Source organism: Sinorhizobium numidicum (genome assembly GCF_029892045.1).
Classification (GTDB): domain Bacteria; phylum Pseudomonadota; class Alphaproteobacteria; order Rhizobiales; family Rhizobiaceae; genus Sinorhizobium; species Sinorhizobium numidicum.
The window spans coordinates 2,977,501-3,034,146 of the sequence record NZ_CP120368.1; the positions used below are offsets into that span (position 1 = coordinate 2,977,501).

The 56,646-nt window shown below is 61.5% G+C and carries 52 protein-coding genes, 1 tRNA gene and 2 pseudogenes (1 of these 55 only partly in view); 26 read left to right on the forward strand and 29 right to left on the reverse strand.

The genetic code is table 11. The features are described from left to right. Positions 1-1,951, forward strand: partial view of a M23 family metallopeptidase gene (locus tag PYH37_RS25525; protein WP_280734247.1) — the 3' portion only. The gene continues 2 nt to the left of window position 1, outside the view; the window shows 1,951 of its 1,953 coding nt (coding positions 3-1,953); the start codon is cut by the window's left edge — 1 of its three bases falls inside, at position 1; it ends in the stop codon at positions 1,949-1,951. A 64-nt stretch (positions 1,952-2,015) separates the two neighbouring features. On the opposite strand, the gene clpB is transcribed toward PYH37_RS25525, so the two are convergent. From clpB to PYH37_RS25560, 7 genes are all read right to left on the reverse strand, one after another. After that, positions 2,016-4,622 carry an ATP-dependent chaperone ClpB gene (gene clpB, locus PYH37_RS25530; protein WP_280734248.1) on the reverse strand — a complete coding sequence of 869 codons (2,607 nt, stop codon included), beginning with the start codon at positions 4,620-4,622 and terminating at the stop codon, positions 2,016-2,018. A 322-nt stretch (positions 4,623-4,944) separates the two neighbouring features. Then, positions 4,945-5,610 (reverse strand): DUF4167 domain-containing protein, encoded by a 666-nt coding sequence (locus PYH37_RS25535; RefSeq protein WP_280734249.1) that lies wholly within the window; start codon positions 5,608-5,610, stop codon positions 4,945-4,947. Positions 5,611-5,946: 336 nt separating this feature from the next. Then, a complete protein-coding gene (gene prmC, locus PYH37_RS25540) occupies positions 5,947-6,828 on the reverse strand; it encodes a peptide chain release factor N(5)-glutamine methyltransferase (RefSeq protein ID WP_280734250.1) in 882 nt (293 codons plus the stop codon). A gap of 6 nt (positions 6,829-6,834) precedes the next feature. Beyond that, positions 6,835-7,917 carry a peptide chain release factor 1 gene (prfA, locus tag PYH37_RS25545; protein WP_280734251.1) on the reverse strand — a complete coding sequence of 361 codons (1,083 nt, stop codon included), beginning with the start codon at positions 7,915-7,917 and terminating at the stop codon, positions 6,835-6,837. A gap of 67 nt (positions 7,918-7,984) precedes the next feature. Further along, positions 7,985-10,252, reverse strand: coding sequence for a phosphoenolpyruvate--protein phosphotransferase (gene ptsP, locus PYH37_RS25550; RefSeq protein WP_280734252.1), 2,268 nt, complete (start codon positions 10,250-10,252; stop codon positions 7,985-7,987). 93 nt (positions 10,253-10,345) lie between these two features. Continuing rightward, on the reverse strand, positions 10,346-11,620 hold the full coding sequence (locus PYH37_RS25555; protein ID WP_280734253.1) for an aspartate kinase: 1,275 nt from the start codon (positions 11,618-11,620) through the stop codon (positions 10,346-10,348). 271 nt (positions 11,621-11,891) lie between these two features. Next, positions 11,892-12,632, reverse strand: a complete 741-nt coding sequence (locus tag PYH37_RS25560) for a methyltransferase (RefSeq protein WP_280734254.1) — start codon at positions 12,630-12,632, stop codon at positions 11,892-11,894. A 30-nt stretch (positions 12,633-12,662) separates the two neighbouring features. Between PYH37_RS25560 and PYH37_RS25565 the strand changes: the two genes are divergently transcribed. The 4 genes and pseudogenes from PYH37_RS25565 (at position 12,663) to ubiG (ending at position 16,613) form a co-directional block, all read left to right on the forward strand. Further along, entirely contained in the window at positions 12,663-13,277 is a 615-nt protein-coding gene (locus PYH37_RS25565; protein ID WP_280734255.1) for a hypothetical protein, read from the forward strand. Positions 13,278-13,337: 60 nt separating this feature from the next. Next, complete coding sequence (locus PYH37_RS25570) at positions 13,338-14,861, forward strand: ABC-F family ATP-binding cassette domain-containing protein (RefSeq protein ID WP_280734256.1); 1,524 nt, start codon at positions 13,338-13,340, stop codon at positions 14,859-14,861. Between the two features lie 173 nt (positions 14,862-15,034). Continuing rightward, positions 15,035-15,581 (forward strand): annotated as a pseudogene (locus tag PYH37_RS25575) (dihydrofolate reductase family protein). Between the two features lie 285 nt (positions 15,582-15,866). Beyond that, positions 15,867-16,613 (forward strand): bifunctional 2-polyprenyl-6-hydroxyphenol methylase/3-demethylubiquinol 3-O-methyltransferase UbiG, encoded by a 747-nt coding sequence (ubiG, locus tag PYH37_RS25580; protein WP_280734257.1) that lies wholly within the window; start codon positions 15,867-15,869, stop codon positions 16,611-16,613. Positions 16,614-16,631: 18 nt separating this feature from the next. Here the strand turns inward: ubiG and PYH37_RS25585 are convergent, their stop codons facing one another. The 4 genes and pseudogenes from PYH37_RS25585 to PYH37_RS25600 all read right to left on the reverse strand — a co-directional run bounded on the left by PYH37_RS25585 (position 16,632) and on the right by PYH37_RS25600 (position 19,104). Continuing rightward, a complete protein-coding gene (locus PYH37_RS25585) occupies positions 16,632-17,060 on the reverse strand; it encodes a DUF1178 family protein (RefSeq protein ID WP_280734258.1) in 429 nt (142 codons plus the stop codon). After that, entirely contained in the window at positions 17,057-17,914 is an 858-nt protein-coding gene (locus PYH37_RS25590) for a carbon-nitrogen hydrolase family protein (protein WP_280734259.1), read from the reverse strand. The genes PYH37_RS25585 and PYH37_RS25590 overlap by 4 nt, the downstream gene beginning before the upstream one ends. Before the next feature lie 110 nt (positions 17,915-18,024). Beyond that, positions 18,025-18,282, reverse strand: coding sequence for a glutaredoxin 3 (grxC, locus tag PYH37_RS25595; protein WP_280734260.1), 258 nt, complete (start codon positions 18,280-18,282; stop codon positions 18,025-18,027). Positions 18,283-18,329: 47 nt separating this feature from the next. Continuing rightward, positions 18,330-19,104 (reverse strand): annotated as a pseudogene (locus PYH37_RS25600) (ComF family protein). A gap of 58 nt (positions 19,105-19,162) precedes the next feature. Between PYH37_RS25600 and PYH37_RS25605 the strand changes: the two are divergent. Further along, the gene (locus PYH37_RS25605; protein WP_280734261.1) at positions 19,163-20,062 is read left to right on the forward strand and encodes a methyltransferase domain-containing protein; all 900 of its coding nucleotides are present in this window, start codon (positions 19,163-19,165) and stop codon (positions 20,060-20,062) included. 83 nt (positions 20,063-20,145) lie between these two features. On the opposite strand, the gene PYH37_RS25610 is transcribed toward PYH37_RS25605, so the two are convergent. The 6 genes from PYH37_RS25610 to PYH37_RS25635 form a co-directional block, all read right to left on the reverse strand. After that, entirely contained in the window at positions 20,146-20,319 is a 174-nt protein-coding gene (locus PYH37_RS25610) for a Flp family type IVb pilin (protein ID WP_280734262.1), read from the reverse strand. 78 nt (positions 20,320-20,397) lie between these two features. Beyond that, on the reverse strand, positions 20,398-20,718 hold the full coding sequence (locus PYH37_RS25615) for a hypothetical protein (protein WP_280734263.1): 321 nt from the start codon (positions 20,716-20,718) through the stop codon (positions 20,398-20,400). Positions 20,719-20,970: 252 nt separating this feature from the next. Further along, positions 20,971-21,378, reverse strand: a complete 408-nt coding sequence (gene mutT / locus PYH37_RS25620; RefSeq protein ID WP_280736162.1) for an 8-oxo-dGTP diphosphatase MutT — start codon at positions 21,376-21,378, stop codon at positions 20,971-20,973. Positions 21,379-21,387: 9 nt separating this feature from the next. Next, a complete protein-coding gene (locus PYH37_RS25625) occupies positions 21,388-22,200 on the reverse strand; it encodes a GNAT family N-acetyltransferase (RefSeq protein ID WP_280734264.1) in 813 nt (270 codons plus the stop codon). A 169-nt stretch (positions 22,201-22,369) separates the two neighbouring features. Continuing rightward, positions 22,370-23,611, reverse strand: a complete 1,242-nt coding sequence (gene argJ / locus PYH37_RS25630; protein ID WP_280734265.1) for a bifunctional glutamate N-acetyltransferase/amino-acid acetyltransferase ArgJ — start codon at positions 23,609-23,611, stop codon at positions 22,370-22,372. A 235-nt stretch (positions 23,612-23,846) separates the two neighbouring features. Beyond that, positions 23,847-24,704: a peptidylprolyl isomerase gene (locus PYH37_RS25635; protein WP_280734266.1), complete on the reverse strand. Its 858-nt coding sequence runs from the start codon at positions 24,702-24,704 to the stop codon at positions 23,847-23,849. Positions 24,705-24,947: 243 nt separating this feature from the next. Between PYH37_RS25635 and secA the strand changes: the two genes are divergently transcribed. The 3 genes from secA to PYH37_RS25650 all read left to right on the forward strand — a co-directional run bounded on the left by secA (position 24,948) and on the right by PYH37_RS25650 (position 30,574). Then, positions 24,948-27,659: a preprotein translocase subunit SecA gene (gene secA, locus PYH37_RS25640; RefSeq protein WP_280734267.1), complete on the forward strand. Its 2,712-nt coding sequence runs from the start codon at positions 24,948-24,950 to the stop codon at positions 27,657-27,659. 249 nt (positions 27,660-27,908) lie between these two features. Further along, the gene (locus PYH37_RS25645; protein ID WP_280736163.1) at positions 27,909-29,303 is read left to right on the forward strand and encodes a lipopolysaccharide biosynthesis protein; all 1,395 of its coding nucleotides are present in this window, start codon (positions 27,909-27,911) and stop codon (positions 29,301-29,303) included. Next, positions 29,300-30,574, forward strand: coding sequence for a GNAT family N-acetyltransferase (locus PYH37_RS25650; RefSeq protein WP_280734268.1), 1,275 nt, complete (start codon positions 29,300-29,302; stop codon positions 30,572-30,574). Before PYH37_RS25645 ends, PYH37_RS25650 begins: the two co-directional genes overlap by 4 nt. 35 nt (positions 30,575-30,609) lie before the next feature. Here the strand turns inward: PYH37_RS25650 and PYH37_RS25655 are convergent, their stop codons facing one another. The 3 genes from PYH37_RS25655 to PYH37_RS25665 all read right to left on the reverse strand — a co-directional run bounded on the left by PYH37_RS25655 (position 30,610) and on the right by PYH37_RS25665 (position 33,115). Beyond that, positions 30,610-32,259, reverse strand: a complete 1,650-nt coding sequence (locus PYH37_RS25655; RefSeq protein ID WP_280734269.1) for an AMP-binding protein — start codon at positions 32,257-32,259, stop codon at positions 30,610-30,612. 248 nt (positions 32,260-32,507) lie between these two features. Further along, a complete protein-coding gene (locus PYH37_RS25660) occupies positions 32,508-32,807 on the reverse strand; it encodes a hypothetical protein (protein WP_280734270.1) in 300 nt (99 codons plus the stop codon). Between the two features lie 223 nt (positions 32,808-33,030). After that, positions 33,031-33,115 (reverse strand) — tRNA-Leu (locus PYH37_RS25665). Between the two features lie 210 nt (positions 33,116-33,325). Between PYH37_RS25665 and PYH37_RS25670 the strand changes: the two genes are divergently transcribed. Continuing rightward, entirely contained in the window at positions 33,326-33,835 is a 510-nt protein-coding gene (locus PYH37_RS25670; RefSeq protein WP_280734271.1) for a disulfide bond formation protein B, read from the forward strand. Between the two features lie 60 nt (positions 33,836-33,895). Here the strand turns inward: PYH37_RS25670 and PYH37_RS25675 are convergent, their stop codons facing one another. Then, entirely contained in the window at positions 33,896-34,453 is a 558-nt protein-coding gene (locus tag PYH37_RS25675) for an HNH endonuclease (RefSeq protein ID WP_280734272.1), read from the reverse strand. 105 nt (positions 34,454-34,558) lie between these two features. Further along, a complete protein-coding gene (locus PYH37_RS25680; protein ID WP_280734273.1) occupies positions 34,559-35,206 on the reverse strand; it encodes a DNA-3-methyladenine glycosylase family protein in 648 nt (215 codons plus the stop codon). 54 nt (positions 35,207-35,260) lie between these two features. On the opposite strand from PYH37_RS25680, the gene gluQRS reads away from it, so the two are divergent. Next, the gene (gluQRS, locus tag PYH37_RS25685; RefSeq protein WP_280734274.1) at positions 35,261-36,148 is read left to right on the forward strand and encodes a tRNA glutamyl-Q(34) synthetase GluQRS; all 888 of its coding nucleotides are present in this window, start codon (positions 35,261-35,263) and stop codon (positions 36,146-36,148) included. Between the two features lie 7 nt (positions 36,149-36,155). Here the strand turns inward: gluQRS and PYH37_RS25690 are convergent, their stop codons facing one another. Then, entirely contained in the window at positions 36,156-37,031 is an 876-nt protein-coding gene (locus PYH37_RS25690) for a YihY/virulence factor BrkB family protein (protein WP_280734275.1), read from the reverse strand. A gap of 172 nt (positions 37,032-37,203) precedes the next feature. Here PYH37_RS25690 and PYH37_RS25695 point away from each other — a divergent pair, with 172 nt between their 5' ends. The 7 genes from PYH37_RS25695 to PYH37_RS25725 all read left to right on the forward strand — a co-directional run bounded on the left by PYH37_RS25695 (position 37,204) and on the right by PYH37_RS25725 (position 42,783). Further along, positions 37,204-38,037, forward strand: a complete 834-nt coding sequence (locus tag PYH37_RS25695) for an SDR family oxidoreductase (protein ID WP_280734276.1) — start codon at positions 37,204-37,206, stop codon at positions 38,035-38,037. Positions 38,038-38,060: 23 nt separating this feature from the next. Continuing rightward, entirely contained in the window at positions 38,061-38,264 is a 204-nt protein-coding gene (locus PYH37_RS25700) for a twin transmembrane helix small protein (protein WP_280734277.1), read from the forward strand. A 17-nt stretch (positions 38,265-38,281) separates the two neighbouring features. After that, positions 38,282-38,860, forward strand: coding sequence for a cob(I)yrinic acid a,c-diamide adenosyltransferase (locus PYH37_RS25705; RefSeq protein ID WP_280734278.1), 579 nt, complete (start codon positions 38,282-38,284; stop codon positions 38,858-38,860). Between the two features lie 25 nt (positions 38,861-38,885). Then, a complete protein-coding gene (locus PYH37_RS25710; RefSeq protein WP_280734279.1) occupies positions 38,886-39,677 on the forward strand; it encodes a rhomboid family intramembrane serine protease in 792 nt (263 codons plus the stop codon). A gap of 292 nt (positions 39,678-39,969) precedes the next feature. After that, positions 39,970-40,719: an electron transfer flavoprotein subunit beta/FixA family protein gene (locus PYH37_RS25715; protein WP_280734281.1), complete on the forward strand. Its 750-nt coding sequence runs from the start codon at positions 39,970-39,972 to the stop codon at positions 40,717-40,719. A 116-nt stretch (positions 40,720-40,835) separates the two neighbouring features. Further along, positions 40,836-41,765: an electron transfer flavoprotein subunit alpha/FixB family protein gene (locus tag PYH37_RS25720; RefSeq protein WP_280734282.1), complete on the forward strand. Its 930-nt coding sequence runs from the start codon at positions 40,836-40,838 to the stop codon at positions 41,763-41,765. 145 nt (positions 41,766-41,910) lie between these two features. Then, on the forward strand, positions 41,911-42,783 hold the full coding sequence (locus tag PYH37_RS25725) for a 3-hydroxybutyryl-CoA dehydrogenase (protein ID WP_280734284.1): 873 nt from the start codon (positions 41,911-41,913) through the stop codon (positions 42,781-42,783). 18 nt (positions 42,784-42,801) lie between these two features. On the opposite strand, the gene tlpA is transcribed toward PYH37_RS25725, so the two are convergent. Next, a complete protein-coding gene (tlpA, locus tag PYH37_RS25730; RefSeq protein ID WP_280734285.1) occupies positions 42,802-43,476 on the reverse strand; it encodes a thiol:disulfide interchange protein TlpA in 675 nt (224 codons plus the stop codon). Between the two features lie 25 nt (positions 43,477-43,501). On the opposite strand from tlpA, the gene argH reads away from it, so the two are divergent. The 4 genes from argH (at position 43,502) to PYH37_RS25750 (ending at position 49,321) form a co-directional block, all read left to right on the forward strand. After that, a complete protein-coding gene (gene argH / locus PYH37_RS25735) occupies positions 43,502-44,905 on the forward strand; it encodes an argininosuccinate lyase (RefSeq protein ID WP_280734286.1) in 1,404 nt (467 codons plus the stop codon). A 173-nt stretch (positions 44,906-45,078) separates the two neighbouring features. After that, the gene (lptM, locus tag PYH37_RS25740; protein WP_280734287.1) at positions 45,079-45,270 is read left to right on the forward strand and encodes an LPS translocon maturation chaperone LptM; all 192 of its coding nucleotides are present in this window, start codon (positions 45,079-45,081) and stop codon (positions 45,268-45,270) included. A gap of 15 nt (positions 45,271-45,285) precedes the next feature. Next, on the forward strand, positions 45,286-46,554 hold the full coding sequence (lysA, locus tag PYH37_RS25745; RefSeq protein WP_280734288.1) for a diaminopimelate decarboxylase: 1,269 nt from the start codon (positions 45,286-45,288) through the stop codon (positions 46,552-46,554). 172 nt (positions 46,555-46,726) lie between these two features. Further along, complete coding sequence (locus PYH37_RS25750; RefSeq protein WP_280734289.1) at positions 46,727-49,321, forward strand: TIGR02302 family protein; 2,595 nt, start codon at positions 46,727-46,729, stop codon at positions 49,319-49,321. Positions 49,322-49,409: 88 nt separating this feature from the next. Here PYH37_RS25750 and PYH37_RS25755 read toward each other — a convergent pair whose 3' ends face one another. From PYH37_RS25755 to PYH37_RS25765, 3 genes are all read right to left on the reverse strand, one after another. Further along, entirely contained in the window at positions 49,410-49,769 is a 360-nt protein-coding gene (locus PYH37_RS25755; RefSeq protein ID WP_280736164.1) for a response regulator, read from the reverse strand. Positions 49,770-50,022: 253 nt separating this feature from the next. Further along, positions 50,023-50,568 (reverse strand): hypoxanthine phosphoribosyltransferase, encoded by a 546-nt coding sequence (gene hpt, locus PYH37_RS25760; protein ID WP_280734290.1) that lies wholly within the window; start codon positions 50,566-50,568, stop codon positions 50,023-50,025. Positions 50,569-50,737: 169 nt separating this feature from the next. Then, positions 50,738-51,388 carry a hypothetical protein gene (locus PYH37_RS25765; protein ID WP_280734291.1) on the reverse strand — a complete coding sequence of 217 codons (651 nt, stop codon included), beginning with the start codon at positions 51,386-51,388 and terminating at the stop codon, positions 50,738-50,740. 289 nt (positions 51,389-51,677) lie between these two features. Between PYH37_RS25765 and ftsE the strand changes: the two genes are divergently transcribed. The 4 genes from ftsE (at position 51,678) to PYH37_RS25785 (ending at position 55,075) form a co-directional block, all read left to right on the forward strand. Beyond that, entirely contained in the window at positions 51,678-52,337 is a 660-nt protein-coding gene (ftsE, locus tag PYH37_RS25770; RefSeq protein WP_280734293.1) for a cell division ATP-binding protein FtsE, read from the forward strand. Beyond that, entirely contained in the window at positions 52,330-53,340 is a 1,011-nt protein-coding gene (locus PYH37_RS25775; protein ID WP_280734294.1) for a cell division protein FtsX, read from the forward strand. The genes ftsE and PYH37_RS25775 overlap by 8 nt, the downstream gene beginning before the upstream one ends. Positions 53,341-53,434: 94 nt before the next feature. Next, a complete protein-coding gene (locus tag PYH37_RS25780) occupies positions 53,435-54,133 on the forward strand; it encodes a YdcF family protein (RefSeq protein WP_280736165.1) in 699 nt (232 codons plus the stop codon). A 165-nt stretch (positions 54,134-54,298) separates the two neighbouring features. Next, the gene (locus PYH37_RS25785) at positions 54,299-55,075 is read left to right on the forward strand and encodes a lysophospholipid acyltransferase family protein (RefSeq protein WP_280734295.1); all 777 of its coding nucleotides are present in this window, start codon (positions 54,299-54,301) and stop codon (positions 55,073-55,075) included. A 496-nt stretch (positions 55,076-55,571) separates the two neighbouring features. Here PYH37_RS25785 and PYH37_RS25790 read toward each other — a convergent pair whose 3' ends face one another. Together PYH37_RS25790 and PYH37_RS25795 are read right to left on the reverse strand one after the other, a co-directional pair. Then, entirely contained in the window at positions 55,572-55,760 is a 189-nt protein-coding gene (locus PYH37_RS25790) for a hypothetical protein (RefSeq protein WP_280734296.1), read from the reverse strand. A 301-nt stretch (positions 55,761-56,061) separates the two neighbouring features. Beyond that, positions 56,062-56,247 (reverse strand): hypothetical protein, encoded by a 186-nt coding sequence (locus PYH37_RS25795; protein ID WP_280734297.1) that lies wholly within the window; start codon positions 56,245-56,247, stop codon positions 56,062-56,064. Positions 56,248-56,646: the final 399 nt, after the last annotated feature.

Sequence of the window (56,646 nt, forward strand, 5' to 3'; positions counted from 1 at the left end):
GATCACCGACAAGAACATGGTCCGGTCGCTCGGCGACCAACCGCCGATCCTTGCGGATGGCCGCCGCGCGCCGGACCGACGCGAAATCTCCATGCGCTGGCTTACGGGCACGTTCCTCACCGGCATAACGTCAAGCCTCCTGATGGGCGTCGCGCTTTTTGCCGCTCTCGACGGCCGCCAGCAGCTGGCGATCCCGGCGGAAGCTTTCGCGGCGCTCGATCCTGCCGCGCGCGGACCGACCAGTACCGCCAAGCGGGGCGGCCGTATTCTTTCCCCCAACATCGTCGCCAAGCCGGCAGACAAGACGATCATGGAAGTCTCCACCATGATCCACGACGGCGAAAAGGAAGTGGTCCGCCGGCAGCCCTTCGTCCACGTCAAGATGGCGCTTGCCGCCAACCATCAAACCGCCGAGGACTATCCCGCATTCGATCCGCTGGCGATCTTTTCGACCGAGGAAGCGGACGCCGAAGCCGCCCCGGCAGCGAAAACCGGAACCATCTACGGCTCGGATGTCGAGTCCGAGGTCGCGCTGAAGACCGCGGATTTCCCGCTGAACGGATCCGGCTTCACCTTTGGGGCGTCAATGTCGCTCGATGAGGTCGAGGAAAACGTCCGCACCAATGGTTCGGTCCTGACCGAAGGCAACACGCAGGTCGCCTCGCTCTTCTATGTCGACCCGCAGCGTTTTGCTTCCGACACGAATGACCTCGACCTGATCCAGGGGCTCTCGGCCCGGGTGGTCGAGGAGAACATGAGCGTCTCGGCCTACGAGAACATCACCAAGCAGAGCACCGAATATGCCGACGACGTCATTCCGGTGCGCCGCGCAACGCCGATCGCGACGGCGATGGAAAATGCCGGTTACGCCAAGGCCCAGGCAGAGGATGCGGCCGGCTATCTCGAGGCGGCGCTCGGCGCCAACGAACTCGCCACCGGGGACGTGCTGCGCATTGGCATCATCCAGAAGGGCGAAGAAGCGCGCATCGTGCGAGCGACGATCTATTCCCGTAACCGCCACGTGCTGACGATGGCGGTCGACGATCGGGGGCGCTTCGTCCCCGGTGCCGAGCCGCCGAAGCTCGATGCGGTGGCGACCGCCTTCGACGATACCGGAACACCGACGATCACCAGCGGTCATGACTTGCCGCGCGTCTATGACGGGATCTACCGAGCCGCCCTCTCCTACGGTATGAACGCCGATATGGTCGCGCTCGTCGTCAAGCTGCTGGCGAGCAATGTCGATTTTCAGGCACAGCTCAAGCCGATGGATTCGCTTGAAGCCTTCTTCTCGGTTACCGACGAAAGCGGCCAGGCGACGGACGAATCCGAACTTCTCTATGTCAAGGCCAAATTCGGTGATGCCGAAACGCGGTTCTATCGCTTCCAGGACCCGGACGACAACTCGATCGATTATTTCGACAAGGACGGCAAGAGCATTCGTCAGTTCCTGTTGCGCAATCCGGTTCCAAACGGTCATTTCCGCTCCGGCTTCGGCATGCGCCGCCACCCGATTCTCGGCTTCTCGCGCATGCACACCGGCGTCGATTGGTCGGCCCCGCGCGGAACCCCGATCATCGCCGCCGGCAACGGAGTGGTGGAGAAGGCGGGTTGGGATTCCGGCGGCTATGGCAACCAGACTCTGATCCGCCATGCCAACGGCTATGTCTCGTCCTACAACCACCAGAGCGCCATCGCCAAAAATGTAAAGCCCGGCGCCAAGGTCGTGCAAGGCCAGGTGATCGGCTGGGTAGGCACGACCGGCCTTTCGACAGGTCCGCATCTCCACTACGAACTGATCGTCAACGGCAACAAGGTCGACCCGCTGCGCATCCGGCTGCCGGGGGGCAAGTCGCTTGGCGGCGACGCATTGGCGAAGTTCGAGAAGGAGCGCGAGCGCATCGACGAGCTTCTCGGTAAGGACGACGCCAGCGAGGTCGCGAGCAAATAACCGTCTTACGGTCTGACGATAACGGTGAAACGCGAAAAGGCCGCCGTGAGGCGGCCTTTTCAGTTTACGCTGCCTCTTTCTCGGCGGCAGCTCCGCGTTTGAAGTTCAGCCGGTCGGAACCGGCGACGACCCTCACCACCGAACCATCCGGGAACTCGCCCTGCAGCATCTTTTCGGCAAGCGGATCCTGAACGTATTTCTGGATCGCCCGCTTCAGAGGCCGCGCGCCGTAGGCGGGGTCATAGCCCTTGTCCGCAAGGAAAGCCCGCGCATCGTCCTCGAGTTCGATCGTAATCTTGCGATCGGCGACGAGTCTTCGCAACCTTTCGAGCTGGATATCGACGATCGCACCCATTTCCGAACGGCGCAGCCGGTGGAACAGAATAATCTCGTCCACGCGGTTCAGGAATTCCGGACGGAAGGCGGCCCTCACTACCTCCATCACCTGATCGCGAACCGCATCGCTGTCCTCGTTCTCGCCAAGCGCGGCCAGGTATTCCGCACCGAGATTCGAGGTCATGATGATCAGCGTGTTCTTGAAGTCGACGGTGCGCCCTTGGCCATCGGTCAGGCGCCCATCGTCAAGCACCTGCAGGAGCACGTTGAAGACATCCGGATGCGCCTTCTCGATCTCGTCGAACAGCACGACCTGATATGGCCTGCGGCGAACGGATTCAGTCAACGCTCCGCCCTCTTCGTAGCCGACGTAACCTGGAGGCGCACCGATCAGCCGGGCAACCGAGTGCTTCTCCATGTATTCCGACATGTCGATCCGCATCAGCGCGGTCTCGTCGTCGAAGAGGAAGCGGGCAAGCGACTTGGTGAGCTCCGTTTTGCCGACGCCGGTTGGACCCAGGAAGATGAACGAGCCGATCGGCCGGTTCGGATCCTGCAGGCCCGCACGCGACCGGCGAACCGCACGCGAGACCGCCTGCACCGCTTCGCCCTGGCCGACGACCCATTTTGCCAGCTCGTCTTCCATTCGAAGCAGCTTTTCGCGCTCGCCTTCCAGCATCTTGTCGACCGGAATGCCGGTCCAGCGCGAGACGATATGGGCGACGTTGTCGGGAGTGACGACCTCCTGCACCATCGGATTCGCGTTCGCACCGTCCTGAGTTTCCGCCTCGGTAAGCTCTTTCTCGAGCTTGGGGATGACACCGTAGGCAAGTTCGCCAGCCCTCTGGAATTCGCCCTTGCGCTGAACGATCTGCAGTTCGTTGCGTGCCTCGTCGAGCTGCTTCTTGAGATCGGCCGCCCGTCCGAGTTTATGCTTCTCCGCCTGCCAGCGGGCGGTCAGCGTGGCCGCCTGCTCCTCGAGAGAGGAAAGATCGAGCTCCAGCTTTTCCAGCCGATCCTTGGAGGAGGTATCGGTCTCCTTCTTCAGGGCCTCGCGCTCGATCTTCAGCTGAATGATGCGCCGGTCGAGTTCATCGAGCTCCTCCGGCTTGGAATCGACCTGCATCCTGAGACGCGAGGCCGCTTCATCCATCAGATCGATCGCCTTGTCCGGCAGGAAACGGTCGGTGATGTAGCGGTTGGACAAGGTCGCGGCCGCAACGAGCGCGGAATCGGAAATCCGCACCTTGTGATGCTGCTCGTATTTTTCCTTGAGACCCCGCAGGATCGAGATCGTATCCTCGACCGTCGGCTCGGCAACCATCACTGGCTGGAACCGGCGGGCAAGAGCGGCGTCCTTCTCCACATGCTTGCGGTATTCGTCGAGCGTCGTCGCGCCCACGCAGTGCAGCTCGCCGCGTGCAAGCGCAGGCTTCAACAGGTTCGAGGCATCCATCGCCCCTTCCGCTTTACCGGCCCCGACGAGCGTGTGCATCTCATCGATGAAGAGAATGATCTCGCCCTCCTCCGCCCGCACTTCGTTGAGTACGGCTTTCAGCCGTTCTTCGAACTCACCGCGGAATTTTGCACCGGCAATCAGGGCGCCCATGTCGAGCGCCATCAGGCGCTTGTCTTTAAGGCTCTCCGGCACGTCGCCATTGACGATCCTCAGTGCCAGGCCCTCGGCGATCGCCGTCTTGCCGACGCCCGGTTCGCCGATCAGCACCGGATTGTTCTTCGTGCGGCGCGAGAGCACCTGGATCGTGCGGCGGATTTCGTCGTCGCGACCGATCACCGGGTCGAGCTTGCCTTCCCGTGCTTCCGCCGTGAGATCACGCGCGTATTTCTTCAGCGAATCGAAGCCTTGCTCCGCATTCGCGCTATCGGCGGTACGGCCCTTGCGGACGTCGTTGATGACCTGGTTGAGTTTTGTCGGCGTGACACCTGCCTTAGCGAGGATCGACGCAGTGGCCGCCGAGCTTTCGATCGCCAGCGCCAGAAGCAGGCGCTCGACCGTCACGAAGCTGTCGCCAGCCTTCTTCGCAGCTTCTTCGGCGGTCGTGAAAACCTTGGCGAGTGGTTGCGACAGATAGACGGAAGCATTGCCGCCGGAAACTTTGGGGAGCTTCGCCAGTGCTGCGGCGGTGCCGGCTCTTGCCTCACGCGCATCACCGCCGGCGCGTTCGATGAGGGAAGCGGCCATGCCCTGCTCGTCGTCGAGCAGTATTTTCAGAACGTGCTCTGGCGTGAACTGCTGGTGCCCCTCAGCCAGTGCGTAGGTCTGCGCGGATTGCAGGAAACCGCGGACACGCTCGGAATATTTTTCGATATTCATTCTCTACCTCCATAGCCCGGCAAGCCCATCCTTTGGCACTGGCCGGTGTTGCAGGATCAGGCTCCCGCACTCGGCAAGCCTGTTGTTGACGCCTCATCCCCACGTCGCGCGGGATCAAGTCTTCGAAGCGAATATGGGGCAACGTTCTCGGAAATTAAAGAGCAGCGGCAACCGGTTCGCACGGAATCTCGCCGGCTGAAGCGGCGGAATACGATCGCTTCAATCGTTCCGATCTAAGCTGCTATGCAGCAGGAGTTTCATACGCAGAAAGCCCGGCTATACGGCCGGGCTTTCTGGATAATGGCAGTGTTGGCTTCGCCGTTTATTCCGAAGCTGCCAGTACTGCTGCATCGGGCGCGGGCTGGCCGTCAGCCGCCGCCTCTTCCTGCTGAGCATTGCGGCGTGGCTGGCGGCGAGGGCGTGCCGCGCTGCGGCGGCGCGTGGCCGAGCGGCCCGACGCCGCGGGAGTTTCCTCTTCCATGGCGACTTCGGCAGGCGTGCCTTCGATCACCGGCTGCGGACCGGAGCCGTCAATGACCGGTTGCGGCTCACTAACGGGCGCCGGCGCGGCAGCGGTACGAACCGGTGCTTCCTCGGCATAGACCTGATCCAGATCGTCCTGGTCGCGGTCGATCGCGTCGCGATCCTGGTAATCCTGGCGCTCTTCGCGGTAATCCTGGCGCTCTTCGCGCTGGAAGCGGTCCTGCATCTGGGCCTGCGCCGCCGCGATGATGCGGTTGTAATGCTCGGCATGCTGCAGATAGTTTTCCGCCATCACGCGGTCGCCGGAGCTCTGGGCGTCGCGCGCAAGCGCCGCGTATTTCTCGGCAATATGCTGGGCGGTACCGCGAATCTTCACGTCCGGGCCGGAGCTGTCGTAAGTCCGTGTCAAGGGATTGGATCCCTTGCGATTATTGCTGTTTCCGTTGTTGTTGTTATTGTTGTTATTCCGCCCACGGCCGCGCTTGTTTTGCTGTCCTGGCCTCATAGTCCATTCACCTGAATTTTCTTGATAATGATGATCATGTGGTTCCGCCTCTCGGCTGGATCTCTTCCGCGCCCGAGAAAAACACGCGCCACGGCAGACCGCCTCTTCGCGATCCCGGCGCCGGCTGATGTCAAATTAACAGGTACCCGCACAAGGCACTGTCGAACCCTAGCAACTCTTTCTTGAGAGCAATCCCCGTGGCCAGGTCATACCGGAACGAATCTTTGGTCTATGACCCTCTGCCCAGTGCGCGGGGGCAAACTAGCCCGCTTCCTTCGCGATTCCAAGCCCTTTCTTTGCCCTTCGAGAAAAGAGAGGCGCCGGTGCAGCATTTTTTCAACGGTCATCGCCACACTCAACGTCCCGCTTGAATACCAGGACCCGGTCGTTGCCGCCGAGATCCTTCGCGCTGCCACGCAAGCGGAAACCCTGCGCCTCGAACAGCGCCGTTACTGCCTGCTTTTGATCGAAACCTATTTCCAAGCCTATTACGCCGTCCGTTTCAAGGTGGCGATCAGCGTGAAGAGCGATGGCACGATAGGCGTCAAGCCCGTCGTCTCCGCCATCCAATGCGGCGGCCGGATCGTGGAGTCTCACTTCCGGCTCAAGCTCTTCAAGAACCTTGGACCGGATATAAGGCGGATTTGAGACGATGACGTCGAACCGCCCCTCGACTGCCTCGAACCAGTTGCTGCGAAGCGCTTCGAAGCGCTCCGCAAGCCCATTCCGCTGCGCATTTTCCAGCGCTGTAGCTAAGGCGTCCTCGGATATATCGGTACCCAGGCCGCGCGCTTCAAGTACCGCGTCGAGAAGAGCGAGACAAATGGCTCCGGTTCCCGTTCCAAGATCGATGATTCGGCAGCTTCCCTTTCTGGCGACAACCCGCCGCACGTGGGGAATCAGGCAATCGACCAGCGTTTCGGTATCCGGCCGCGGCTCCAGCGTCTCCTTCGACAGCTTGAGCCTCAGTCCAAAAAATTCTCGCTCGCCGAGGATGCGATAGACCGGCTCGCGCGCGGCGCGGCGCGCGACCGCTGCACGGATGCGCTGCGCGTTCGTGGCGCTGATCGGTTCTCCGCCGCGTACCATCAGCACCGCGAGCGAAAGGCCGAGCAGGCCGGAAATCAGATGCCGGGCATCGAGGGCGGCCGACTCGATGCCGGCAGCTCTCAGTCTGTCGCGGCTTTCGGCAAGGATGCTGTCGAGCGTCTCAGCCATTACCGTTCAGTTCTGCCTTTCGCCGAGAAGGGCGAGTTGGCTCGCTTGATGATCCGCCACCAGAGCATCCACCACATCGTCGATCTCGCCTTCCATCATCCGGTCGAGCTTATAGAGAGTCAAATTGATGCGATGATCGGTGACGCGGCCCTGCGGAAAGTTGTAGGTGCGGATGCGCTCCGAGCGATCGCCCGAACCCACCTGACTCCTGCGATCCGCCGACCGTTCGCTGTCGGCGCGTTGGCGCTCCATGTCATAAAGCCGCGAGCGCAGGACCTGCATCGCCTTGGCCCGGTTCTGGTGTTGCGACTTCTCCGAACTGGTGACGACGATGCCGGTCGGCATATGGGTTATACGGACGGCCGAGTCGGTCGTGTTGACATGCTGACCGCCGGCGCCGGAAGAGCGCATCGTATCGATGCGGATGTCCTCGGGCCGGATCTCGACGTCAATCTCCTCGGCTTCCGGCAGCACGGCAACCGTTGCCGCAGACGTATGGATGCGGCCGCTCCCCTCGGTTTCCGGCACGCGCTGCACCCGATGGACACCGGACTCGAATTTCAATCGCGAGAACACGCCGCGGCCGGAAACCGTAGCAATGATTTCCTTGTAACCGCCCGCCTCGCCCTCGCTTGCCGAAAGCACCTCAACACGCCAGCCGTTGGTCGAGGCATAGCGCTCGTACATTCGGAAGAGATCGCCGGCAAAAAGCGCCGCTTCCGAACCGCCGGTGCCGGCCCGGATTTCGAGGATCGCGCTCTTTTCGTCGGCCGCGTCCTTCGGCAGCAGCAGAATTTGGATTTCCTCTTCGAGAGCCTCGATCCTCGCTTCGATCTCCGGCTTCTCCATCTCGGCAAGGTCGCGCATCTCCTTGTCCGTCGCGCGGTCGGCGAGCATTGCGGTGATGTCGGCAAGCTCGGCGGTCGCTTTTTGGTAGGCGCGGATCTTCGTCACGACCGGCTGCAGCTCGGAATATTCCGAGGCGAGCTTCACATAAACGTCGGCTGCGGGGCCGGCCGACATGCGAGCCTCGATCTCGCCGAACCGTCGTTCAAGTTCGCGCATCTTTTCAAAAGGAAGCTTTGCCAAGTGTCACTCCAAATGCATCGCCCCGCCCGGATCGCGATCCGGACGAGGACAGCATGCTCTTATTCAGCTATACCGGTATGCCGTTTTCCGCCGCGAAATCGATCAACAGCTGCCGGATCGGTATCTCTGATTTCACGTCGTCCAGCGCCGCATCGAGAGCCTCGGCCAGCTTGCCGGCATCAAGCGCCAGCAGCGTGGCTTTGACCGGGCCGACGGCCGTCGGCGACATCGAGACCGACCGGAAGCCGAGTCCAAGCAGCGCCATCGCCGAAAGCGGCTTGCTTGCCATCTCGCCGCACAGCGTCACGGGCGTGTCATTGCGTTCGCCCGCACGCACGATGTCCCGCAGGATCCTCAGAAACGGCCGGCCGAGAACATCGAAGCGATCCGAAACGCGCGCATTGCCGCGATCGACGGCCATGGCGAACTGGAAGAGATCGTTCGAGCCTACCGAGACGAAATCTACCTCGGCCATCAATTCGTCGAGCTGCCAGAGCAGTGCCGGAACTTCCAGCATCGCGCCGAACTGAAGCTTGCGCGGCAACTGTTCACCAAGTTTAGACTGCCGCTCGATCTCCTTCTGCAGCAGTTGGCGTGCCACCCTGAGCTCGGATACTTCCGTCACCATCGGAAACATCAGCCTGAGCTCGGCACCGGCAGCCGCTCTGAGCATTGCCCTGAGCTGCGTACGCAGGAGCCCCGGCCGGTCGAGCGAAAGCCGGATCGCCCGCCAGCCGAGCGCCGGGTTTTCCTCTTCCGCAGCACGAAAATAGGGAACGACCTTGTCGCCGCCAATATCGAGCGTGCGAAAAGTCACCGGCTTGCCTCCGGTCTGCTTCAGGACATTGCGATAGAAGGCTTCCTGTTCCTCGGCCTTCGGCATGGTCGAGGCGATCATGAATTGCAGCTCGGTGCGGAAGAGCCCGATGCCTTCCGCTCCCGCCTCGTTCAGATGCGGCAGATCGACCAACAGGCCGGCATTCATCTGCAGCGTGATGCGTTGGCCGTCCTTCGTCAGCGGCTCGACATCCTTGAGCGCCCGGAATTGCGCCTGCCGGCGGGCACGGAAGCGAACTTTTTCCTCGTAGGACCGCTGCAGGTCGGCGAGCGGCCGCAGATGCACCTTCGCATCGTCGCCATCGACGATGATCGCGTCGCGATTTTCGGCAAGTGCCACCGCGCCTGCCGCCTGGCCGACCACCGGAATGCCCATGGCGCGGGCGACGATCACAACGTGGCTCGTGACCGCACCCTCCTCCAGCACAAGGCCGCGCACGTTTTCGCGAGGATAGTCGAGCAGCTCCGCGGCGCCCATCGCACGAGCGACGACGATCGCGTCGCTCGGAAAGTCGGCCGCGGAAAGCTTGGCGCCGTAACCGGAAAGCTGACGCAGCAGCCGATTGGCGAGATCGTCGAAATCGTGCATCCGCTCGCGGAGATAGGGGTCGGTCAGGCGGATCATCCGCGCCTTGGTCTCGCTCTGAACCCGCTCGACCGCCGCTTCGGCCGTCAAACCGTTGCGGATCGCCTCTTCGAGTTTCCGCACCCAGCCGCGGTCATGGGCAAACATCCGGTAGGTTTCGAGCACCGCACGATGCTCGCCTTCCATCGACACGTCGCGGCGCGACAGCATGTCATCGATCGAAATCCGCAGCGAGCCGAGCGCCTCGGCGAGGCGTTGCAATTCCTGTTCCGTATCCTCGTTGAGCAGGTTGGTAACGACGATCCTCGGTTCATGCAGCACGACATAGCCGAGACCGATACCCTCGCCGTAGCTGTTGCCTTCGATTGTCACGGGGCGCGACAGGTCGAGTTCAAGTCCCGGCTTGGTGATCTTCTTGAGTTCGCCGGTGGCGACCATTTCGGCGAGCACCATCGCGGTCGTCTCGAGTGCTTCGACCTCGTCCTCGCGATAGTTGCGCTGCGCCTTGTTCTGAACGACGAGGACGCCGAGGGCCCGCCCGGTGCGCAGGATCGGCACGCCGAGGAAGGAATGATAGATCTCTTCACCGGTCTCAGGCAGGTAGGTGAACGCCGGATGCGACTGCGCATCGGAAAGATTGAGCGGTCGCGCCGACGCGGCGATCGTACCGACGAGACCCTGCCCCATCTTCAATTGCGCCAGGTGCACGGCGGTCTTGTTCAGACCTTCGGTGGCGTAAAGTTCGAGCACACCGTCGGAGCGCAGCACATAGACCGAGCACACTTCCGCGACCATGTTCTGCGCGATCTGACGGACGATCCGGTCAAGGCGTTCCTGCGGCTCAAGCGGTTCCGCCATGAGCTCGCGCAACCGCTTGAGGAGAACGCGCGGACCTGCAGAAAGGTCTCTCATCGCGTATGGTCTCCCGAATAAGAATAAACGACGGCATAGAATGGAACACCGCGACCTACTCGCGCCGCGAATCCCAAATCAAATGCCTGCTGTTTAACTCTTATCCAGACCGTAGGCGGAATGCAAAGTGCGAACCGCCAATTCGGCATAAGGGCCGTCGATCAGGATGGAAATCTTGATCTCGGACGTGGTGATCGCCTTGATGTTGATGCCCTTGTCGGCAAGCGCACGGAAGGCAGAGGCCGCAACGCCCGCATGGCTGCGCATGCCGATGCCGATGACCGAGACCTTGACGAGGCCGGATTCCGACTGGGCAACATCGTAGCCGATCTTTTCCTTGTTGTCGGAAAGCACCTTCAGCGCTTTGTTGACGTCGCCGGACGGCACGGTGAAGGTCATGTCCGTCTTGGAGCCGTCTTCCGAAATATTCTGCACGATCATATCGACATTGATATGGGCTTCGGCGAGCGGTCCGAAGATCGCGGCGGAAACACCTGGCCGGTCGGCCAGGCGGCGCAGCGAAATCTGGGCTTCATCCTTGGCATAGGCAATGCCGGTTACGACTTCCTGTTCCACGATCTCATCCTCATCACAAATCAGCGTTCCGGGCGGGTTCAGCAGGTCACCCATGCCCGGCGCGTCGGGATCCTCGAAAGAAGAGCGCACGAAGGTGCGAACTTTGTGCACCATGGCGAGTTCGACCGAGCGAACCTGCAGCACCTTGGCACCGAGGGATGCCATTTCCAGCATTTCCTCGAAGGCGATCTTTTTCAGCCGCCGGGCCTTCGGCTCGATGCGCGGGTCGGTTGTATAGACGCCGTCGACATCCGTGTAGATATCGCAGCGGTCGGACTTGAGGGCAGCGGCGATCGCGACCGCCGAGGTGTCCGATCCGCCACGACCGAGCGTCGCTAGGCGATTGTCCGGACCGAGTCCCTGAAAGCCGGCGACGACCGCCACTTGCCCCTCGCCCATACGGCGAATGATATCGGCACCTTCGATGTCGAGGATGCGGGCGGCGCCATGGGCATTGTCGGTCTTGATCGGGATCTGCCAGCCTTGCCAGGAGCGGGCGTTGATGCCCATCGATTGCAGCGCGATCGCCAGCAGACCGGAGGTCACCTGTTCGCCGGAGGCAACGATCGCGTCGTATTCGCGCGCGTCGTAGAAGGGCGCATTCGAGCCGGCGACCTTAGGCATGTTCTCGACCCAGCCGACGAGTTCATTGGTCTTGCCGGACATGGCCGAGACAACGACCGCGACCTCGTGGCCGGCATCGACTTCCCGTTTCACATGGCGGGCGACATTGTGGATGCGGGCCAAATCTGCGACGGACGTTCCGCCGAATTTCATCACGATGCGTGCCATTTCGCCTCTACCGTACCGAATGTTTCCGCGCGAGCGCGCGACAGGAAAGCGCCCCCGCCGGCGCCTGACGATCAAAAAGCTTGGAGAGACTTCTCGGACATCGGCCAGTCACCGCTTGGGGGAGCGGAAAGTCGCGGCGTCTCTTAGCGGATCAGGGGGCGGCGTGCAATGGGAAGGCGGAGGAATGGAGAGAAAGCGACGACGGAAAGAGGCGACGAGTATTCTTAGGAACCGGTTGGAAACCGGCACCGAATGACTGGTCTACTTGCGCTCAGCAGGGCACCGACTCCAGGATAGAGACCGAGGATGCCGTCGGTATGACCCGCACCAGATCGAACCCAGTGTCCGCAAGCAATGCGTCGAATTCGGACTCCGTGCGTTCGCGTGCGCTGCCAAACATCGCCATCATCTGCATGTCGATAAGATATTCGGTCGGCTGTCCCAGCGACGGGTCGGCCGGCATTAGGGCCTCGACAACCAACAGTCGGCCGTCTTCTGGAATTGCGGCGCGGCAGCAACGGAGAATTCGACGGGCATCGTCGTCCGGCCAATCATGCAGAACCCGGATCAGCATGTACAAATCCGCTCCGGGGGGAACCTGATCGAAGAAGCTGCCGACTTGCGGCGTAATTCGACCTTGAGCCAGCATTTCGGCGGGAATGGCCGCTATCACGTGCATCCGGTCGAAGAGGATGCCGCGCACGTGCGGGTACACCGCGGCGATGCGGCGCAGCGCCTCGCCATTGCCGCCGCCGATGTCGGCAATCAGGCCGACGGTGGAGAAATCATAGCTGGCGGCGACCGCATTGTGACGGTCATCAGGGAAATTGGCCATGAAGGCGTCGAAGAGACGGGCCTCGCCCGGATTGTCGCGCAGATAGCTGAAGCGATCCGTGCCCCACGCAACCTCATGGGGCACTTTGCCATGCAGCGCCGCGTCAAGATATTCCCAGGCCCGCCAGGAGCCAGCCGCGGTCCAGAAGCGTGCGCCGTGATGGAGACTGTTCGGCACGTCGGTCCGCAGGAGCAAAGATCGCGGCGTATGAGCGACCCTTCCATCCGCGCCGAACCGAAATATTCCAAAGGCCGCAAGCGCGCGCAAGGCACGCCGGAGCGGCGCCGCGAAAACACCGCTGGTCAGTGCCAACTCGTCGATGCTCGCCGAACTGTCCGGCGCTATTCTATCGGCAATCTCGAGATCGGCTACCAACCGAATGATCCGCGATACCTGAAAACCGCGGATCAGAAGATCCATCGCCAGCCGATCATGATCATCGGAACCAGGCATTTCTTTCGTGGCTCCCGCGCGCTGAGAGGTGTGACGCGCCAAGCGGCAGGATACGGCAATCCGACCGAAAACTCCACAGAAGGCCGTACTTCCACCTTGCGTAGAAGGTCAGCAATCGCGTCAGGATTGCAAGAATCGCCAAGCGGTGCTATCACTCCTCAACAATTCAAACATGAAAGGAGGGCTGCGCGTGATGACTTTCTTCCGGCACCATCGCCAGCGCGGCCCCGTCTCAGCCCTGCAAATGCGTTTGCAGGGCTGACCAGAGACAAGCCCTTTTTATCTCTTCCTGGTCTGCCCAGTCGTCATGCGGCGCTGAACCCAATGGTTCTGAGCGCCCCGCATATCGTCATCAAACCCAATCCGTAAGGGCCGAACGATGCGCATCTGCATCGGTTTCGACCCCGTTGGGCAGTCCAGAGAACGACAATGGCTTTGATCACTATCAGAAATCTCGCAGTCACACTGGGTGCGCCGCTCTTTTCGCAACTCGACCTTGCTGTCTCGCCGGGCGATCGCATCGGCATCGTCGCCGCCAATGGTCGGGGCAAATCCACCTTACTGAGATGCGTCGCCGGCATGCTCGAGCCCATGACCGGCGACATTACGCGGTCGCGAGGCCTGCGCATCGGCTATGTCGAGCAGATTATTCCGCAAGCCCTTTCCGAAACTCCATTCCATGAAGCGGTTCGCCAAGCGTTGCCGGACGACCAGGCTGAAACAGAGGCCTGGCGGGTTGATGTCATCTTGGATTCTCTCGACGTCCCGCCGGCGCTTCGGCAACTGCCCATCGCGAAGTTGAGCGGAGGTTGGCAAAGGCTGGCACTCCTTGCCTGCGTCTCCGTCACCGATCCGGACGTGTTGCTCCTGGACGAGCCGACCAATCACCTGGATCTTGGAAAGATTCTGGGGCTGGAAGCGTGGCTCGGCAGCCTCCCCCGCGACATCCCTGTGCTGATCTCCAGCCATGACCGGGCGTTTCTCGATGCGACAACGAACCGGACGCTATTTCTGCGCGCGGAACGATCGCGCCTGTTTTCACTGCCCTATTCGCTGGCACGAAACGCGCTGGACGAGATCGACGCTTCCGACGAGCGGCGCTACCAGAAGGACATGAAAGCGGCGCAGCAGCTCCGCCGCCAGGCGGCCAAGCTCAACAATATCGGCATCAACTCCGGCAGCGATCTTTTGACGGTGAAGACGAAACAGATGCGCCAAAGGGCCGAGCGCCTGGAGGAAGCTGCACGCCCGGGTTTCCAGGAGCGATCCTCCGGCGCCATCCGGCTCGCCAGTCGCGGCACCCATGCCAAAGTTCTCGTCACGCTGGACGATACGCCGGTGGAAACGCCGGACGGCAGGTTGCTGTTCAAAACCGGCAAACGCTGGATCTGCCAGGGCGATCGCATCGTCCTTCTCGGCCGCAATGGCGCAGGAAAGTCCCGCCTCATCCATTTGATCAGGACAGCGATAACCGAGCCGGATCGGTGTGCAGCAACGATCAAGCCGACACCGTCACTGGCGCTCGGCTACAGTGATCAGGCGCTCGCCGGGCTCGCCGATCGTGAAACGCCGCTTGCGACGATCATCAGGCGGTTCGACGTTGGCGACCAACGCGCCCGCACCCTGCTTGCCGGAGCGGGCCTCGGGATCGATCTGCAGTCGCGCCCGATCGGCATTCTCTCGGGCGGGCAGAAGTCGCGGCTGGCCATGCTTGTCCTGAGGCTCACCAATCCAAACTTCTATCTGCTCGACGAACCGACCAACCATCTCGACATCGAGGGGCAGGAAGCATTGGAATCGGAGCTGATGGTTCAGCAGACGAGTTGCCTTGTGGTTTCGCACGACCGCAGTTTCGTGCGCGCCGTCGGCAACCGCTTCTGGCTGATCGAGAACCGGCATTTGGTAGAGGTCGATGATCCCGGGGATTTCTTTGCGTCTGCCCGTGAAAGCTAGGCCTGCGGACGCCCCTTTTTCCATTGATCTCAAAATAAAACCACTTGCAAAATTAAACTGGTTTTGTCATTCTCAATGCCGCCGCATGTTTCCTTAAATCGGAACCGATTTGAGAAGACGCACGGCGCTGTAGGAACGGGCAAGAGAGCCCGCCCGCGAACGGGAGGAAGATCATGCGCAAGGTTATCATGTGGGACATGATCAGTGTCGACGGTTATTTCGAGGCACCCGGACACGATATCAGTTGGTTCGTCTTTGAGGACGAGCTTGCCGCCTATATCGGCGAAACCCAGCTCGAAGCCGGTACCCTGCTCTTTGGTCGCGTGACGTATGAGATGATGGCGGCCTACCTGGCCATCGGCCGAGGGCGATATCGCCACTTTCATGAACGGCGTCGAAAAATTTGTCTTCTCGAGAACGCTTCGCAGTGCCGATTGGAACAATACGGCGCTTGTTTCCGGCGATGCGGTCGCCGAAGTCGAGCGCCTGAAACAGCTTGACGGCGGCACGATCTTCATCTTTGGCAGCGCAAACTTTGCTGCGACACTCACCGCCAAAGGATTGGTCGACGAGTACCGCCTCGGCATCAATCCGGTGCTGCTCGGCAAGGGTGTTCCGCTATTTCAGAATATCCCGGAACGCACAAGCCTGGAGCTCACGCATGTCCGTCCGCTGAAATCCGGCGTCGTCATCCTGCACTATCGGCCACAGGCGGCTTGAACGCCGAAAGACCATAGCTTCGGGAGGGAGCATTCATGGAAAACCGCCTGTCTGAATATGCCCGCAGGCGCTCGCGCTGCTGCAGATCGTGACCGCCCTGTTTTTCGTCCATGCCGGCATGATGCTGCTTGTCTTCGCCGGCCCCGGCGCCTGTAGTATCGACGGCCGTCGCAGCGGCTGACGTTGGCCCTTGACATCGCCGCCCTATCGTCCGACTCACGATCAAGAGGGCAAAGCAGGTCAAGGCTGCTTGCGCCCCGACCCGGACAAGGCGAGGAGGCTCCGATGAGCGAGACGGCACGCACGACGATCGACCAGAGCGAAGTGGATCGCTTCTCGGCGATGGCAGCCGAATGGTGGGATCCGACTGGCAAGTTCCGCCCGCTACACAAGTTCAATCCGGTGCGCCTTGCCTATATTCGCGACAAGGCTTGCGAACATTTCGGCCGCGACCCCAAGGGCCCGCAACCGCTAAAAGGTCTAAGGGTGCTCGATATCGGCTGCGGCGGTGGCCTGCTCTCCGAACCGATGGCCCGCATGGGCGCCGACGTGCTGGGAGCCGACGCTTCGGAAAAGAATATCGGGATCGCCAAGGCCCATGCGGCGGGAAGCGGCGTTGCCGTCGACTACCGCGCCGTCACCGCGGAGGCGCTCGCGGAGGCCGGCGAGAGTTTCGACATCGTTCTCAACATGGAAGTCGTCGAGCACGTTGCCGACGTCGACTTCTTCATGACGACCTGCGCGCATCTGGTGCGGCCCGGTGGCCTGATGTTCGTCGCCACGATCAATCGCACGCTGAAAGCGGCGGCGCTTGCCATCTTTGCCGCTGAGAATGTGCTGCGCTGGTTGCCGCGCGGCACGCATCAATATGAAAAATTGGTGCGCCCCGAAGAGCTCGAAAAGCCCCTCCGCGCGAGCGGCATGGAGATCGCCGATCGCACCGGTGTCTTCTTCAATCCGCTCGCCAATCAGTGGAACCTTTCGAGAGACATGGACATCAACTACATGATCGTCGCCAAGCGCCCGATCTAAAACCCGCCGACCGCCGGCTCAGTTCTTGTCGTCCGGGATCACCGGCAAGGGTGCGATTTCGATACCCTCTTCGAGAAGCGCGACGGCCTCTTCGGCGGTTGCCTTGCCGATCAATCCGCGCTGGTCCGCCTCGCCGTAGTGGATCTTGCGCGCCTCTTCCGGGAAGCGTTCGCCGACGTCTTCGGCGTTCTCGCGGATCGATTTTACCAGCTCGCGAAGCTTGGCAATCGTTTCCTTCTGCGCTTGATCCATCACCAGCGCCTGTCTTGCCTCCTTCTTGCGTGCCGTCGAGACGGCGGGCGCCATCAACTGTTTGCTGACGGAGGCCGAGCTGCAAGTGGGACAGGTAACCAGATGGCTGTCGACCTGTCGGTCGAAGTCGTCACTCGATGAGAACCAGCCTTCGAAGGCGTGGCCGTTGTCGCAGGAAAGAGTGTAGCGGATCAAGCTGCAACGCCTCCTTTCCCGGCCGATGCCACCTCATCCAGAACGAAACTGCGGGCATTCCTGAGATTGGGAATTCGCGCACGCGCGCCGTGCACCGCGGCCACATCGATCTCGGCGATAACGATCGCCTCGCCGACCGGTCCGGCCTGAGCGAGAACCTTGCCCCAGGGATCGACGATCATCGAATGGCCGAAGGTCTCCCGGCCATCTTCATGCTCGCCGGCCTGGGCGGCGGCAATGATAAACAGACCGTTTTCGATAGCGCGGGCGCGCAGCAGTATCTCCCAGTGCGCCTCGCCCGTCTGGCGGGTGAAAGCCGCGGGCACCGACATGATCTCGGCGCCGGCGACGGCCTGCTGACGGAAGAGTTCGGGGAAGCGGACGTCGTAACAGATCGCGAAACCGAGCTTGCCTAAGGGAAGATCGGCAAGACGCGCCGTCGCTCCCGGCCGGTAGAGGGCACTTTCGCGCCAGCTTTCGCCATTTTCCAGATCCACGTCGAACATGTGGATCTTATCGTAGTCGCAAATTTTTTCGCCATCCGGCCCGAAGAGGAAGCCGCGGTTGGCGATCTTGCCGTCCGCAAGGTCAATCGGCGTCGAGCCGACATGAAGATAAATGCCGAGTTCCGCAGCGAGGCTTGCGGCGTCCCGCACAACGAGGTCGCCGGCCTCGTCCCTCAGCACGGACCGAAGCCCCGCCCGGTCGCGCTGTACGGCACCGGTCATCTCGGGCGTCTGGATATAGGTTGCGCCCTGAGCAGCCGCCTCACGCACGAGCTTTGCCATCGCCTCCGCATTGCTTGCGGGATCGATGCCGGAGCACATCTGAACGGCAGCAGCCTTGAACGTCATTACTCTATTTCTCCCGAGCAGGATTCGGATCGAAGCGATCCAGATCGTCCCGCAACTGTGTTGGCTGGAGCGGAATGCCGGCAACACCGAACCTGCTTCTTCATTCCATTTCAGGCGGCGAGCAACTTGTCGAGCTTGCCGACACGGTCGAGTGCGTGCAGATCGTCGCAACCGCCGACATGCACGTCATTGATGAAGATCTGCGGGAAGGTCCTGCCGCCGTTGGACTTGTCGATCATCTCCTGGCGGAGCTCCGGAGCATAGGTCGCGTCATGCTCGACAAAGCCGACACCCTTGCTTTCCAGAAGCTTCTTTGCTCTGGAGCAATAGCCGCAGAACTGACGCGTATAAATGACCACCGAAGCCATGATTCCAAACCGCTCCACACCGGCGTCTACGCCGGCCAATCTGATTTTCATATAGGACCGGACATGGCTCTTGCAAAGGTCAAAACCGTTACATCTCCGGCCCCCGCCCGCTTCAGCGCGCGCGTGGCGGCCGACACGGTCGCGCCCGTCGTGTACACATCGTCTACGAGCACGATACGCTTCCCGGCGACAGCCGGTCTAGCGCTTTCAGGCACGGCAAAAGCGCCTCGGACGTTGTCCTCGCGAGCCTTGGCGCCGAGGCCGATTTGCCGGCTCGTGCGTTTGATGCCGAAGGACATTCGGCCGATAGGGCGTCTGCGAGATGTCGGCAATGAACCGCGCGAGCTCGGCCGCCTGGTTGAACTTTCGCCTCCATAGCCGAAACGCGTGAAGCGGAACCGGCACGATCAGGTCGGCCGCCGCCACGGCACCATCGCTCGCACGGATCATCCATTCGGCGAGCATCGGCGCCAGATCAGTTCGGTCGCGATATTTCAGGCCGTGCACCAGGTCACGCGCTATACCTTCGTGCAGCGCGGCGGAGCGCAGCCTGTCGAAGGCCGGCGGGTTGGCCATCGCTTCTGGCGAAACAGCGCCCAAGCCCGGATCGAAGCCGAAGGGCGATCCGAGGACATCGCAATACGGCCGCTCGATCAGGCGCAGGCCGCGCCAGCAGGACGCGCAGACCGCATGAGGGTCGCCCGTGAGCCGACCGCAGCCGCAGCAGACGGGCGGAAAGACGACATTGACCGCCTCGCTGCCGAGTTGGCGCAAGAGCGCCGCCGAGCGTGTGGCCCGATTTCTCCATCCGTCCCGTTCCATCAGGTTGACTTTGTCTCCGCCAGGGTTTTTTTGCGTCCGTAAGCTCGGAGAGAGTATCGTGGAAATCATCTTTGACCAGAGCCTCGTGGAAGCGCATCGTCGCCGGGCCTTGCGCCGCGCCGACGAAAAAGCGGCCTTCCTCCTCGATATCGTCGCGCAGGAGCTGGCTGACCGCGTGAGCGTCGTGGAGCGGCATTTCGACAAAGCCATGGAGTTACACGGCTATACGGGCGCCACGGCGCGTCGTCTTGCCGAAACCGGCAAGATCGACGCGATCGAACGGGTGGAAACTGACCGCGGTTTCGGCTCGGCCGACACACCGGTCACGGTCGCGCCTTTGGAGCGTGTTCCCGCCGAACCGGAATCTCTCAATCTGCTGGTATCGCCGCTGTCGCTGCACCTGACCAACGATACGCCGGGCGTCTTCATTCAGGCGCGCCGGGCACTGAAGCCCGATGGCCTGTTCCTGGCTGCGATCCCCGGCAGCGGCACGCTGCAGGAGCTTCGCGAAGTGCTCCTTGCGGCTGAAGCGGAGCTGATGGGCGGGGCGAGCCCGCGCGTAATTCCCTTTGCCGACGTGCGCGAAATGGGCGCTCTTCTGCAGCGGGCAGGCTTTGCCCTGCCGGTGGTAGACGCCGAGACTTACACGGTGCGTTACGATTCGCTCTTCGGACTGCTCAAGGACCTGAGGGCAATGGGCATGACCAACCCGCTTGCCGCGCGCAGCCGCACGCCCATGCCGCGACGCTTCTTCCTGAAAGCCGCTGAGATCTACGCGGAGCGTTTCTCCGATCCGGACGGACGCATCCGCGCAACGTTCTCGGTCATCTATGTCTCCGGCTGGGCACCGCATGAAAGCCAACAAAAGCCGTTGAAGCCCGGCTCCGCGAAACAAAGACTGTCAGACGCACTCGGGGTCAGTGAGCAGCCACTGAAAGACCATAAACGCGGATCCTGATTTGACTGGACCGGACGCGTTGCGACGCGCGCGGGTTCACCGGACGAGCGAGAAGCGTGCGAGCGGTTTCGCTCTTGATGGTGTCAAACCCAGGCCGTTTCGATCGCATCCACTATGATGTTGAAAACGCCGAGGAGTGCCTCAGAGAAATTCTGCAGTCCAACGAGGAGACCGACGGAGATCAGTGCGGCCAGAAGGCCGTATTCCACCACCGTGGCGCCGTCGCGGCTGCGAACGAGACATCTCAGCTTGTCCATTCATCCTCCACCCGCCTTGAAAACGGGACGTGTGGTCACCTCGGGAAGACGCAGGACCTCGCCGGCGCTTCGTTTAAATCAGCATCCGCTTTTGCTGCCGTCAGCATCGATGATGCAGACGGCGCCCGGCATTTCCTGAAGCACGCTGCGGCGTACGGTATATCGCTTGGCCGTCCCGCCGGAGGGAATCGAGCCTGTCGAGATATTGTCGTAATTCATCGGCGTGTTTGCCATCATGCGCCTGTCGTTCTTCGACGACAGCATCGGCGTGAGGATCAGCGTCAGCGCGATCACCGCCGTTCCAAACAGCAGCGACAGATTGAGCACACCTGTCCGGCGGGACTGGCTTGTCACCAGATCCTTGTCCTGAACCGTCCTCCAGAAATCCTCGTCTACCATCGAAGCCTCACAAAACACGAAAAGCGGCGGGGCGAAAGCATCCTTCCCAAGCCTCGACCTGACCACACCTGCTCGAAACCGGAGCTGCCGAAAGCGTGGCAGACACCAAAACTGATAGCGTCCATTTTGCGCGAGGGTGATAAACTTTCGATTAATAAATTTTGGAATTTAAGGGAGTTGAAGAAACTGAACGCGGATCCCCGTCCCTCCCTCGACGACCGCGTGCGGATTTGGCACGCCCGCACACCGATCCTATAGCAAATCCATCAAGAATGGAATCAGCGGCTCGTCGGCCGGCGGCATCGGGTAATCCCGCAGAGCCCTGGGCCGCACCCATTTGATCGCCTGACCTTCCCGCCCCTCGGCGAAGCCTTCGTAGCGACGGCAGATATAAAGTGGCATCAGCAGGTGAAAGTCGTCGTAGCTGTGGCTGGCGAAGGTGAGCGGGGCAAGGCAGGCAACCTTGGTGCGGATGCCCAGCTCCTCGTCCAGCTCCCGGATCAGCGTTTCCTCCGGCGTTTCGCCGGTCTCGACCTTACCGCCGGGGAACTCCCAAAGCCCCGCAAGAGGTTTTCCTTCGGGGCGTTGCGCCAGCAGAATGCGCCCGTCGGAATCGACCAGCGCGCAGGCCGCGACGAGTACGATCTTCTTATCCTGCATTTCCATGCGTTAAACCTTCGGGGTTCGATAGAGGTAGCGGTAGACCTCGGTGAAGCCGGCCTTGCGGTAGAGCTCGATTGCGGCCCGGTTATCGGCCTCCACCTGCAACCAGGCCTTCTTCGCGCCTCGAAGGCGCGCCCAGCGGAGCGACGCATCGAGAAGTGCTCGGCCGACACCTCGGCGGCGCACGGCCTCGGCTACGGCGAACTGCATGATGCCGGCAAGATCGTTGTCCTGTACCACCAGCGACACGGCCGTCGGCCCGAGCTCGCGATCCTCGAAGAGAAACAAGCCGCATTCCGGCTTGATGGAATTGATGATCTCGGTCAGTGCCGCCTTGATCTCAGGGTCCTCCTTGCCGATCAGGATCCGGGCATCGATAAACCGGCCGACGTCCTTGATCGGCAGATGATCCATGCCTTCGCCGAGATCCCGCTCGGCGAGATCGAGCGAAAACACCAGGCTGTGGCTGAACGGCGTCCAGCCTTCACCGTCCATATAGGCGACCATCTGCGGCGGCGTTAGCGGCGTTTGACGAACGGTTAACAGGCGACCGTATTCGGCGAACAGCTTTGCCGCCTTCTCCAGCCGCAGCGCAATATCGCGATGGTCCGACGGATCGAGCGGATTGACGCAGTTCAGACGCTTGGAGTCGTGTCCCGCGGTAAGGCGGATCAGCCAACTGCCGTCATACTGCACGAAAGCGGCCGGCCAGGCGCGAAAGCCGACGGCTTCCAGCCGCCGCACGCTCGGAAGATCAACCATGGTTGCTTCCCCGACCGCCTCACCCGGCATCGGCGGCTGTCTGTCGTTCGGTGTCATGTCGGTAGCCTTGAATGCTGCCCGATCACGGTGACTTTGATGGGGTCAACCCAGGATCATGAACGTGATCGGTCCAATACGTTGATAGGCGAGACGCGGATGGAGGGCCGCTCCGCTTTTCTCATTCCGCTCTAGCCGAAAGGATGCGGTTGAGCAATCATTGGGCGGCTCAGCTTCGATAGTCGCCGTTGATCTCGACATATTCCTTCGTCAGATCGCAGGTATAGACCGTCGCCCGGCCCGAGCCGAGGCCGATATCGACGCGGACCGGAATGTTCTCGCCTTTCATGACAGCGCTCGCCGCCGCTTCCGAGTAGGCCGGATCGCGTTCGCCCTCCACGGCGACGCGCACATCGCCGAACCAGATCGCCAGCCTGTCGCGTTCGGCCATCTCACCGGACTTGCCGACGGCCATGACCACGCGGCCCCAATTTGCGTCCTCGCCGGCGACCGCCGTCTTGACGAGCGGCGAATTGGCGATCGAGAGCGCGATGCGCTTGGCGGCGGCATCATTCTCCGCACCCTCGACGGTCACTTCCACCATCTTGCGCGCACCCTCGCCGTCGCGCACGACCTGGAGCGCCAGGTCGCGGAGCAGATCATGGAGCGCCACTCGGAACGCTTCGAGGCGCGGATCGGCGGCATCCTCGATCCTTGGTTGGCCGTCCTTTGCCGCAGCACCCGTCGCGAACAGCATCAGCGTGTCGGAGGTGGAGGTGTCGCTGTCGACCGTCACCGAATTGAAGGTTGGGCCGACACCACCCGAAAGCAGCGCCTGTAGCGGTGCTGGCGCGATATCCGCATCGGTCACCACGAAGGAGAGCATGGTTGCCATATCCGGCGCGATCATGCCTGCGCCCTTGGCAATCCCGTTGACGGTGACCTTGACGCCGCCGATCTCGGCGCTGCGGGTCGCAACCTTCGGATAGGTATCCGTAGTCATGATCGCTTTCGCCGCGTCGAACCAGACGTCCTCGGTGGCAGATACGGCAAGGCCGTCGAGCACGCCCGCGAACTTGGTGGCGTCCAGTGGCTCGCCGATCACGCCGGTAGATGCCAGAAAGATTTCGCCTTCGCTGCAGCCGACCGCCTTGGCCGCGGATTTCGCAGTAAGCTCGGTCGCCTCTCTCCCCTTCTTGCCGGTGAATGCGTTGGCGTTGCCGGAATTGACGACGACGGCGCGCGCAACGCCGCCGGGCAGATTTCTGCGGCAGAAGTCGACCGGCGCGGACGGGCACTTCGATCGCGTGAACACACCGGCAACCGAAGCCGGTTGGTCGAAGACCATCAACAGCACGTCGGTGCGGTTCTTGTACTTGATTCCGGCGGCGGCGGTGGCCATGCGCACGCCGCGAAGGGCCGGCATTTCTGCAAAGGTTTTCGGAGCAAGCGGAGAAACGGAACCGGACATGGGAAACCTGCCTTGGAAGCGTTGGGTGGATGCGAGAAATGCCCGAACGGCATTCAGCCGTTGGGCATCGTTGTCGGTCTGAAGTCGAAAGGTCACGCGTCCGGAAGAACGCGCAAGACGCTCCCGCGCTTTGAAGCCGGGACATCTCTGCCGCTTTCGGATTTCCTCCGAAAGAGAGAAGTTCCCGGTCGTGGCGGGCGCTTCTCCCAAAGGAAACGCGCCCGGTCCGAAAAGCTTACTTTGTTTCCTGCGCCTTGCTGGCGTCGTCGTAGGCCTTCTTAAGCGCCGGATCGGAGATTTCGACATCGGTCGTCTTCTTCGCGGAAGTCAGAAGCGCAAGGTATTTGTCGCGCATGAGAAGCTGACGAACCTGCGGCTCGACCTGCTCGAGTGTCGGCGGAGCCTGCGGGCGCTTGTCTTCGACAACGATCACATGGAAACCGAACTGGGTCTTGACGGGAGTCTTCGTATAGGCGCCCTTTTCCAGGGCGAAGACCGCCGTGTCGAATTCCGGCACCATACGGCCCTTGGTGAAATAGCCGAGATCACCGCCGGCCTCCTTGTTGGGATCCGAGGACTTGGCCTTGGCGAGTTCGACGAAACTCTTGCCCGCGTCCAGCTCCTTAATGATCTCCTTCGCCTCGTCCTCGGTCTTGACGAGGATATGGCGGGCCTTCACCTCTTCCTGTGGCGGGATGGCAGCGACTTCCTTGTCGTAGCGCGCCTTCACCTCTTCCTTTGTAATCGAGTCGACGACGTGTTTCTTGAAGAAGGCATTGTGAAGCTCGCGCTCGGTCAGGAAGGCAACGCGTTGCTTGAAGACCGCGTCATTCTGCAGCCCTTCCTCTTCGGCGTCCTTCACCAGGAGCTTGACGTCGATGACCGACGAAAGAGCGGCAGCGCGCTTCTGCTCGTCCGGCATCTGCTGGAGCTGCGGGTCGAGGGTGCTGAGCGCAAGGTCAAGCTCCGACTGGTGTATCTCCTGGTCGCCAACTTTCGCGATCACGGGATCTGTCCCCTCGGCGCGTGCGGCACCGTTTGCTGCGATGATCGCGACCAGTGCGGCAGCCGCCAGGGTCTTGTATTTAGACATGTCACTAACCTTTCACCATTGACCGCCAGCGCAATTGCTCTGAGCTCTCAGCGGCTGAACAACACCAGAATGTGGCGGTTCTGTAGCCATCCGGCCGTGCAAGTGCGTTGACATAATCCGACCCCCCTCTTATCTGTCACGCAACCTCGCGTCCAGAACAGTTTCCGGGCGTTTCACGGCATTACGCGGTTTTTCGAGCCCGAACCTGAAACCCCCGGCAGCAAAAAAGAAAGGACCATTCGTATGGTCAGTCTCGGCGGCCTTGCCCGCAAGTTGTTTGGTTCCGCCAATGATCGCCGCGTCCGCGGCTACAAGGGCCGGGTGGACGATATCAACGCTCTCGAAGACGAAATGAAGGCGCTCGGCGATGAGGCGCTGGCGGCAAAGACAGCAGAGTTTCGCCAGCAATTGGCCGAGGGCAAGACGCTCGACGATATCCTCGTTCCGGCTTTTGCCGTCGTCCGGGAAGCGGCCCGCCGGGCGCTCGGCTTACGTCCATTCGACGTCCAGCTCGTCGGCGGCATGATCCTGCACGAGCGCGCCATTGCCGAGATGAAGACCGGCGAAGGCAAGACGCTCGTCGCGACGCTTCCGGTCTACCTCAATGCGCTTGCCGGCAAGGGCGTGCATGTCGTGACCGTTAACGACTACCTGGCCCAGCGCGACGCGGCGATGATGGGCCGCATCTACGGCTTCCTCGGCATGCGCACCGGCGTCATCGTCCATGGCCTTACCGACGAGCAGCGCCGCGACGCCTATGCCTGCGACGTCACCTATGCGACGAACAACGAACTCGGCTTCGACTATCTGCGCGACAACATGAAGTACGAGCGTTCGCAGATGGTGCAGCGCGGTCACTTCTTCGCGATCGTCGACGAAGTGGATTCGATCCTGGTCGACGAGGCGCGAACGCCGCTGATCATCTCCGGCCCGCTCGACGACCGCTCCGATCTCTACAACACCATCAACGAGTTCATTCCGCTGCTGTCGCCGGAAGACTACGAGATCGACGAAAAGCAGCGCTCGGCCAACTTCTCCGAGGACGGCACCGAGAAGCTCGAGAACATGTTGCGGCAGGCAGGCCTGCTGAAAGGCGAGTCGCTCTATGACATCGAGAATGTCGCGATCGTTCACCACGTCAATAACGCGTTGAAGGCCCATAAGCTCTTCACGCGCGACAAGGACTACATCGTCCGCAATGGCGAGATCGTCATCATCGACGAATTCACCGGCCGCATGATGCCGGGCCGGCGCTACTCCGAAGGTCAGCACCAGGCTCTTGAGGCCAAGGAAAAGGTGCAGATCCAGCCCGAGAACCAGACGCTCGCCTCGATTACCTTCCAAAACTATTTCCGCATGTACGAGAAACTCGCGGGCATGACCGGCACCGCATCGACCGAAGCCGAGGAGTTCGGCAACATCTACGGGCTCGAGGTGGTCGAAGTGCCGACCAACCTGCCGATCAAGCGCATCGACGAGGACGATGAGGTCTATCGGACGGCCGGCGAGAAGTACAAGGCGATCATCGACGAGATCAAGTCGGCGCACGAGCGCGGTCAGCCGATGCTCGTCGGCACGACTTCGATCGAGAAGTCGGAACTGCTCGCCGAAATGTTGAAAAAGAGCGGCTTCTCCAAATTCCAGGTCCTGAACGCGCGTTATCACGAACAGGAAGCCTTTATCGTCGCCCAGGCCGGCGTGCCGGGCGCCGTCACGATCGCCACCAACATGGCCGGCCGCGGCACCGACATCCAGCTCGGCGGCAACCCGGACATGCGCATTCAGCAGGAACTGACGGAGACAGAGCCGGGGCCTGAGCGCGATGCACTTGAAAAGGCGATCCGCGACGAAGTGCAGAAGCTCAAGGAGAAGGCGCTCGCCGCCGGCGGCCTCTATGTGCTTGCCACCGAACGGCACGAAAGCCGCCGCATCGACAACCAGCTTCGCGGCCGCTCCGGCCGCCAGGGCGACCCCGGTCGCTCAAAGTTCTTCCTGTCGCTGCAGGACGACCTGATGCGCATCTTCGGCTCCGACCGCATGGACGGCATGCTGCAGAAGCTCGGCCTGAAAGAAGGCGAAGCGATCGTCCACCCCTGGATCAACAAGGCGCTCGAACGCGCGCAGAAGAAGGTCGAGGCGCGCAACTTCGACATTCGTAAGAATCTTCTGAAATATGACGATGTGCTGAACGATCAGCGCAAGGTCATCTTCGAGCAGCGCATCGAACTGATGGATGCGGAGAACGTCACCGATACGGTCACGGACATGCGCAACGAGGTGATCGAAGAGGTCGTCTCCAAGCGCATCCCGGAACGGGCCTATGCCGAGCAGTGGGACGTTGAGGGCCTGAAGGCGGACGTGCAGCAATACCTGAATCTCGACCTGCCGATCGTCGAATGGGCGGCCGAGGAAGGCATTGCCGAGGACGATATTCTCGAGCGCATCACCGCGGCCGCAGACAAGGCGGCCGCCGACCGCGCCGAGCGTTTCGGCCCCGACATCATGCAGTATGTGGAGCGTTCCGTCGTGCTGCAGACGCTTGATCATCTCTGGCGCGAGCACATCGTCAACCTCGACCATCTCCGTTCGGTGATCGGCTTCCGCGGCTATGCCCAGCGCGATCCGCTGCAGGAATACAAATCCGAAGCCTTCGAAATGTTCCAGGCCCTGCTCGGCAATCTCCGCCAGGCCGTGACAGCACAATTGATGCGCGTCGAACTGGTGCGCGAGGCTGCGGAGGCGCCGCAGCCTCTGCCGCCGATGGAAGCGCATCATATCGATCCGCTGACCGGCGAGGACGACTTCGCGCACGCCGGAGCGTCGCTGCTGGCCCTCGCGCCGACAACCCGCAATCCAGCCGACCCTTCGACCTGGGGCAAAGTCGCGCGCAACGAGCCCTGCCCCTGCGGCTCCGGCAAGAAATACAAACATTGCCACGGAATGTACGAAGCCTGATCAAAATGCCGCCTTCGGGCGGCATTTTCATATCCGGCGCCGGTGGTATCAGGAGTCGGATTCATTCGCCGAGGCGATCGGACCGCAGCATCGCCCGGCGTTCATCTCGCTGGTCGGCATCGGTGCGCCCCTCTTCGGAACGGCCACGCTGAACCGTTTGTTAACGCTGATCTGGCAGAAGTGAAGACCTGTATTGCGTAAGCTCAGGGTGTCCACGTGTTCATGGCGGTATGTCAATCGGCCGGACGAATGCTGCCGTCGGCGCTGAGGCACCGCCTATCCCATTTGCTCCGCCCGCTCGTGCCGGTTCTCGCCGGCTCCGACCCGAGGAGTCGTGCGCAGCGGATGGCCCTGATCACCTTTGTGATCCGCATTCTGAGCGCGGCCATCGCCTTCGTTTCGCAGATCGTTCTCGCCCGGCTGATGGGAGAGTTCGAATATGGCGTCTTCATCTTCGTCTGGGTGCTGGCGGTCCTGTTCGGCAATCTTTCCTGCCTCGGCCTCCACGCCGCGGTGATCCGGTTCCTGCCGGAATATCATACGGCATCCGCACTGGCCGAGATCCGCGGGCTGACAGCGACCATCCGCATTTTCGCGCTTCTTTCCGCAACCGCGCTGGCCATAGCCGGAGCGGCCGGCCTCTGGCTCTTCGGGCGTGCGATCGAAAGCTACTACGTCGTTCCGCTCTATCTCGCCCTGTTCACCCTGCCGATGATCGCGCTCGGCGACGTCATGGAGGGCACGGCGCGCGCGCACAGCTGGCCGATTGCGGCGATGAGCCCGACCTACATCCTGCGGCCGCTGCTCATTCTCGCCTTCATGGTTCTGGCGGTGGTCGCGGGGCTGCCGCACGACGCGACGACCGCCATGATCGCCGCGCTGGCGGCCACCTATGTGACCACGCTCGGACAATTCCTCGCCATGGCGTGGCGACTTGGCAGGCACTACGTTCGCGGCCCGATGAAGATTGAACTCGGCCGTTGGCTGCGCGTCTCCGTTCCCATCTTTCTCGTCGACGGCTTCGGCTTCCTGCTGACCAATTCCGATGTCGTGATCGTCGGCCTCTATCTCAAGCCTGACGACGTGGCGATCTACTTTGCGGCGGCAAAGACCATGGCCCTCGTCCATTTCGTCATGTTTGCCGTGAAGGCCGCGGCGGGGCCGCGCTTTTCCGCGGCGATGGCCGCTCGTGATCTTCATCAACTGGCGGAAATCGCGATCGAGAGCGCGCGCTGGTCCTTCTGGCCCTCACTTGCGGTGGGCGGTGCCGTATTGCTGGCCGGACCTTTCCTTCTTTCGCTGTTCGGTCCTGCCTTCACCTCCGGTGTACCTTTGATGGCGATCCTTTTCGCCGGGATTCTCGCAAAGGCCTTGGTCGGTCCCGTCGAAACGCTGCTCACCATGGCCGGGCGGCAGAAGCTTTGCATGGTCCTCTATGCGGGCGCACTCGCCGCCAACATCCTTCTGAACGTGACGCTCATTCCGCTTTTCGGCCTGACGGGTGCGGCCGCTGCGACGGCCGGTGCGATGTTCGTAGAAGCGGCAATCTTACATCTCGCGGTACGCCGCACTTTCGGCTTTACGCTTCTGGCTTTCGCCGGGGCGAGAAGCAGCAATCACAAGAACGAGGCGATCCAGCCATGATCGGCAACCCCCATCTTCCTGGAGACGCAAGCGGCAGGGCGAGCCGGCTGCTCGGCGGTCTGGCGCAACCCGGCTTCGATCAGTCGCTGGCCGAACAGACGTTCATGGTCGGGCGGCCCGGACGACACCTCGCGATCTATCCGGCCAAGGCTGGCTACAGCCTGCAGCGGGAACTCGACTTTCTCTCCAATCGCGCGATTGAGCCGAACGTCTTCTTCACCGGCCGCTTCCTCGCTCCGGCCATGCCGCGGCTCGAAGACAGGGTCATCCGGCTCGCCGTCATCCGCGACAACGGCGAGCGCAGCAGCCGGATCCGCTTCCTGATGCCGTTCTCGATCGAGAAACCGGGCTTCTCGATCGGCGCGACCATTATTCGCGCCTGGTCGAATCCGTTTGGGCCGCTGGGTGTGCCGCTTCTCGATGCGGAGGATGCGGCCGAAACGATCAGCAACCTTTATGAAGCACTTGCAGCGCCCTCCTCCGGTCTGCCGCCGATCCTCGTGCTTCCGGACGTGAGGCTCAAAGGCAAGTTCGCGCAACTGGCCCGCGCCGTGGCGATCGGCGAAAACCTGCCGCTGACGGTGACCGATACCTTCAGCCGACCGATGCTCGAAAGCCTGCTCGACGGGCCGACCTATTTGCGCGAGGCAATCAGCCCCCCGCATCTGAAAGAACTGAGACGCCAGTGGAACAATCTCGGGAAACAGGGAAGGCTGATCTACAGCGTCGCGCGCCAGCCTGAGGAAATCCGGCTGCGAATGGAGGAGTTCCTGGCGCTCGAGGCATCCGGCTGGAAGGGGCGCGAGCGCAGCGCCATGATCATGGACCGCTTCCGGGCCGCTTTCGCCAGAGAGGCGATCACCAATCTCGCTGAAGCGGACAGCGTGCGCATCCACAGCCTCAACCTCGACGGCAAGGCGATCGCGGCCATGGTCGTCTTCCTGATGGCCGGCGAGGCCTTCACGTGGAAAACGGCGTATGACGAGCGATATGCGAAATATTCGCCAGGCAAGCTGTTGCTGGCGGAGCTGACCGAGTGGCACCTCGATGACGCCAACATCGCCCGTTCCGACTCCTGCGCGGTGCCAGACCATCCGATCATGGCCCGCTTATGGCAGGAGCGCGAGGAGATGGGCACGCTCGTCATCGGTCTGCAGCAGAACCGCGACCGCGACGTACGCCAGGTCGCGGCGCAGCTTCACCTTTATCGCAACACCCGCAATATGGCTCGCCTGCTGCGCGAAAAGATCCGGGCGCTGGCCGGCCGCTGACGCACCAGCGCTCCGCCGGAAGCGACCACGGTCCGCTACGTGTTACCGCTCCCAGCCGACACCTCAGCAGCAGCCCTCTCGCGCAAGAGCCGGCGGATCACTTTGCCCGAAGTGGTCAGCGGCAGGCTGTCGACGAAGTCGATCTCGCGCGGGTATTCATGCATCGAAAGCCTGGTTTTCACCCAGTCGCGGATTGCCGCCGCAGTCTCGCGGTCGGCGGCGGCACCGGGCCTCAGCACCACATAAGCCTTGACGATCTCGGTGCGGATCGGATCCGGTTTGCCGACGACCGCCGCAAGCTGGACATCGGGATGGCCAGCCAGACAATCCTCGATCTCCCCCGGTCCGATGCGATAGCCCGACGAGGTAATCACGTCGTCGTCGCGGCCGAAGAAGGTGAAGTAGCCCTCCGCGTCCATCACCCCCTGGTCGCCGGTGGTCATCCAGTCGCCGATGAACTTCGCTTCGGTCGCCTTCTCGTTTCGCCAATAGCCGAGAAACATCACCGGGTCGGGACGCTTCACCGCCACCTGGCCGACGGTGCCCGGCGGCAATACCCGCCCTTTGTCGTCGATGATCGCCACCTCATGTCCCGGCGCCGCCTTGCCCATCGAGCATGGCTTCAAGACGCCGAGATCCGCTGCCGATGAGATGACGATGTTACACTCAGTCTGGCCGTAGAATTCACTGACCTCGATGCCGAGTGCGGTCTTTGCCCATTCGAAGGTCTCGCGCCCGAGCGCCTCCCCCGCCGAGCCGATCGTCCTGAGATTGAGCGCATAACGGGCGCGCGGCTGGTCGACGGATTTCAGGAGCCTTAAAGCGGTCGGCGGAATGAAGGCGTTGCGCACGTCCATTTCTTCCATGATCCGGAAGGCCATGTGCGGGTCGAATTTCTGCGCCGGCGAGGAAACCACGGGCACGCCGAAGAGCAGCGACGGCAGCAATGCGTTCAAGAGCCCGCCCGCCCAGGCCCAGTCGGCCGGCGTCCACATGCGATCGCCCGGTTGCGGCAGAAAGTGATGATGGAACTGGAACCCCGGCAGATGGCCGAGCAGCACGCGATGACCGTGCAGGGCGCCCTTCGGCGGCCCTGTCGTTCCCGAAGTATAGATCATCAGCGCTGGATCGTCCGGCGTGGTGTCGGCCGCAACAAAGCGCCCCTCGCCCTCTGTCAGACGATCGAAACGGACGGTGCCGGGCAGTTCCTCGTCGTCCGCAAGCACGATCAGCCGAAGGCCGGGCAGATGACCGCGGATCGCAGCGACACGTTGGTAGCCGAAGCGATTGGTGACGATAGCCGTCGCCTCGGCATCCCGCAAACGATATTCAAGTGCCTCGACGCCGAAGAGCAGGGCCAGCGGCAGGGCGATCGCGCCGAGCTTGTAGATTGCCGCATGGGCGATCGCCGCCTCGAAGCCCTGCGGCAGGAGGATGGCGACGCGGTCGCCGGGTTTGACGCCGTGCGCGGTCAGCCCCGCAGCAAAAGCGGAGGAGCGGCCGGCGAGGGCTCCATAGGTCAGCGAACGATACGCGCTGTCGGGGCTGAAATGCTGTAGGCAGATGCGCTCCGGATCACGCTCCGCCCAGGCATCGCTGATGGCAACGCCGATGTTGAACTTCGCCGGAATCTGCCAGCGGAAGTCGCGATAGAGTTCCTCGTAGATATCACTGTTCGGTAACATGGCCCTGCCGCGATGGAAATTTGCTGCAACGCAGCAGCTAACACTTCCATTCGGTAGAGTTCAATGGTTGGGGCTACTACGCCAGCACGGTCGATATTACAAACTGCCCGACCGACGCAGCGCCCGGCAAGGCTCTATCCGATGACTTTCCAGGGGCATGTCACAGAGATCATGCAATGTCTCTCCTGCGGCATATCCGGGGGGGGATGAATGCGACGGAGAGGGCGCAGCGGCTTGGGCGGCGTATGTCAGTAGCGGTAGTGGTAAGCTGATGATCTCCAGCCGCGCTTGCACTTGATCTCTTCCTTGTACTCGTCTTTGTCCCACTTCCGCTCGATCTTGCAATTTCCCTGCCGGTATTCTTCCTTATAGGCGCTCCGCTCGCGTCGATACTCACGCTGGTAGCGGTACGGACGCCAGTAGTCACCTTCATACCTTTTGATCCAACGCCCATGACCGCTTTCATCCTTCCAAGGGTCGGCGGCGGCTGTCCCGGCGTACCCGGTCATGGCCATGAACAATGCGATTATTACGCCGAGCATCTTCATAGAATACCTCCTCGCCTGTTTCGTGGAATGCGCGCGAAGTGGTCTGCGCAAACCATGTCCAAAAAATGGTCATGTTATCGCTAGAAAGTCGCCGCATTGACCATTGGTTCCCTATGGGAACAATTTGGCAACGATATGCACCGCATGACGGTGGAGCGGCGAACCTCCCACACATTCAGGGCTGAAAGATGCGGGACAACAAAACTATAGCCGTTTTGAATGGTGGTGCCCCATGCCGGAGTCGAACCAGCACTCCTTTCGGAACTCGATTTTGAGTCGAGCGCGTCTACCAATTCCGCCAATGGGGCACAGGCTGCGTGATATCAGCGGTTTGCGATTTACACGATCGATTTCGCGCCGGTCAACCGCGAAATTGCAATTTACTCCGCGCCGATCACAAAAGCGTGCAAACCTTGATAGATGCAGGGAATTTACAGCCGGGCCGATCCTGCCTAAGAAGGCCGCACGTTTTGAACGGGTGCATTCGCCGGACCACTTTGCCGCCCGCATGAGGTATCATGATCGAGTCTTCCGCCGCTCATCGCCAGCAACTGCTTTTCGCCGTGCTCGTCACGCTCGGCATGACGGCTGCCGTTGGCGGTGCATTGGGTTTTGAGCATATCGGCGGCTACATCCCTTGCGCCCTTTGCCTGCTGCAACGCGATCCCTATTACTATGGCATCCCCCTCGGCATTCTGGCAATTCTGACCAGCGTCTTGAAACTGCCAGCCTGGATGACGCGGACTTTGCTCGTGCTCGTCGGCATCCTGATGCTGGTCGGCGCTGGCATCGGCGTCTATCACGCCGGCGCCGAATGGCATTTCTGGGAAGGCCCGTCGACCTGCGCGACCACGGCTCAGGGCATCTCGTCCGATGTCGGCGATCTGCTCGGCGATCTTGATGCCAAGCACGCCCCCTCCTGCACCGACGCGGCGCTGCGCGTGCTGGGCCTCTCCTTTGCCGGCTGGAACGTCATTGCGAGCCTCATTCTTGCGGCGATCGCCTTGCGTGGTGCCGCCAAGGCCTGATCTCGCAAGAGATCGCATGCCGGTGCCTGGGTGGTGCCGCCAGATTGAATTCGGACCTGCTTACGGCTGCAGTTCGACATCCCAGTAGAGATAATCCATCCAGCTTTCGTGGAGATGGTTCGGCGGGAAAAGCCGGCCATTATTGTGCAGATCCTGCACCGTCGGCTGGTATGGCTTTTGATGCGGAAACATGTGCGCCTGCTTTGGCAATTTGCTGCCCTTGCGCAGGTTGCAGGGCGAACAGGCTGCGACGACGTTTTCCCAGGTGGTCTGGCCGCCGTGAGCGCGGGGCACCACATGGTCGAACGTCAGATCGTCCGGTGATCCGCAATATTGGCATTCGAATTTGTCGCGCAGGAAAACATTGAACCGGGTGAAGGCCGGATGGCGCGACGGTTGAACATAGCTCTTGAGACAGACGACGCTCGGCAGACGCATCGAGAAGCTTGGCGAAGAGACGGAATGTTCGTATTCGGCGAGAATAATCACACGGTCGAGAAAGACCGCCTTGATCGCGTCCTGCCAGGACCAGAGCGACAAGGGATAATAACTCAGCGGCCGGTAATCGGCGTTCAGCACGAGCGCCGGTAGGGCCTGAGGTGAGACTGCAATCGTCAAGCGTATTCTCCTGATCGATTCGGCATCTGCACTTCTATATTAGGCGCGTTGCGACAGGATTGTGAAGCCACAAAGAAAAACGGAACGAAGGATTCGCTTTTTCCTTCAAGGCGTCACAGGAAGCGCATCGCGCCGCATTTCTCGCGCGTAATAGGCCCAGAAGAGCCGTGCGGCGACGCTACGCCAGGGAGACCAGGAGGCGGCGAGCGAATCGATCTCGCCAGTGGTTGGGCGCAGGTCGAAACCGAGCGCATGGCCGATGGCGTTCTGCAGCGCCACATCGCCGGATGGAAAGACGTCCGGGTGACCGGCACAGAAGAGCAGGTAGACTTCCGCGGTCCAACGGCCGACACCCTTGATCGCCGTCAACTCATGGATGGCGGCCGTTGCCTCGACGTCGCAGATTGCATCGAGATCGATCTCACCGGCAACGGCAGCGGCCGCGACGCGCCGCAACGTGTCGGCCTTGGCACGAGAAAGCCCGAGAAGCCGGCAATCATCGTCGTCGAGCGACAGCACGGCGTCAGCGCTGATCTCGCCGAGCGACGCTTCCATGCGCTTCCATATGGCGGCGGCACTCGGCTTTGAGACCATTTGCGAAACGATGATATTTGCAAGCCCGCGATAGCCCGGATCGGTCCGCCTGAGCGGCACGGGTCCCGCCTTGGCAATGACGTGCTCGAGACGGGCATCGAGCATAACCAGACCGGCAAGACCGGCCTCGATATCCTCGTGTGTCCGTATGATACGCATGCATCCTCCAAAAAGCGGATGACCTTTATATTGCTTCCATGTCAAAGGGAAACAATGCCCCGATCATCGCCAGAACAACCCGTTTTCCGTTTCGCGCCAAGTCCGAACGGCCTCCTGCATCTCGGCCATGCCCTGTCCGCGATCATCAATCACGACATGGCAGCGGCGGCTGGCGGGCGCTTCCTGCTGAGGATCGAGGACATCGACGTCAAGCGCTGCCGACCGGAATTCGAGGCGGCGATCTTCGAAGACCTCGCCTGGCTGGGGCTCAGTTGGGAGCAGCCGGTGCGGCGCCAATCCGAACATTTGGATCTCTATGCGGCAGCACTTCAGCGCCTGAGGGGATTGGGCGTGGTCTATCCCTCGGTCATGACCCGCGGCGAGATCAAGGCGGCGGTGGCCGCAGCGGAAGCGGGCGGGAAGATCTGGCCGCGCGATCCGGACGGAACGCCGCTCTATCCCGGCGACGAACGCAACTTGCCTCCAAGCGAGCAAGCCGTCCTGCTCGCCGGCGACCGGCCATACGCCTGGCGACTCGACGTGGCGAAAGCAGTCGACCTCGTTGCGGAAACGCTGACGTGGATCGAAACCGGTGCCGGTCCGGCCGGTGAAACAGGCGTGATTACAGCCGATCCCGCCGCCTGGGGCGACGTCATTCTCTCGCGTTCGGACGCGCCTTCGAGCTATCACCTCTCAGTCGTCGTCGATGACGCGCTGCAGGGTGTGGCTCATGTCGTGCGCGGCCGCGACCTCTATCATGCGACCTCGGTCCATCGTTTGCTCCAGCGCCTTCTCGATCTGCCGGAGCCGATCTATCACCATCACCGCCTTATCCTCGGCCCGGACGGGCGGAAATTGTCGAAGAGCAGCCAGGACACCGGCATCGCCGCCTTCCGCGCCGCAGGGCGCTCGCCGGCAGAGGTCCGGGCGATGGTTCTGTGAGCCGCGCTCATTCGTCCCGTGTCGCCTGGAACCTGCGCATCACCATGCGCTTGACCTTGTACTTCAGGATCGCCGCGTTGATCTCTGCGCCGATGATGAAGATCGCGCCGATCATGTAGAGGAAGACCAGAACGATCATGATCGAGGCGAGCCCGGCATATGTCGCGACATAATTCGAGAAGTTTGCGAGATAAGAGGCGAAGGCATAGGCGCCCACCGACCATAAGAAGAGCGTCAGGACGATGCCGGGCAGCACGTCGACCACCTTGCGATGGCCAGCAGGCAGCCACAGATGTGACACGAGCAGCCCTATCGTCACCAGCACCAGCGCCAGTGTCAGCCCCCAGTTATTGGCGGTGGCGAGCAGGGTGTCGAGCCAAGGCAGCCATTGATCGGCGTTGCGGACCGCCAGCGGCACGGCGACGAGCAGAACGCTGACCACCGCAAGGATGAGCACTCCGGCGAGCACGAAGGCAAGGCTGGCAAGCCTGGTCACGTACCAGGAACGGCTTTCTGCCACCCTATAGGCGCGGTTGAGCGCGATCCGGAGCGCTTCGACGCCGTTCGAGGCGAAATAGGCGGCCGTAAGTACGGAAATGGTGAGCAGCCCCCCGCGCGGAATGGTGAGCACCTCTATGACTTCATCGGCGAGGGGCTTGGCAATCGATGCTGGCCAGGCGTCGAAAATCAGGTGAACGGCGGTCGACGCGAACTGGTCGGCGCCCAAAAAGCTGCCAAGCGCGGTGCCGAAGATCAGGAAGGGAAAAATCGCCATGAGCGAGGACAAAGCCACGTGGCTCGCCATCGCCCATCCATCGTCCTCGCTGAAATGCCAGAGCGCATCGAACACGACCTTCCAGATGATGCGAACGAATCCCGGCATTCCGTCTCCGAGTGTAGCTGCCCGTGCTTCTTCGCTCGGATCGGCCGGCATGGCGCCTTGTAGCGGCGCGCATCCTGCCCTCTCAAGCACCGGGCGCGGCACGCGCTATCCCAATTGTATCCCAACGATGAATATGGGAAACGAGGGCTGGATTTCTACAGGAATCGACCGAATGCCCGATCGCCCCACCATCATTGTGACCGGCTGTTCTTCCGGCATTGGCGCCTTTTGTGCCCGGGCATTGAAGAGAGACGATTGGCGCGTGTTCGCGACTGTGCGCCGACCGGAGGATCAGGCCGAGCTGGAGCACGAAGGCATCGAAACCTTCATCATGGACTACACCAAACCGGAGACGATCGCCGCCCTGTTCGAGGCCGTGATGGCGCGCTCCGGCGGGCGCATCGATGCCCTGTTCAACAACGGTGCCTATGGTCAGGCCGGAGCAGTCGAAGACCTGCCGACCGAAGCATTGCGCCTGCAGCTCGAAACCAACGTCATCGGCTGGCATGACCTGACGCGCCGGGTCATTCCGTCAATGCGGGCTCGAGGCCACGGCCGCATCGTGCAGTGCTCTTCCATCCTCGGCATTGTCCCCTATCGCTGGCGGGGCGCCTACAATGCCTCGAAGTTCGCGCTCGAGGCTCTTTCCCTGACATTGCGGATGGAACTCGCCGGCAGCGGCATCGAGGTCAGCCTGATCGAGCCGGGCCCGATCGCATCGAAATTCACCGCCAACGCCCTCCCCTACATCGAGCGCTTCATCGACCTCAAGAATTCCGTCCATCGCGTGGAATATGAACGCCAGATGCGGCGACTGCGCGGCGAGAGCAAGCCGGCACCCGGCAAGCTTGGGCCCGAGGCCGTTTACGTCGTGTTGAAACATGCTTTGACGGCGCGCCGGCCGAGGCCCCATTATATAGTGACAAGGCCCGCCAAACAGGGCGCGCTGTTGAAAAGGCTCCTGCCGGCGACATTGTTCTATCGCATTATCGGCCGGCTCGGTTGATCGAATTTATAAGGAATTACGCCATGCCCAGTTTCTTTACCGGACTGACCCTGCTTGTCATGGGCCTGGTTGCGATCGTGCTTATCCGCGGCCTGTTGAACATGGCCAGGGGCGGTAGCGGCAGCACCTCCAACAAGCTGATGCAGGCGCGCGTGCTGCTGCAAGCGATCGCTCTCGTGCTGATCATGCTGACGCTGTGGGTCACCGGCGGCGGCCGCCCAAGCTGAGGATAAGCGAAAGCACGATGGTCAAGCTCAACAAGATCTATACCAGGACCGGCGACGACGGCACGACCGGTCTCGTCACCGGCCGGCGCCGCTCCAAGAGCGATCTAAGGGTGGAGGCCTATGGCGCCGTCGACGAGGCGAACGCCTTCGTCGGTCTCGCACGCCAGCACACCGGCAGCATAGCCGATCTCGATGCGATGCTGATGCGCATCCAGAACGACCTTTTCGATCTGGGCGCGGATTTGGCAACGCCGGATACCGGCGAAAAGCAGGAGTACGAGCCGCTCCGGATCGTCGCTTCCCAGGTTGCGCGGCTCGAAGAGGAGATCGACCGGCTGAATGCGGACCTCGAACCCTTACGATCCTTCGTGCTGCCTGCCGGCAGCGCCGCCTCGGCGGCCCTGCACGCCGCCCGCACCATTGCCAGGCGGGCTGAACGGCAAATGGTAGCGCTCGCCGAAACCGAGGGCGAAACCGTCAGCCGTGAAGCGGTCGCCTATGTCAACCGGCTTTCCGATTTCCTGTTCGTCGCCGCCCGCTGGGCGAACGACAAGGGGCGCGCCGATGTTCTTTGGATTCCGGGAAAGAACAGATAAGTCGAGAATCGGGCTCGGGGGTCGCATGTTCATACCGCTTCACGACAGGAACACCCTGAAGCACATAAAGATGCAATACGTGACGATCACGCTGATCGTCATCAACATTGTCGCGTGGCTGATCACCGGGCCGATCGCCACGGAAGAATTCGCAAACGCCACCGTGCTCGGGCTCGGCTACATCCCGGCGATCGTTTTCGATTACGCCATGCTCGATCCTTCCCTCGTGATCGTCCCGGACGAATTCACCTTCGTCACCTATTCTTTTTTGCATGGCGATTTCATGCATCTGGCGATGAACATGCTGTTTCTCTGGGTTTTCGGCGACAATGTCGAGGACGCGCTGGGGCACTTCCGCTTCCTTGTCTTCTATCTGCTGTGTGCCGCCGCGGGAGCGCTTGCGCATGGGCTCATCGATCCGGCCTCGGAAGCACCGCTGATCGGTGCCTCCGGCGCCATCTCCGGCGTCGTTGCCGCCTATTTCCTGCTGCATCCGAAGGTGCGGGTCTGGGTGCTCGTGCTTTTCCGCATTCCGCTGCCCCTGCCCGCCGCCATTCCGCTCGCCTTCTGGATCGGCCAACAGTTTTTCATGCTGGTGGTCGATCCCGGCAGCGGCGTTTCCTGGAGTGCCCATGTCGGCGGTATCGTTGCCGGGCTGCTGCTTGTTGTCGTTTTGCGACGTAGCGGCGTGCCGCTTTTCGATCGCACCATCGTCAGCCCGCGTGCCGTCGAGCACCAAACCCTGACAGCCGATGTGGCCGGCACGCCGATACCGGACAGCAGAAAGCGGCCCACTCCGTGGGGCCGCCCAACCTGAAGACCGATCGGAACATTACCAGGTTCGGCTCGATATAAATTGCAATTTCAATGGATTGCCCGCTCCGTTAGACCCCGCAAGATGCCCGTCTCCAGTGATCTCGGCTTCCTCTTGTCAGATTCGTCTCTTACGTGTACGTAAACGTTAATGAAAATCCCGGGCTTATATCGATTTAGCTTTGTGAGCGGCGATTGTAATTGGAGAAAAAACGCGTATCGATGTCGCCAACCGACAATCAGGCCGCTTTGTTAAGGCGCATTTTCCTGCAAAAGTTCCTGGAGGGAAAGAATCCATGAAAATACTCGTGACGGTGAAACGGGTCGTCGACTTCAATGTCAAGATCCGGGTGAAGGCGGACGGATCGGGCGTCGAGCTTGCCAATGTGAAGATGTCGATGAACCCGTTCGACGAGATCTCGGTCGAAGAGGCGCTCAGGCTCAAGGAAGCCGGCAAGGCCTCGGAAGTGGTCGTCGTCTCGATCGGCCCGGCCAAGGCCGAAGAGACGCTCCGCACCGCGCTTGCCATGGGTGCCGACCGGGCGATCCTGGTCGAGACCGAGGACCAGGTGGAGCCGCTCACCGTGGCCAAGATCGTCAAGGGTGTTGCCGAGGCCGAGCAGCCGGGGCTGATCATCGTCGGCAAGCAGGCGATCGACGACGATTCGAACCAGACCGGCCAGATGCTGTCGGCGCTGCTCGGCTGGGCGCAGGGCACTTTTGCCTCGAAGGTCGAGATCGCTGACGGCAAGGCGAATGTCACGCGCGAAGTCGATGGCGGACTGCAGACGGTGGAGCTGAAGCTGCCGGCGGTCGTCACCACCGACTTGCGCCTGAACGAGCCGCGTTACGCCTCGCTGCCGAACATCATGAAGGCGAAAAAGAAGCCGCTCGACAGACACACCCCGGCCGACTTCGGCGTCGACACGACGCCGCGGCTGAAAGTTCTGAAGACGGAAGAACCGTCGGGCCGCAAGGCCGGCATCAAGGTCAAGTCGGTCGCCGAGCTCGTCGAGAAGCTCAAGACCGAGGCCGGCGTACTTTAGTTCATGCGTCCGGAAAGTTGGAACCGGTTTCCGGACAAACGCATGAACCACGTAAGAATCCTCGAGCTCCGATCCGGAACGGATCGTTGAGCTCAAACCGAAAGGGAGATTTCACCATGGCCATTCTGCTTCTGGCTGACCACGACACCAGCCACCTTTCCGACCAGACCGCCAAGGCACTGACGGCGGCCACGAAAATCGGCGGCGATATCCACGTGCTCGTTGCCGGTTCCGGCGTCAAGGCAGTCGCCGAGCAGGCGGCGAAGCTTTCCGGTGTCGCCAAGGTGCTGGTCGCCGACGATGCCTCGCTCGCCCACAGTCTCGCCGAGCCGCTCGCCGCCCTCGTGGTCTCGCTCGCCGGCTCATACGACACGCTGATTGCCGCCGCCACCTCGGTCGGCAAGAACGTCATGCCGCGCGTTGCGGCTCTGCTTGACGTCGCGCAGGTCTCAGAGATCATCGAAGTCGTCTCGTCCGATACGTTCAAGCGGCCGATCTATGCCGGCAACGCCATCCAGACGGTGCAGACGAGCGAGCCGAAGACGGTCATCACCGTGCGCACCGCCTCGTTTGCCGCCGCGCCGGAAGGTGGCGCGGCACCGGTCGAGACGGTTGCCGCCGCGGCGAACCCGGGCCTTTCCAGCCACGTCTCCGATGCGCTGTCGTCCTCCGACCGGCCGGAACTGACCTCGGCGAAGATCATCATCTCCGGCGGCCGGGCACTCGGTTCCTCGGAAAAATTCAAGGAAGTGATCCTGCCGGTCGCCGACAAGCTCGGCGCCGCGGTCGGTGCCAGCCGTGCCGCCGTCGATGCCGGCTATGCGCCGAACGACTGGCAGGTCGGCCAGACCGGCAAGGTGGTCGCCCCCGACCTCTACATCGCCTGCGGCATCTCCGGTGCGATCCAGCACCTCGCCGGCATGAAGGATTCGAAGGTGATCGTCGCCATCAACAAGGACGAGGAAGCGCCGATCTTCCAGGTCGCCGATTACGGCCTAGTCGCCGATCTCTTCGACGCCCTGCCGGAGCTCGAAAAGGCGCTTTAAGCAACGCGAGCGCCGGCACGAAAACGCTGGAAAAAGCGCCGACTTGGCATTAACAATCGTACCGGGCCCGGCTCAGTCGGCCCGGTATTTTCGTGTCCGCGACAGTATAGCTGCCGGAAACTCTTGTGGGTGGATATTCGCTTCGATGATCAAGACGATCGGAATTATAGGCGCCGGGCAGATGGGCTGCGGCATTGCCCATGTTTCGGCAACCGCCGGGTACAAGGTGCAGCTCTACGATCTCGCCGCAGATCGCATCGAGGCCGGATTGGCGACCATCAACGGCAATCTCGCCCGTCAGGTTTCTTCCGGCAAGATGACCGACGAGGACCGCAAGAAGGCGCTGTCCCTGATCAAGGGCTCGGCCGACATCAATGATCTGTCGCAGGCAGACCTCGTCGTCGAGGCGGTGACGGAAGACGAAACGGTAAAACGGAAGATCTACGGCCAGGTTTGCCCGATAATGAAGCCGGAGGCGCTTCTCGCGACCAACACCTCTTCGCTCTCCATTACGCGGCTCGCTTCCGCGACCGATCGCCCCGAACGCTTCATGGGCATCCACTTCATGAATCCGGTTCCGGTGATGAAACTGGTGGAGCTGGTGCGCGGCATCGCGACGGACGAAGAAACCTTCAAGGCGGCAAAGGAGTTCGTCGCGCGCCTCGACAAAACCGTCACGGTCGCCGAGGACTTCCCCGCCTTCATCGTCAACCGCATCCTGCTGCCGATGATCAACGAGGCGATCTATACGCTTTATGAGGGTGTCGGCACGGTCGATGCCATCGACACGGCGATGAAACTCGGCGCCAATCATCCGATGGGGCCGCTGCAGCTTGCGGACTTCATCGGCCTCGATACCTGTCTTTCGATCATGCAGGTGCTGCATGACGGCCTGGCCGATTCGAAGTACCGCCCCTGCCCGCTTCTGGTGAAATATGTCGAGGCCGGCTGGCTCGGCCGCAAGTCCGGCCGCGGCTTCTATGATTATCGCGGCGACGTCCCCGTACCGACCCGCTGACCGGTCTGCGTAGCAAGCTTAGCTGCCTACGGGTGCAGACAGTGCCGCCTGGATCAGAGCCTTCGCGTCGTTGCTGTCCCAGGCGGCGGGTCCGTTCATCGAGCCGATCAGGCAGCCCTTCTCGTCGAGCAGCAAGGTGGCGGGAAGGCCGAAGGCGAGGCCTTCCTTCTTCATCGCGTTGAAGACCCCCATCGAAGCATCGCGATAGTAGCGCAGCTCATGGACGCCGGTCTCGTCGAGAAACGCCTTGGGCTTTTCGTCGTCGCCCGTATCGATGTTGATGGCGACCACCTCGAAACGATCGCCGCCGAACGCCTTTTGCAATTCGTTCAATGCCGGCATCTCCTCCCGGCAGGGCAAGCACCAGGTTGCCCAGAGGTTGACGAGAACCGTCTTGCCGGCAAAGGCCGCAAGCGTCAGCGGTTTACTGTCCGGGCCATTAAAATTGAGGCCGATCGAACGTGGCTGGGCGGCGGGCGTCATCGCCGCGACCTGGCCGCGCATCAGCGGCGTCAGCGCTGCGATCTTCTGCGCCGCAAACGGACAGCTTTGGTTCTCCGCCGTTTGCGCCATGCCGCCATTGCCAGACCCGGTGTCCTTCACGTATACCGCAGCCGCGCCCGCGATCACGCCGAAAAGCGCGGCGAGCGCGAACAATTTCACGGCCGGAGGACGTTTCTTCTGGTCTGGCATTTCATTCTCCAAGGCGGGCATCCTCATGGCTGACGGCAGTTCCGAGACGAAATCCTCCAACCAGATGTGGGGCGGTCGCTTCGCCTCGGGCCCGGACGCGATCATGGAGGAGATAAATGCCTCGATCGGCTTCGACAAGAAGCTCTATGCCCAGGACATCCGCGGCTCAATAGCACATGCGACCATGTTGGCGCATCAGGGCATCATTTCGACCGAGGACAAAGACAAGATCGTTCACGGACTAAACACGATCTTGTCAGAGATCGAAAGCGGTGCGTTCGAGTTTTCGCGCCGACTGGAAGACATCCACATGAACGTCGAAGCAAGGCTGGCGACGCTCATCGGTCCCGCCGCCGGCCGCCTGCATACCGCGCGCTCGCGCAACGACCAGGTGGCTCTCGACTTTCGCCTTTGGGTGAAGGAAGAGCTGCAGAAGACCGAGAAGGCCCTGACTGCGCTGATTGCTGCATTTCTCGATCGTGCGGAAGAGCATGCCGACACCGTCATGCCGGGCTTCACTCATCTGCAGACCGCGCAGCCGGTCACCTTTGGCCATCATTGCATGGCCTACGTCGAGATGTTCGGCCGCGACCGCTCGCGCGTGCGCCATGCGATCGAGCACATGGATGAAAGCCCGATCGGCGCCGCGGCTCTCGCCGGCACCGGCTTCCCGATCGACCGGCATATGACGGCGAAGGCCCTCGGCTTCCGCGAACCGACCCGCAATTCGATCGACACGGTCTCCGATCGAGACTTCGCGCTCGAATTCCTGTCGATCGCCTCGATCGCGGCAACGCATCTATCGCGCCTGGCAGAAGAGATCGTCATCTGGTCGACCCCTCAATTCGGCTTCATCCGCCTGTCGGACGCGTTCTCAACCGGTTCGTCGATCATGCCGCAAAAGAAGAACCCGGATGCCGCCGAGCTTGTGCGCGCCAAGACGGGCCGCATCAATGGCTCGCTGGTTGCGCTGCTGACAGTGATGAAGGGCCTGCCGCTCGCCTATTCCAAGGACATGCAGGAAGACAAGGAACAGGTCTTCGACGCAGCCGAGAGCCTCGAACTGGCGATCGCGGCGATGACCGGCATGGTCAGGGATATGACCGTGCGCGCCGACCGCATGAAGGCCGCCGCCGGCTCCGGCTACTCGACCGCAACCGACCTTGCCGACTGGCTGGTGCGGGAAGCGGGCCTGCCGTTCCGCGATGCTCATCATGTGACCGGCCGCGCCGTTGCCCTTGCCGAGCAGAAGGGCTGCGATCTCGCCGGTCTTTCGCTCGAAGAGTTGCAGTCGATCAATCCGGCAATCACAGACAAGGTCTTCGACGTTCTGACGGTCGAAGCCTCGGTCGCGAGCCGAACCAGTTTCGGCGGCACGGCGCCCGCCGAGGTGCGCAAGCAGATCGCCTGGTGGCGAGCGAGCAATTAGCGCGGAATGAGAAAAACTATGTGCGGTTTTTCGCCCCGCATCCCGCGCCAGCCTCTTGGAAGCGATCGCAGAAACAGGGTGCACAAGGCGCTGAAAAACCGATAAGAGATCGCACCAGAGCGGCGATGGAGTGCCGCTTCTGGATCGATCGGCTTCGGCGAAGGAAAGTGACGATGACATTGAAGAAGGCGGCCCGCCTTGCGCTCCTGCTGACACTTCCCGCGCTGGTTCTTGTCGGCTGCGGGCGCAAGGGCGATCTCGACCGGCCGGGAGCCACGACGCTCAATACCAGAACACCCGCCGGCACTGCCGAAACGAAGGATACGGTCGAAGACCGGCCCTTCCTGCTTGATCCCCTCCTCTGAGCCGAGCGACGCCCCGTGAACCACTTCGAATACCGCGACGGAATCCTCCACGCCGAAGACGTGCCTGTAACGGATATCGCACGCGCCGTCGGTACGCCGTTCTACTGCTATTCCACCGCGACGCTGGAGCGCCATTACCGGGTCTTCTCGGAGGCCTTCGCCGACGTTGATGCGATGGTCTGCTACGCGATGAAGGCCAATTCCAACCAGGCCGTTCTGAAAACGCTCGGCCGGCTCGGCGCGGGCGTCGACGTGGTGTCCGAAGGCGAACTGCGCCGCGCACTCGCGGCCGGCATCCCGGCAAACCGGATCATGTTTTCCGGCGTCGGCAAGACTGCGCACGAGATGGATCTTGCGATCGAGGCCGGCATATACTGCTTCAACGTCGAATCCGAACCGGAACTGGAGGTCCTGAACCAACGCGCCGTGCGCGCCGGCAAGCAGGCGCACGTCTCCTTCCGCATCAATCCGGATGTCGACGCCCGCACTCACGCGAAGATTTCGACCGGCAAGAAGGAAAACAAGTTCGGTATTTCCTGGGAGAAGGCGCGCGGCGTCTATGCCCATGCCGCGACCCTGCCCGGAATCAAGGTGACGGGCATCGACATGCATATCGGCAGCCAGATCACCGAGCTGCAACCCTTCGACGATGCCTTCAAGCTGCTGCGCGAACTGGTCGACACCCTACGTTCTGACGGTCACGTCATCGACCACGTCGATATCGGCGGGGGGCTGGGCATTCCCTATAGGGAAGACAACAATCCGCCGCCACACCCCGACGCCTATGCCGAGATCGTCAAGAACCAGCTCAAGAGCCTCGACTGCACGATCGTCACCGAGCCTGGGCGATTGATCGTCGGCAATGCCGGCATTCTCGTCACCGAAGTGATCTATGTGAAGGATGGGGGCGACAAGACCTTCGTCATCGTCGACGGCGCAATGAACGACCTGATCCGCCCGACCCTCTATGAAGCCTATCATGAGATTCGTCCGGTGAAGATTTCCGCCGCCAACGCGCCGCGCATCAAGGCCGACGTGGTCGGGCCGGTTTGCGAGACGGGCGACTATCTGGCGCTCGACCGGGAAATGGCGATGCCGAAGCCGGGCGATCTTTTCGCGATCGGCTCGGCCGGAGCCTACGGCGCGGTGCAGTCGGGAACCTACAACAGCCGGCTTCTCGTTCCCGAAGTGCTCGTCAAGGGCGACCGCTTCCATGTGGTACGCCCGCGCAAGGACTATGACGCGCTCGTCGGTCTCGACTCGATACCTGATTGGCTCGATTAGAACAGGACGGGGAGGCGCCGTGCGGTTTTCTGCTCGCACCCTCCACCCCCTTCAGAGTCCTGCCGGACCGATCACGTTTTGTTGTCGCCCTCGTCTTCGCCACAAACGGTGTTATCCTGAGGCTTAGAGGATCGGGCACGCGCTCAGCGCGACCAAAAGGAAACTTGGGTGGATGACGCAATTCCGGCAGGATGAAACGCCACAACCGAATTCATTTGCAAGAATGCTGGCGACAAAACGGTTTTTCGCTCGCCTGGTCCTTCTGGCCGAGCAGGTGCTGCCGCTCACGCTTGCTCCCGTTTCCCTTGTTCTCCTGTTCCTCTCAGCCGGCTGGCTGGGCTTCTTTCGTGCCGCGCCGTTCTGGCTGCATGTTGCCGTTCTTCTCCTCTTCCTCGCCGGGCTGTTCTTCTCACTGCTGCCGCTGACCCGCATCCGCTGGCCGGAAACGAGCGACGCCGACCGTATGCTGGAGGAGCGTAACCAACTGCCGCATCAGGCGATCCGGGTGCAGGACGACGCGCCGGCGACACATGGCGCGTTCGGTGCGGCCCTCTGGCGCGAGCACCAGGTGCGCATGGCACGCCTGGTTCGCGGACTGGATACCGGCCTGCCCCGTCCCGATATTCCCAAGCATGATCCCTCAGCGCTCAGGGCCATTCCTGTCCTGCTCGCCTGCATCGCCTTCGCCTATTCCTATTCCAACCGCGCCGGTTTGATGTCGGACGCTTTCCGGCTGCCCGAGTTGCAAGAGGTCGCACCCGACCTCCGCATCGATGCCTGGGTAACGCCGCCCGCCTATACCGGACGCGCACCGATTTTCCTCACCGGCCGGCAGGATGCGACCGCGGCCGGAGGCGAGAAGACCGCAATCACCATACCGCAATTCAGCGATCTCACCGTGCGGATAACCGGTGGCGGGGCCGACGAGCAGGTAAGCTATACCGAATCGGGCAAGCCGGAGCCGACGATCGTTCCGACGGCGGACGAGAAGCCGGAGCGAAAGAAGGAACAAACGGCAGCAAGCGGTGTGCGCAATCATCTCTACAAGATCACCAGGGATGGAACGCTCTCCGTCGGCGGACAAAGCTGGAGCTTCAAGATTACGCCGGACAGCGTCCCGGATATCGCATTCGACGGTGCTCCGCGTGGCACGGTGAACGCCGCGCTCGAGATCAGCTTTCTCGCCCATGACGACTACGGCATCGCGCAGGCTTGGGCGGAGATCAAGCCGCTGGACGAACCGGCAAGCGACGCTCGGCCGCTCTACCCGCCTCCCGAATATCGCATCGACCTGCCGCGGCGCAACGCGCGCGAGGCAAAGGGCATGACAAGCCGGAACCTCAGCGAGCACCCGCTTTCCGGAAAGCGTGTCCGCATTACCCTGGTCGCCCGCGATGCCGCCGGCCAGGAGGGACGAAGCGTGCCGCAGGACATGATTTTGCCAGCGCGCCGGCTCTTCGAGCCGCTCGCCGCCGCAATTGCCGAACAACGGCAGCTCTTCGCACTCAACACCAATGACCTGCCGCGCGCGATCGAGCTCAATGACGCGCTGACGCTCTACCCCGAGGAAACGATCCCGAACCTCACGCATTTCCTTTTACTTCAGTCGGCGCGCACGCGCATGGAGCTCGCCCGAAACGATGACATGCTGCGCGACGCCGCCGACTATCTTTGGGAAATCGCGCTCGGCATCGAGGACGGCGACCTGTCACTCGCCGACCGGCGGCTGCGCGATGCGCAGCAGGCGCTTTCGGATGCTCTCGAACGCAATGCTCCCGACGAAGAAATCGCCAAGCTGATGCAGGAATTGCGCGAGGCGATGCAGGAATACATGCGGGCGCTCGCGGAGCAGGCGGCGAAAAACCCGCAGATTGCGGCGAACCCCGATATGAACAACGTGCTGCGCCAGCAGGATTTGGAAAAGATGCTGAACCAGATCGAGAACCTGGCGCGCTCCGGTTCCCGCGACGAGGCACGCCAGCTACTCTCCGAACTGCAGCGGATGATGAACAATTTGCAGGCCGGCCGCATGCAGCAGATGGGCGAACAGAACAATGCCATGCGTCAGCAGATGGATAAGCTCGGCCAATTGATGCAGCAGCAGCAACAGCTAATGGACGAGACCTTCAAGCTGGACCAGGCGTTGCGCGATCGGATGCAGCGCGGCGACCCTCTGCAAGGTGAGGACAACGAGCTCTTCGACCAGGATATGCCGCAGGATCCGGGGCAGCGAAGCGAGCCCGACGGCCAGCCCAACCCCCTCGACGGGATGACCGCCGAACAGCTGAAAGAAGCCCTGAAACAACTGAAGCAACAGCAGGAGGCGCTCGGCAAGCAACTCGGCGATCTTCAGAAAGGCCTCCAGGATCTGGGTGTAAAGCCAGGCAAGGGCTTTGGCCAGGCACAGCGCGAGATGGAAGGCGCGGCCGGTGCATTGGGCAAGGGTGAGGGCGAGCAGGCCGTCGGCAGCCAGGGCCGAGCGCTGCAAGCGCTGCGCGAAGGCGCGCAGGAGATGATGAACCAGATGCAGTCGCAGGGCCAAGGACCCGGACAGGGCATACCGCAATACGGCCAGAACGGGCGCGATCCGCTGGGGCGGCGGCAGCAGAATGTTGGTCCCGACTTTGGCGATCAGGTGAAAGTACCGGACGAAATCGACACCCAGCGCGCCCGGCAAATCCTCGATGAAATCCGCCGCAAGCTCGGCAACACCCTGTCGCCGGAAGCGGAACGTCAATACCTCGAACGCCTGCTGGACATGCGTTGATAATCTTGAAAAGCGGTGGCTACTGCATGGTTCGCTAAATCGGTTCCGATTTAAGGAACCATGCAGCAGTTGAAAACCGCAGGCCGCGTCAGGCGACCAGCGCTAGAGCCACGGCCTTGCGTATATCGGGCAGGGAAAAGGGCTTCGAAATCACATCGACGACCTTGCCGGAAAGATCATCGGCGCGCTCGCGCTGCTCGGCATAGCCGGTCATCAGCAGAATCTTTAGCTTAGGGAATGCGGTAGAGGCCTGGTGCGCAAGTTCGATGCCGTCCATCACCGGCATCCGGATGTCGGATAAAAGCAGGTCAAATGCTTGGTCTTGAAGGCAAGCGAGACCGTCGGCTCCATCCCCGGCCTCGACCGTTTCGTGTCCGTCGAGTTGCAACGCCCGCGCCACAAACGAGCGCAGTGCATCCTCATCCTCGGTAATCAGGATTCTCGCCATCATGGCCTCCCGTGTTCGCTCTCATGGAGCACCGACGTCCTTCTGAATGCCAAAGGAACGCTCTACCTTATTGAACCTACACGCCGCACACCGCTGACAGCGGCCGTGACGCTGCTCCAGACAAACAGCTTTTCGTTTGCTTTCGGTAAACGCGACCGGGCCGATTTTCAGTATTCGGCCTGGTCCACAGGATAGAGGCGAGCATGGGACGAGAAAAATCTGAGCGGCTTCCGCTCGCATCTCGCGCCAAACTCTATTCGGCATCGCCAGTTATCACGCCGACGAAGGGTAGTTCGCGGAAGGCGTAAGCGACATCCATGCCGTAGCCGACCACAAAGTGGTCGGGGCATTCGAAGCCGACATAGTCCGCTTCCAGATCGACCTGGCGCTTCACGCGCTTGTCGAGCAGCACGGCAACGGTGACGTTTCGGGCGCCGCGCTTGTAAAGCAGTTCCTTCGCAAAGCGCAACGTTCGGCCCGACTCGAGAATGTCGTCGATCAGCAGCACGTCGCGGTCATGGACGTCGCTGTCAATATCCTTGGTGATCTTCACTTCCTTCGATTCGGTTCCCGTGCCGTAGCTCGAAAGCGTGATGAACTCGACCTCCGGCGTCAGTCCGGCTGCATGCATCGCCCGAAGGAGGTCGGCCGCGAAGATGAACGAGCCTTTCAGGATCGAGATGACCAGGAGGTCCTTATGCGGCCCGCGAACGATCTCTTCAGCCATTTCCCGGTTTCGGGCAGCGATCGTTTCGGCGCTGTAAAGGATCTCGATATTCTTACCGCGGACAACGGGCATGCAGGTTTCTCCGTTTCGTCAGGAAGAACACCAGCCTTCCCTTTCTGGACCGCGAAGACTTCGGATCAATCCGCATCCGTCGTAATCGCTTTTCGTAAAAATGAGAGCGGATGCGGGCGAAATCGCTCGGGCTTTCCTCGTGCCGCTCCAGAGCGTCGGGTTAGCACAATTAGAGAACGGAAACACCGTTTTCCGCAAAGGAAACCGTTACATTCGGCATTTTTCCACCCGCATATGGGAGGCGGGTAACAAAATGCCGGCTTTCGCCGGGCGCGATCGCCATGCCCTCCGGCATCAGGCGTGTCGCGGTGACCTTGCGCCCGTTGCTCGTCACATCGACGATGACGGTCGGCAGATGCTGTTCCTTGCCCGACCGGTTGTCGATAGTGCCGTAGACGGAGAGTACACGCATGCCGCCGGAGTAATCGAGTGACGTGGTCACGCCCTGGATCGTAAGTGGACGGGCGCCCGAGTGGTCTTGGCCGCCAAGTCCCGCGATCAGCAGGAACACCATAAATCCAAGGCCCGCGACCAAGCCGACGAAACGTCGCGCCGGCATGGCGCGCAATCTTGCCTCGACCACGGTCAGCACCTGCCGCTTCGCGCCTGCTACCCGGCTGGTCGTTGTCCGCAGTACGGGCTGGCCGGCAGACGGGCGGTTGTCGTTGAAGACCGGATAGGGGCTGCGCCGGTTGGCGGCAAGGGTCTCGAACTCGACGTCGATAAAGTCCAGGTTTCTGGCGACGGCAGCACTTGGGCGGGGCCGGCGTTCCGGCGGAATCAGGTCGATACCGGCGGTCCTTCTGCGAAATGCCTGCATGGGTCACTCCCATCCGAGCGCCGCGCCGAAAGGGGCGAAGGTCGCTGTAGCAATGCCTGCGGCTTGCCTCCGCAAGAAACAGGGCATTGCATCAAATCCTGACGACACGTAAACCGAAATGGTTAATGTTTCGGAAAGAGGCCGCGAAAGCGGCGCCTTTTCATGGAAAATTAACCGCTGCTTAACCATGCTGCCGCACGCAGTTTTGCCTTCGCCGGCTGGCTGTCCTATGCGCAGTAATCGGCTGCGGCGCATGTCGAGGGTCATGACGAGAGACTGGGCTGTCCCATTGATTCACTTTGAGAACGTCGGATTGCGCTATGGCATGGGACCGGAAATCCTCCGGGACCTGACGTTCGACATTCCGCGTCGGTCCTTTCAGTTTTTGACCGGTCCGTCGGGTGCCGGAAAGACGACATTGTTACGGCTGCTTTTCCTCTCCCTGCAGCCGACGCGGGGGCTGATCCGCATGTTCGACCGCAACATTTCGTCGATACCTCGCGATGAGTTTCCGATGCTGCGCCGGCGCGTGGGGATCGTTTTTCAGGACTTCCGACTGCTCGACCACCTGACGACTTACGAGAATGTCGCCTTGCCGTTGCGGGTCCGTGGCAAGGAGGAATCGAGCTACCGAGCCGACGTGCTCGAGCTTCTCAAATGGGTCGGCCTCGGCGAACGGATCAACGTGCTTCCGCCCGTGCTTTCCGGCGGGGAAAAGCAGCGCGCCGCCATTGCGCGGGCGCTGATCGATCGGCCGGAAATACTGCTCGCCGACGAGCCCACCGGCAACGTCGATCCGCCGATGGCCCGCCGGCTGCTGAACCTGTTTCTCGAGTTGAATCGGCTCGGCACCGCGGTGGTAATCGCCACCCACGACCTATCCCTGATGGACCAGGTTGAGGCCCGGCGCATGATCCTGTCACAGGGACGGCTCGACATCTATGAATGAGAACCGCGTCCCCCGCCGCGAAGCCGAGCCGCCGCCGCAGCAGCGTCGTACGGAGATGCGCGTGCGCCCGACCGGTCCGATCGTACCGTCCGCCAATGTCTCCGGCCATGCGCTGATGTGCGTCATCGCAATCATGTCGTTTCTTGCCTGCCTCACGCTCGGCGGCGTCAGCATGGTGCGGGCGACGGCGCAAAGCTGGCAATCGCAGATTTCCCGGGAAATCACCATTCAGATCAAGCCGGACGACAAGCTCGACATGGAAAAGGCGCTCGCCGATGCGCGCGACCTCGCCTTGACCTTCAACGGCACCACCGGCGGCAACATCATAGATCGCGCGGCGACGGCGCGTCTTCTGGAACCATGGCTCGGCGAAGGCCTCGACCTCGACGAACTGCCTGTGCCGCGGCTGGTGGTGATCACGATCGACGAGAACAACCCGCCGGACTTCGCGGCGATGCGCCAGGCCCTGACCGAAACGATCCCGCAGGCGTTCCTCGACGACCACCGTACCTGGGTTGATCGCCTGGTGGCGATGGCGAATACCACCGCAATGATAGGCACCGGCGTACTGGTGCTGGTCTTCTCGGCCATGGTCCTGACGGTCGTCTTCGCCACCCGCGGCGCCCTTTCCGGCAACCGCCATATCGTCGAAGTTCTGCATTTCGTCGGCGCTGAGGCCGGTTTCGTCGCCTCCGAGTTTCAGAAACACTTTTTGAGGATCAGCCTGAAGGGAGCCGGCGCCGGCGGCCTGCTTGCGGCTCTCTCATTCGCGATCGCCAGCTTTTGGCAATCGCGAACGCTCGCTACGCCCGAGACGGACCAGGCGACCGCGCTGTTCGGCACGTTTGCGATCGGCTATACCGGCTATCTCGGGATTTTCGCCATCATCGTCGTTATTGCCCTGCTGACCACCTTGACGGCGCGGCTTACGGTCATGCGGACGATCTACGAAATCGACCTTATCCGATCGGATCCCGGCCGAACGGATACCTACCAGGGCTGATCGCCATGAATCGCCCTCAATCAATCTATTCCCTGCCGCAATCTGCGGCTATGTGAAGAGAATCATGAGGGCGCAAGAAATACGCGAGAGCGGGATGGACGGAAGGGGCAAATGGCAGGAGAGGGCCGCGCGCCGCCGTCAGGCCCGCAGCCTGCTGCGCAAATTTCTGCGCCGGGGCTTTTTCGTGCTGCTCGTCCCCTTCGCCATTTTCATTGCCAGCTTTCTGCAATTTGCCGACACGGTCGCCTCGCTGCAGCCGCCGGCGGTCCCGAAGGCAGATGCGATCGTCGTATTGACTGGCGGCTTCCAGCGGATCGATCAGGCGGTGAGCCTCTTGAAGTCCGGAGCTGGAAAGCGGTTGTTGATCTCCGGCGTCCACCCGACGACGACAGCCAGTCAGATACGCCGCAACACCCAGAGCTCGGCCGATCTTTTCAAATGCTGCGTCGATATCGGACACGAAGCGGTCGACACGATTGGCAATGCCACCGAGGCCGGACAGTGGATTCGCGACCGAGGCTACAGGAGCGTGCTCGTCGTCACCAACAATTATCACATGCCGCGCAGTCTTCTCGAGCTGCGGCGTACCAGACCGGGCACCGAGTTCATTGCCTATCCGGTCGTCAATTCCGATCTCAAGACGACCAACTGGCTGCGCAATCCGCTGGTGCTGAAGGCCATATTGCTCGAATATGCTAAATATTCCGTCGCCTCGCTGCGCGACATGATGGGCGGGCATTCGACAAATGGTCTTAGAACCGACTCCGCCAGAGTGGCCCCCGTAGAAAAATAGCGCCAACAGCCCTCACGAGGAAGGCGAGGGCGATTATGGCGTCTGGCCAACACACGCTAAAACCTAGGCAGAAGGCGACTGCATCAAATCGCCCACGGGACTGTTTTCCTCGCTAGCGTATTCGTGTAGGCAGCGAAGTCATCGCACCCGCATCGAGAGCCTGTAATGATCATCCTGCGTTCGATCCTTTTCAATCTGGTCTTCTATGCCAATCTGATCGTCCAGATGATCGTGCTGACGCCGGTCTATTTCCTGGTCCCGCGCAAGAAGGCATGGTTCGTGCCGAAGAATTGGGTGAGAAGCAATCACTGGCTGCTGGCCAAGATCGTCGGCACGACCTTCGAAATCGAAGGCCTGGAGAACATTCCGAAGGGCTCCTTTATCTTCGCGCCGAAGCATCAATCTTTCTGGGATGCCTATGCGCTTCTGCCCTGGCTTGACGATCCGTTCTACATCCTGAAACGCGAACTAACCTGGATACCGCTGTTCGGCTGGTACATCATCAAGCAACGCATGGTGCCGGTAAACCGCGCCGCACGGGGCAAGGCCATGACCGAGGTGATGGAGCGCACCAAGCAGGAGATCGCGTCAGGACGTCAGTTGATCATCTACCCCGAGGGCACGCGCCGCCCGCCCGGCGCACCGCCGGAATATAAATACGGCATCGCCCGGCTCTACCGCGATCTGCAGGTGCCAGTGGTCCCGGTTGCGATGCATCCGGGGCTGTTCTGGCCACGGCGCAAATTTCTGCGCTTCCCTGGTCACTTCAAGGTACGCATCCTGCCGCCGATCGAAGCCGGCATGGATCCGGATGCGTTTCTCCAAAGGCTGGTGCAGGTGACCGAGGCCGCAAGCGATGATCTTCTGATCGAGACCGCGAAGGCCAATCCGCATTTGCCGCTGCCGCCCACCGCCGAACAGCGGCTGCGCGAGCTAGCTTAAAAATGCAGCAATTCAAAGTACTACAGCGATCTTTGTGCGTCTGAAGAGACGCACGGTGTCGATTGCCACGCTATTTTGCCTTTTTGGTCACTATGTTGCCTTTAGTGCAGCATTGTTGACCTAACTCCCATCATCGGTCGTTCGGAATCAGGGGAACGAAATCCACTGCTAGTGCGTCTCGCAGGGGCGTCTTCTCTCGACCCAAAGCGGTCGGCGGCATCGCCACGATGAATGGCACGGTTCGACCCCGTTGCTGTCATTGCGTCCGGTGCGATGAACGTCTCGATTGAGCCCGAAGCGGCAACATTGACTGCCGCAAACGACAACAAAAAAGCTCGGCGGCATGTGCCTCTTCGTGGCGCGAAATAGCGTATCTGTATGAAAGACATTGTTATCGACCCGGCCACAGCGCCGGGTCTACTTTTTCGGTGCGCGGCTTTATCGCGACCGAGCCCGCGTCAGCGATGAACGCGGGATCCAATTGGTCTAAGCTTGGCTAATACCGCCATCTCGGCGCACGTTTGGCGTTGTCCAATAGTTCGCGAGCCGTGGCGAACGCGCCAAAGAGGCTGGTCAAGCGCTTTTCTTCGTCCTGGCACAAGCGTTGCCGTTCGCAATACTCGTGAATATTCCAAACCTTCCTCGCAGTGTGGCTGGAAAGCTTTTCGGCTTCGACATGCTCCATCTTGCTCCTCCCAGGCAGTGGACGGTCAGACTATGCTACTAAAGTCTAATTAAGCAAGAAATAAACTAAGTATTACTTATTGCCTGGCGCCGTCTCCTCCGGCGACGGCGATCAAGCGGCAGGTCGAGCGGCTACGGCGGCTCCCTGCCGCTTCTTGTTTTTGCCCCGTCGATAAACCGGGAAGCTAAGCTGGTTGGGCGTTATGAGGTGTCGTGCCGACGGCATGAAAGTGGCAGCATCGGCAACCATACAGATGGACGCTGGGAGCGTGACAGGCAATCCTGATGGCCGCTCCGGTTCTCTAGCGGCTTCCGCTCGTGTCCGCCGTCTGCGGGATGTAGACAGCCGTATTAACTCCTTCCTCCAAGAGTGCGCCGCCGATCGCCAAGTATGCGAAGATGGCGCATATCGCGAGGAGCAGAACGCTGACGGGGAATGCCGTGGACGCTCGCCTTTCGGGAGTACTGTAGTCATCGCGTCCGAACATATTTTTCTCTCCCATGATCTTTCATGGAGAACGTAATTGTGAGCAAGGGAGTTCCTTGCCGGACTGCTCGAGGGTGACCCAGCTCCCCTGCGATGCGGGGTTCTGCTTTCGGGCCTCGATCAGCTCATACTTTTGTTATTGAGCAGGTTCGGTCGTTGCAGGTGGCGTGGCTGGAGTTACAGCCGGAGCCGGCCCTGTTGTTGTTGCCGGAGGCGTTTCGGCCCTTTGTTCTTCAGACTTTGGCACCAGATATACCAGTGCGAAGATAAGGACGATGACTGCGACGACGCCGATGATCACGAGTCTAATCATGCGCTTCTGCTCCTTCTAGTATCGGTCTCCTTCAATGTATCACGAGTACGCAGGCGCAAGCCCGGCAGGTGGAGGCGGCGCAACGAT

Bases quoted from the DNA above. Each gene is read 5' to 3' on its own strand.
- clpB (WP_280734248.1), bottom strand. From the start codon at position 4,622: ATGAATATCGAAAAATATTCCGAGCGTGTCCGCGGTTTCCTGCAATCC.
- PYH37_RS25535 (WP_280734249.1), bottom strand. From the start codon at position 5,610: ATGAGGCCAGGACAGCAAAACAAGCGCGGCCGTGGGCGGAATAACAAC.
- prmC (WP_280734250.1), bottom strand. From the start codon at position 6,828: ATGGCTGAGACGCTCGACAGCATCCTTGCCGAAAGCCGCGACAGACTG.
- ptsP (WP_280734252.1), bottom strand. From the start codon at position 10,252: ATGAGAGACCTTTCTGCAGGTCCGCGCGTTCTCCTCAAGCGGTTGCGC.
- PYH37_RS25555 (WP_280734253.1), bottom strand. From the start codon at position 11,620: ATGGCACGCATCGTGATGAAATTCGGCGGAACGTCCGTCGCAGATTTG.
- PYH37_RS25565 (WP_280734255.1), top strand. From the start codon at position 12,663: ATGAGCGACCCTTCCATCCGCGCCGAACCGAAATATTCCAAAGGCCGC.
- PYH37_RS25570 (WP_280734256.1), top strand. From the start codon at position 13,338: ATGGCTTTGATCACTATCAGAAATCTCGCAGTCACACTGGGTGCGCCG.
- ubiG (WP_280734257.1), top strand. From the start codon at position 15,867: ATGAGCGAGACGGCACGCACGACGATCGACCAGAGCGAAGTGGATCGC.
- PYH37_RS25590 (WP_280734259.1), bottom strand. From the start codon at position 17,914: ATGACGTTCAAGGCTGCTGCCGTTCAGATGTGCTCCGGCATCGATCCC.
- grxC (WP_280734260.1), bottom strand. From the start codon at position 18,282: ATGGCTTCGGTGGTCATTTATACGCGTCAGTTCTGCGGCTATTGCTCC.
- PYH37_RS25610 (WP_280734262.1), bottom strand. From the start codon at position 20,319: ATGGACAAGCTGAGATGTCTCGTTCGCAGCCGCGACGGCGCCACGGTG.
- PYH37_RS25615 (WP_280734263.1), bottom strand. From the start codon at position 20,718: ATGGTAGACGAGGATTTCTGGAGGACGGTTCAGGACAAGGATCTGGTG.
- mutT (WP_280736162.1), bottom strand. From the start codon at position 21,378: ATGCAGGATAAGAAGATCGTACTCGTCGCGGCCTGCGCGCTGGTCGAT.
- PYH37_RS25625 (WP_280734264.1), bottom strand. From the start codon at position 22,200: ATGACACCGAACGACAGACAGCCGCCGATGCCGGGTGAGGCGGTCGGG.
- argJ (WP_280734265.1), bottom strand. From the start codon at position 23,611: ATGTCCGGTTCCGTTTCTCCGCTTGCTCCGAAAACCTTTGCAGAAATG.
- PYH37_RS25635 (WP_280734266.1), bottom strand. From the start codon at position 24,704: ATGTCTAAATACAAGACCCTGGCGGCTGCCGCACTGGTCGCGATCATC.
- secA (WP_280734267.1), top strand. From the start codon at position 24,948: ATGGTCAGTCTCGGCGGCCTTGCCCGCAAGTTGTTTGGTTCCGCCAAT.
- PYH37_RS25645 (WP_280736163.1), top strand. From the start codon at position 27,909: ATGCTGCCGTCGGCGCTGAGGCACCGCCTATCCCATTTGCTCCGCCCG.
- PYH37_RS25650 (WP_280734268.1), top strand. From the start codon at position 29,300: ATGATCGGCAACCCCCATCTTCCTGGAGACGCAAGCGGCAGGGCGAGC.
- PYH37_RS25655 (WP_280734269.1), bottom strand. From the start codon at position 32,259: ATGTTACCGAACAGTGATATCTACGAGGAACTCTATCGCGACTTCCGC.
- PYH37_RS25660 (WP_280734270.1), bottom strand. From the start codon at position 32,807: ATGAAGATGCTCGGCGTAATAATCGCATTGTTCATGGCCATGACCGGG.
- PYH37_RS25670 (WP_280734271.1), top strand. From the start codon at position 33,326: ATGATCGAGTCTTCCGCCGCTCATCGCCAGCAACTGCTTTTCGCCGTG.
- PYH37_RS25680 (WP_280734273.1), bottom strand. From the start codon at position 35,206: ATGCGTATCATACGGACACACGAGGATATCGAGGCCGGTCTTGCCGGT.
- gluQRS (WP_280734274.1), top strand. From the start codon at position 35,261: ATGCCCCGATCATCGCCAGAACAACCCGTTTTCCGTTTCGCGCCAAGT.
- PYH37_RS25690 (WP_280734275.1), bottom strand. From the start codon at position 37,031: ATGCCGGGATTCGTTCGCATCATCTGGAAGGTCGTGTTCGATGCGCTC.
- PYH37_RS25695 (WP_280734276.1), top strand. From the start codon at position 37,204: ATGCCCGATCGCCCCACCATCATTGTGACCGGCTGTTCTTCCGGCATT.
- PYH37_RS25700 (WP_280734277.1), top strand. From the start codon at position 38,061: ATGCCCAGTTTCTTTACCGGACTGACCCTGCTTGTCATGGGCCTGGTT.
- PYH37_RS25705 (WP_280734278.1), top strand. From the start codon at position 38,282: ATGGTCAAGCTCAACAAGATCTATACCAGGACCGGCGACGACGGCACG.
- PYH37_RS25710 (WP_280734279.1), top strand. From the start codon at position 38,886: ATGTTCATACCGCTTCACGACAGGAACACCCTGAAGCACATAAAGATG.
- PYH37_RS25715 (WP_280734281.1), top strand. From the start codon at position 39,970: ATGAAAATACTCGTGACGGTGAAACGGGTCGTCGACTTCAATGTCAAG.
- PYH37_RS25720 (WP_280734282.1), top strand. From the start codon at position 40,836: ATGGCCATTCTGCTTCTGGCTGACCACGACACCAGCCACCTTTCCGAC.
- PYH37_RS25725 (WP_280734284.1), top strand. From the start codon at position 41,911: ATGATCAAGACGATCGGAATTATAGGCGCCGGGCAGATGGGCTGCGGC.
- tlpA (WP_280734285.1), bottom strand. From the start codon at position 43,476: ATGCCAGACCAGAAGAAACGTCCTCCGGCCGTGAAATTGTTCGCGCTC.
- argH (WP_280734286.1), top strand. From the start codon at position 43,502: ATGGCTGACGGCAGTTCCGAGACGAAATCCTCCAACCAGATGTGGGGC.
- lptM (WP_280734287.1), top strand. From the start codon at position 45,079: ATGACATTGAAGAAGGCGGCCCGCCTTGCGCTCCTGCTGACACTTCCC.
- PYH37_RS25750 (WP_280734289.1), top strand. From the start codon at position 46,727: ATGACGCAATTCCGGCAGGATGAAACGCCACAACCGAATTCATTTGCA.
- PYH37_RS25755 (WP_280736164.1), bottom strand. From the start codon at position 49,769: ATGGCGAGAATCCTGATTACCGAGGATGAGGATGCACTGCGCTCGTTT.
- hpt (WP_280734290.1), bottom strand. From the start codon at position 50,568: ATGCCCGTTGTCCGCGGTAAGAATATCGAGATCCTTTACAGCGCCGAA.
- PYH37_RS25765 (WP_280734291.1), bottom strand. From the start codon at position 51,388: ATGCAGGCATTTCGCAGAAGGACCGCCGGTATCGACCTGATTCCGCCG.
- PYH37_RS25775 (WP_280734294.1), top strand. From the start codon at position 52,330: ATGAATGAGAACCGCGTCCCCCGCCGCGAAGCCGAGCCGCCGCCGCAG.
- PYH37_RS25780 (WP_280736165.1), top strand. From the start codon at position 53,435: ATGGACGGAAGGGGCAAATGGCAGGAGAGGGCCGCGCGCCGCCGTCAG.
- PYH37_RS25785 (WP_280734295.1), top strand. From the start codon at position 54,299: ATGATCATCCTGCGTTCGATCCTTTTCAATCTGGTCTTCTATGCCAAT.
- PYH37_RS25790 (WP_280734296.1), bottom strand. From the start codon at position 55,760: ATGGAGCATGTCGAAGCCGAAAAGCTTTCCAGCCACACTGCGAGGAAG.
- PYH37_RS25795 (WP_280734297.1), bottom strand. From the start codon at position 56,247: ATGTTCGGACGCGATGACTACAGTACTCCCGAAAGGCGAGCGTCCACG.